Here is a 53470-nt window from a genome sequence, read left to right as displayed (position 1 = left end):
ATCCGCGACCAGAGCAGCATGCTGGCGATCCTGCGCACCAATCAGGCCTACAACGACATCCTTGCGCCGATGGTGCCAGCCGCCGACAACCGCGCCGGCTACGTGATCGAACGCGAGAGCCGGGCGTTCAACGAAGACGTCGCCTACGGCCTGGTGCTGCTGGTGGAAATGGCCAGGCGCTTCGACCTCAAGGTGCCTTACATCGAAGAGGTCTTGCAGTGGAGCGTTGGCTACATGCAGGGCCTGCGCGGCTCGGCACTCGACTACTTCCCCAGCCATTGGCCACGCCCGGCAACCGCCGCCGCCTGATCTATTCATTCAATTTTTTCGACGAGCAGACCGCTGATATGGATGACTTCAAGACACTGATCGCCTACTCCCGCAAAAACGCGATGCGACGCTTGATTCGCTGCCTTTTTGCCGAAAATATCCTCGACCGTTCGGCCCTGAGCTTTTCCGAAGAGGGCCACCAGGCCACTTACCCACTCAAGGGCGGCCGCGCTCACCTGGCCTTTTCCGACATTGCCCACGGTCCGGCCGACACCGTGGTCAACGACGGTGACGTGGTGCTGGTCACCGACGAAGGCGTTCGCCAGGTCATCACCAGCCATCAGGACATGCTCGATGTGCTGCGCGACAGTTTCGACTTCGAACCCACCGACGAGGGCGTGGCCGGACTGAAGGCCGACATGGAAAACAGCCTGACCAACGACGCGCACGCCCGTCAGCATCGCCAGCAATGGAACGCCCGGTTGCAACAGGCCACCAGGGATCAGGGCCTCGCGAGTTTCACCGACTACCTGCGCCAGCATGCCAACACCAAGGACGCTGCGATCCTGCTCGACCAGTGGGGTTCGCTGGAAGGTCATCCGTACTACCCGACCTGGAAATCGCGCCCGGGCCTGACCGATGCCGAAGTCGAGCAACTGTCCCCCGAGTTCAATGCCCAGGTGCCGTTGCGTATCGCCTCGTTGCGCGCCGACAACGCGAAAAGCGAGAGCATGCCGCACGTGACCAGTTATCACGACTGGTTCGCCAGTAATTTCCCGGCGCAATGGGAACAATGGAAAGCCTCGCTCAACCGCAAAGGGCTGGATGAACGCCAGTGGCTGCCGTTGCCGATACACGCCTGGCACTTGCAGGCCTACGTCCTGAAGACGTTCGCGGCGGAAATCGAAGCAGGGATTCTGATCACCGACGGGCCGGATATCGCCACCCTGCCGACCATGTCCTATCGCACGATGATGCCGGTGCTGGACGACTGCGCGCCGCTGATCAAGCTGCCGATCGCCGTGTGGATGACCAGTGAGCTGCGCAGCCTGCAAGCCAAGTCGATTCACATGGGGCCACGCATCAGCACGGTGATCACCAGGATTCTTGAAGCGGAAAACGGCTTCGATCAGCGTCTGGAAATCTTCCCGGAAGAAGTCGGCGTGCGTTACAGGAACGCGAAAACCCAGGACGATCATCCCGGCCGTCATCTGTCCGTGGTCTATCGCGCCAGCCGGCCAGCGTTCGAGCGCGTCGACGATTGCCTGCCGATTACCGTGGCGTCACTGTTTACCCGCTTGCCCGGCAGTGGTCGGCCGCTGTTCACCGATCTGATCGAACGCGACGGCGTGCGGGCGAATGCCACCCAGGTTGAACACTGGTTCCGTGAGTACGCCACCGTCGTGACCCGCCCGGTGGTGGCGATCTATCTGATGTATGGCATCGGCCTTGAAGCGCATCAGCAAAACACCATGGTGCTGTTCTCCCCCGACGGCAAAGCACGTAGTCTCCTGATCCGCGATTTCGGCGATGGCCGCACGTACGCTCCGTTACTGGAAGAGCGTGGCTACAACCTGCAGCCCCACGTACAGCCGGGTATTCTGCCGACGGTGTTCCGCGGCGATATCGAGCCGGTGCGCATGTTCGTGCTCGACGCGGCGTTCCTCACGCATCTGCACGAGATGGCGCTGTGGCTGACCAAGGAATACGGGTTGAACAACACACGGCAGTGGGAAGTGTTGCGCGAAGAAACCGATCTGGCCTTCGAAGCTGTGCGCCACCGTGTTTCGCCGGCATTGTGGGAGGTCGAGCACAAGGCGTTCGTCGAAGACCCATGGCCAACCCGGTCGTTGCTGCGCATGCACTTGATGCAATACAGCAACTATCGTTTGCAACACACCCTGACCAACCCGCTCGCTAGCGTTTAACCGAGGCTGACTCATGTCCCATGCAGGTGTCATCCAGGGTTCAAGAGTACGAATCCTGATTTATCTTCTATTTGCGATCCAATTGGTATCGATGGGTGCGATGGAAATGAGCGGGCCGTTCTGGCCTGTCCACCTGCGTGGGCTGACCACTTCGGAATCGGTTTTCAGCTTCGCCAGCATCGCCGTGTACGTCGGGCCGATGCTGGGCATTATTCTGACCAGCGCATTCTGGGGCCGCATCGGCGATCGCTACGGCCACAAGTTGATGATGATTCGCGCCCTCGCCGGTTTGTCGTTGACCCAACTTGGGCTGGCGATGTTCAGCGACATTTGGGTCATTCTGATCCTGCGTTTTTTGCAAGGCGCGTTCGCCGGCTACATCGCCCCGGCACAGGCTTATGGCGTCAGCATCGAGGCCCCTTCGCGGCGGGCGCGGTTGTTCGCCATCCTGCAGATTTCAACCAATGTCGGTTCGTTGCTCGGCGCCGTGGTCGGCGGATTGATCCTCGACTACGCGACGTTCTTCTGGATCAACATCATCGCCTCGGCACTGTGTGCGGTGTGCACCGTGATCGCCGCCGTGACCTTGCCGGACGTGCCGCCGGTGAAGAAAGCCCCGACCGCCGACAAGGCAACGCCCACCGGCCGTTCAGGCAGTGTGTGGCAAGGCTCGCCACTGCTGTCGTTACTCGGTGTGATGGGCATTCTGCTGCTGGCGCGGATGCTGCCGCAGACCGCCTTCTCGCTGTATGTCAGCTCGGTGTTCGAGGTCAGCAACTCGGTGGTCGGCCTGTGCTACGGCTTGCTGGCGCTGGGCTTCATTCTCTCGGCCACGGCCTGGTCGCGCTATTTCGAACACCGTGGCCAGCAGGAAACCCTGCAACGCATGACTTACGTTGTGCTTGGCTGCATCGCCCTGACCGCCGTGGCGGGCATCACGCGTAATCCGCTGGTGTTTGTTGTCGCCTACTTCATCTGGGGCGTGCTGCTCGGTGCGACCACGCCGGTGCTGATGGCGCTGATCTCAAAAACCGCCGACAGCTCGCAACAGGGTCACGTGCTGGGGATTGCCCAGGGCACGGCGCAATTTGCCTCCATCGCGGGGATTTCAGCCGGGGGCTTGCTCAGTCAGGTTTACGGTCTGCAATACACCTACCTGTTCGTGTGTCTGGCCTATGGGATGGCGCTGATTCCGATTGTCGCGCTGCGCTACCGGCCGACGGTCATGCAACCGAGCCATGCCCCGCCGGGGGATTGATCAAGGAGTTCGTGCTTTGAACATTGAACAACTGCGCGCCGATACGCCCGCTGTCGCGCAACTGATCCACTTTAACAATGCCGGCGCGGCGCTGATGCCGACGCCGGTGATCGACACCGTGACCCGCCACCTCCAGCTCGAGGCACGCCTTGGCGGGTATGAAGCGGCCGCGCAATGTTCGGCCGAACTGGAAAACGTGTATGGCGCCATCGCCCGGCTGATCAACGCTCAGCCGGACGAAATCGCCGTGATCGAGAATGCGACCCGCGCCTGGGACATGGCCTTTTATTCGTTGCCGCTGCAAGCGGGCGATGTGGTGCTGACCTCGACCACCGAATATGCCGGCAACTACATTCCTTACCTGCAACTGAAGCAGCAGCGCGGCATTGAAATCCGCGTCATTGCCAACGACGAGCACGGCCAGGTGTCATTGCCGGCACTGAAAAAAATGCTCGAGGACGAGCGCGTCGCGTTGATCTCCTTGCCGGTGATCGCCACCAACGGCGGTCCCGTACAACCGGTCGAACAGATTGGCGCCCTGGCCCGCGCTGCCGGCGTGCTGTTTCTGCTGGATGCCTGCCAGGGGGTCGGACAGATGCCGATCGATGTGCAGAAAATCGGTTGCCACATGCTCGCCGCCACCAGCCGCAAGTACCTGCGCGGACCGCGGGGCATGGGATTCCTGTACGTCGAAAGGTCCTTGTGCCAGAACCTCGAACCGGTCTTTCTCGACCTGCACGCCGCATCGCTGCTGACATCCGACACCTTCAAGATCCGCGCCGACGCCCGCCGGTTCGAGAACTGGGAGTGCAACGTCGCCGCCAAACTGGGCCTGGGTGCGGCGGTGCAATATGCACTGGCCCAGGGCGTGGACCCCATGTGGTTGCGAATTCAACAATTGGCCGGCTACCTGCGCCAGCGCCTGGCGGATATCCCGGGCGTCACTCCGCGCGACGTCGGCAGCCTCACATCAGGCATCGTGACATTCACTCATCAGGGCAGCAGTGCGGCGCAGGTTCAACAGTGGCTGGCAGCACAGGACAAGCGCATCAACGTGTCGACCTCGACCTTCCGTTCGACCTTGATCGATATGCAGCACAGGGACTTGCTGGAGGTCAGTCGCGCTTCGCTTCATGCCTACAGCACCGAAGCGGAAATCGACACGATGATCGCCGCACTGAGGTGTCTGCCGGGTGCCTGACGGGGATACCAATCGGCGCTTGCGTCGCGGCCGGGTTGCAAACTAGAATTGGGAATACTTCTCAATTGCATAAAAGCTGCAGCCATGAGCGAAACCCTTCCCGCGAATAACGACAATCACCTGCGCGCGATCGAAGCCCTGTACAGCGGCCATCACGGCTGGCTGTACGCGACGCTGAGAAAAAAACTGGGTAACGCCATGGATGCGGCGGATCTCGCGCAGGACACCTTCACCCGTATCCTCGCCTCCCGGGTCACCGTCATCGAACAGCCCCGCGCCTACCTGAGCTGCGTGGCCAAGGGCATTCTGGTCAACTGGTATCAACGCAAGGCCCTGGAACGCGCCTACCTGGATGCCCTCTCCCACTTGCCTGCGCCAGAAGTGCCTTCGCCGGAGTTGCGCTTCATGGTCCTGGAGACCCTGCACGAAATCGACGCGATGCTCGATGCGCTTCCACCACTGGTCAAACGTGCGTTCCTGCTCTCGCAGATCAGCTGCCTGAAATATGACGACATTGCCACGCAACTGGGCGTCTCGCTGATCACCGTCAAACGCTACATGAAGCAAGCCTTCGTGCAATGCCTGTTGCTGGTGGAATGAATGCTCACCCGCCGCAACGCGCCGCCCCCCGATCGACAGGCCCTTGAAGAAGCGGCCGACTGGCTGATCCGCTTGAGTGAAGGCGAACTGAGTGACCCTGAACGCGCCGAATGGGACTGCTGGAAAGCCAGCACCCCCGAGCGCGGCCGGGCCTGGGCGCGGGCGCAGTTGTTACAGGGCAAACTCGGTGGACTGCCACCGTCTCTGGCGATGTCCGCGCTTGATCGCCCAAGCAGCCCGGAACGCCGTGCAGCGTTGGGCAAACTGGCCATGATCCTGGCGATCCTGCCAGTCGGCTGGGGCAGCTGGAAGCTGGCAGAGTCCCGACAATGGTCGGCCGACTATCGCACCGCTGTCGGCCAGCGACGCGAACTGACCCTGGCCGACGGTTCGAAAATCACCCTTAACACCGACACCGCCATCGACGTGCTGTTCGACACCCACCAACGCCACCTGCATCTGCGCGAAGGCGAAATACTGGTGCAGACCGCGCCGGACAATTCGCCGTCGCCCCGGCCGTTTCTGGTCAGCACCCGCCAGGGCCGCCTGCAAGCGTTGGGCACGCGCTTCACCGTTCGTGAACTGCAATCACGCACTCGCCTTGCCGTACTGGAAGGCGCTGTGAAGGTGGAGCTGGCAGAAGATCGCAAGGGAACACCGCTGATCGTCGGTGCCGGGCAACGCACCGACTTTTCTTCCAGCACCTTTGGCCAGGTCAGCGTCGCCGATCGCTCCGCCGGCGACTGGACGCAAGGCATGTTGATGGCGGACAAGATGCGCCTGGCCGACTTCGTCGGCGAGTTGACGCGCTATCACCGTGGTGTTGTGCGCCTCGACCCGGCAATTGCCGATCTGCGCATTTCCGGTGCCTACCCCATCAGCGACACCCAGCGCACCTTGAACATGCTGGCGCAAACCTACCCGATCCATGTCAGCGGCCATTTGAATGGCTTCTGGGTCATGCTTTCCCCCACTTGAGTCGCCGAAAAATATTGCCGCGCCGGTGATACTTTTTTTGATCTCGACTGGCTATGGGGGAGAAGCACTTTACCGTCCTGTTTATAGGTCCATCCATTCATGCCTGCTGCACGCCTCCTGCGCCCGGATCGTCAGTTCAAACCAGTGATTTGCAGTGCGTTGCTCAGCCTTGTCCTGATCGGTGTCGTTTGCCCGTTTGCCTTGGCCGTCGTGCCTGTCCAACTGGACTCTGTCGCGGTCCGTGCCTACGACATTGCCTCCGGACCGCTGGGCGCCACCCTTTCCAGCGTTGCCGTCGAGGCCGGTATTGCGCTGTCGTTTCAGCCTTCCCTGACCGAAGGCCTGACCAGCCCTGCACTGATCGGCCATTTCACCGCGCAAGAAGCCATCACTCGCTTGCTGGACGGCAGTGGCCTGGACATGATCTTGCTCAGCGATGGCAGCTACACGCTGGTGCAGCGCCGGGTGACGCTGGATGAGACGGCAGTCATCGGTAGCGACCAACGCGCCGATGCCCTGCCGCAGGTGTATGTCGGTGGCCAGGTGGCCAGCGGCGCCCGTCTGGGCATTCTCGGCAATACCGACGTGATGGATGCTCCGTTCAGCGTCAGCACCTACACCTCGGCGCTGATCAAGGATCAACAGGCCGTCACTGTCGGCGATGTACTCGAGCGCGACTCCTCGGTGCGTTCCACGGGGCAGGCCGGGGGCATCGTCGACTCGTTTTTCATCCGTGGTTTTCCCGTCGGTGAAGGCAACCTCGGCGAATTGGCGTTCGACGGCGTCTACGGAGTCGCGCCCAACTACCGGGTATTCACCGAGTACGCCGAGCGTGTCGAACTGGTCAAGGGCCCCGGTGCCCTGCTCTATGGCATGTCGCCCAACAGCGCAGTCGGCGGTGTCATCAACGTGGTGCCCAAGCGCTCCCTCGATGAAGACCTGACCCGTTTCACCGCCAGCTACGCCATGGACTCGCAGCTAGGCGGGCACCTCGACGCGAGTCGACGCTTCGGTGAAGAACGCCGCTTCGGCCTGCGCTTCAATGGCAGCACCCAACTGGGCGACACCGCGATCGACGATCAATCGCGGCATGTCGATATCGGTGCCCTGTCCCTTGATTATCAAGGCGAACGCCTGCGTACCAGCTTCGACTGGCTCAATCAGGAAGAACGTTTCGACGCTGCTTCGCGCCCCTTCCTGATCGCTTCGGGCGTGGACATTCCCTCGGCGGCCAATGGCCGTACCAATGTGAGCCAGGCATGGGGCTGGTCGCGAACCCGTGACAAATCCGCCCTGCTCAGCGGCGAATACGACCTGAGCGACGCACTGACTGTTTTCGCCCATGCCGGCGGCGGCCAGTCGGATGTCGCGCGGATGTCCGACCAGACGCCGACCCTCATCAATGCCGCCGGCGATACGTCGTCGATTCCCGGCTATTACAAGTTCGAAGTCGAGCGATACACCCTCGACGCCGGTACACGCCTGCGTTTCGACACCGGGCCGGTCAGTCATCGCACCGCCCTGCAAGTCAGCCGTTATCGCGATGTGCTGTCGCGCGGGATCATTTCCGGCGCGCCGATCCTGTCGAATATCTATCACCCGGTGGATCGGCCGAAGCCGTACATCGCCAAGCCGGACACGCCGAAAGTATCCGAAAGCGAACTGACCGGCGTGGCGCTGGTGGACACACTGTCGGTGCTCGATGACCGGGTGCAGCTAACCGTCGGCATACGCCGGCAGAACATCAAATCCGACAACTACAACGCCACCGGGGTGGTCACTACGTCCTACGATGATGGCCGGACCACGCCGCTGTACGGCGCGGTCATCAAGCCCTGGGATCACGTTTCGTTCTACTACAACTACATCGAAGGCCTGAGCAAGGGCGACATTGCGCCGTCCACCGCCTCGAACGCCGGCGAGATCTTTGCCCCTTACGTGTCCCGTCAGCACGAACTCGGCGTCAAGGCCGACTACGGCACCTTCACCTCCACCCTTTCCCTGTTCCAGATCACCAAACCCAGCGGGGAACTGGCCTCCGGGGTGTTTGCGGTACAGGGCGAACAGCGCAATCGCGGCCTGGAGCTGAATGTGTTCGGCGAAGTCGCCCCAGGCACGCGACTGCTCGGTGGCGTGACCCTGCTCGATGCGCAACTGAGCAAAACCTCGGTGGCTGGCAACCGTGGCAATAAACCGGTTGGCGTACCCGAAGTGCAAGCCAACCTGTGGGCCGAACGGGATACCTCGTGGCTGGAGGGACTGACGCTGACCGCTGGCGCGATCCATACCGGTAGCCAGTACGTCAACCAGGCCAACACCCAGAAACTGGATGACTGGACCCGCTTCGACGTCGGCGCGCGCTACACCACGCTCATCGATGAGCGACCGACCACGTTTCGCGCCACCGTGCAGAACGTGTTCGACCAGGCGTACTGGTCGGGCGTGGCCTCCTACGGCGCGTTCTCCCAGGGTTCACCGCGCACTTTATTACTGTCGGCAACTGTCGATTTCTGAAACGTTCAGCCGGCTGACGGTGTGAACCGTTGACCGACCTGACTTTGCAAAGGCTTTGACCATGGTGATTTTCGATAGACGCAGCTATGCATGGGTTGCGCTGCTACTGGCAGGACTGTTGGGGCTGTTTTCCTGGGTACCGCGCCCTGCTCACGCCGCCGAGGCGGACACGGCGCGCACCGAGGTCACCGATCTGCTGGGGCGCAAGGTCAAGGTTCACCTGCCGGTCAGGCGCGTCATCCTTGGCGAAGGTCGACAGTTGTATCTGGTCGCCGCCCTTGACGTGCAAAACCCGATCGAGCGCATCGTCGGCTGGCGCAAGGACCTGATCCAGTCAGACCCGGACACCTACAACGCGTACCTGCGCAAATTTCCCGGCATCGCCAAAATCCCCACCTTCGGTGGTTTTGAAGACGGCACCTTCGACATCGAGCAGGCCATTTCTCAGCGCCCGGACGTGATCATCCTCAACATCGAGGCACAGCACGCCACTGAAGATGCACGCTACATCGAAAAGCTCGACGCGCTGGGTATTCCGGTGGTGTACGTCGACTTCCGTAACAACCCGATGCAGAACACCGAGCCGACCATGCGCCTGTTCGGTCAACTGTTCGGCAAGGAACAGCGCGCCGAAGCCTTCATCGATTTCCGCAACCGGCAGATTCACCGCGTCACCGACGTCATCGAGAAAAATCATCCGCCACGTCCCAGCGTGTTCATCGAGCGAATCGGCGGCTACACCGATGATTGCTGCCTGAGTTTCGGCAACGAGAACTTCGGTCTGTTCGTCGAGATGGCCGGTGGCAACAACATCGCCCGGCGCATCATTCCCACCACGTTCGGCCAGTTGAATCCCGAGCAAGTCATTGTCGCCAACCCGGCCCACGTGGTGATCACCACCGCCAACTGGGAAGCCTTTGCCCCCGGCGGCCATTGGGTCGGTGTCGGTCCTGGCGCAGACATGACCCTGGCGCGGAAAAAACTCGCCTGGTACACACAGCGTCCGGCCTACGCCGGCATCAAGGCTCAGGACAACCAGGCTTTTCACGCCATCTGGCATCAGTTCTACAACAGCCCCTATCAGTTCGTGGCCATCCAGCAATTGGCGAAATGGTTCCATCCCGAACTGTTTGCCGACCTCGATCCGGAGGCGTCATTTCGTGAACTGCACGAACGCTTCCTGCCCGTGCCCTATGAGCCCGGCTACTTTGTCAGCTTGCCGCAACCGGAGGTCAAACCATGAGTTCGTTGACTGACGCCGTGGTCGTACAGGGCGAGACCTATCGCCGCCTGGTGTTGCGCAAGCGCCTGATCCTGGCGGGGCTGGTGGCCCTGTTGTCATGCAGTGTGCTGCTCGACCTGGCTCTGGGGCCGGCGAGCTACAGCTTCAGCGAAGTCCTCGGCGCGTTGTTTTCGCCGGACAGCGCATCGCCGCAGGTTCGCGTGGTGATGTGGGACATTCGCCTACCGGTGGCGCTGATGGCCGTCGCCGTCGGGGCGGCGCTGTCACTGGCCGGCGCGCAGATGCAGACCATCCTCAACAACCCGCTGGCCAGCCCGTTCACCCTGGGCATTTCCGCCGCCGCCGGTTTCGGCGCCGCGTTGGGACTGGCGTTCGGTGTCGCGCTGTTCCCGCTGGCGGCGCAATTCATGGTGCCGCTCAATGCGTTCATCATGGCCATGCTCTCGGCGCTGTTGATCCATTTCCTGAGCATGCGTCGCGGCGTCACCGCCGAAACCATTGTGCTGCTCGGCATTGCACTGGTGTTCACCTTTAACGCGTTGTTGGCACTGGTGCAGTTCTTCGCCACCGAGCAAGCGGTCGCCGCCGTGGTGTTCTGGACCATGGGCAGCCTGACCAAAGCCACCTGGCCAAAACTCGGGGTTATCTGCCTGGTGATCCTCATCACCCTGCCGATCTTCGCCAAACGCGCCTGGGCTTTGACCGCCCTGCGCCTGGGCGACGACAAGGCCGCCAGTTTCGGCATCAACGTACGCAGCCTGCGTTTTCAGACACTGATCATGGTCAGCCTGCTGGCCTCGTTTCCCGTGGCGTTCGTCGGCACCATCGGTTTTATCGGACTGGTCGGCCCGCACATCGCCCGCATGCTGATCGGTGAAGACCAGCGTTTCTTCCTGCCCGCCTCGTTGCTGACCGGATCATTGATCCTCTCGGCCAGCTCGGTGGTCAGCAAAACCCTGATCCCCGGCGCGATATTCCCCATCGGCGTGGTCACGTCGCTGATCGGCGTACCGTTCTTCATATCTCTGATTCTCGGCGGGAAGAAAAACGCATGGTGAAGCTGCAGCTGGACAATCTCGGTGCCCGCTATGGGCAGCGCGAGATCATTAGCGGTGTGTCGTCAACCGTATTTTCCGGCGGTCAGGTGGTCGCCGTGGTCGGCCCCAACGCCGCAGGCAAATCGACGCTGTTCAAACGCATGGCCGGACTGATCGACGGCCCCGGACAGGTGATTTTGCAGGACTCGAAAAAAGGTCCGACAGGCATCAGCTACATGCCGCAGGGCCTGAACGCCAGTGCGCGGTTGACGGTGTATGAGTCGGTGCTGCTGGCGCGCAAGCAACTGACGCCGGGCTGGGTCGTACACGATGATGAATTGAAACGGGTCGATGAGATTCTTGCGGCGTTGGGCATCACCGGATTGTCCTTTCGCAACCTCGGTGAACTCAGTGGCGGGCAGCAGCAGTTGGTGTCCATCGCGCAAACCCTGGTGCGCGAGCCGGAAATCCTGCTGATGGACGAACCGACCAGCGCCCTGGACATGCATCGCCAGGTCCAGGTGCTGAACTTCATGCGCACACTGGCCCGCCAACGCGAGGTGATCGTGTTCATCGCCATCCATGACCTGAATCAGGCACTGCGGTTCGCTGATCAGGTGCTGGTCATCGCTGAGGGCACCGCGCAAGGCAGCGGCCCAAGCTTCGAGGTGATTACCGAGCAAATGTTGCGCAACGTTTATAAGGTCGAAGCGCGGATAGAACAGTGCAGTCGCGGGCTGCATCACATACTGATCGACGATATCGTTTAACGTCGGATGTGCGGCCCGTCATGACTTTACGTCAGGCAAAAAAACCGCACGCGTCGGGCTGGATAGATGAAATTTGTAGTCGTTAGTCGGAGTGATTCAATGCGGTGGCGTTGATACCATTGCGCCCACGTTCTCCATGCATTAAGGGATGTGGGGGAAAATAGAAGCCCCGGCGATTGCGAACCGCCGGGGCTTTGCTTTTTCATTCCCGCTGAGTGCCTGGCGCCGTCCATTCGGACGCCGCCCCAGGGCATGACGGAACGTGCATCCGCCATCGCGAACGCAAGAAGACATCACCAACGCAATAAATTGCGGGTCAACACCAAAATGGCAGCCCGGAAACAAACAAGGGTTTGCATCAGCTTTCGCCCGCAAACCCTTGATTTAAGATGGTGCCGAAGCCGGAATCGAACCGGCACGCCCTTACGAGCGGGGGATTTTAAGTCCCAAGGGAAAATCAATCAGGCCGCGCCCTCTGATAGTTTTTCCGGGCCGCAATCTTGACCGGAAGACTGCCATGCGAGCCAATGTTTCCGCATACCTGCAAATGATTGCGGCCCGGAAAAACCCTTCATCAATGCTGAAAAATGGAAGCTATCTAACGGTTTCTTATGATGGTGGTTATGCCGATTTTGCATACTCAACCGGATCCTATGCGCCCTCTCGGCCCCTAGCACCCCATGCTGGGGACTGTGCAGCGCTAACCTATTGAATTAAAAGAGATATAGCGCCTATTCACACCTGCAAAATATCCGTATTTTTGTGCTTATGCAAACGGAAAGCCGTGGCCTGTAGCGGAGGTTTTGCGCGCAAGCCGTAAATGTAAACAGAAAGACTCCTTCGCGTATCCATGACACCACCAGAAGCGATCGAGTTATGCAAAAATGCGCGCTTAATCAAACCCTGCTTAATGGTGAGAAGCCTCCAGGGCCCCTAGAAATAAGTACGGAGTCAACCCCAAATCGCATGAACAAAAAATATGAACGCTTTGGTTTGAGGCTTGAAATCACGGGCATGCTGCTACTGTTTTTTGCAACCTTTTGGGAGGCTCAATTTTCTGGCTGGTGGAGTACGCAGTCTGTTGAATTGCAATCCAGTATTCAGGAAGAAGTGAATCTTGCCGTGCTTGAGGCAATATCAGATATCGCGGCCATATCTGCTATTGATGACGATCCCGCCTTGGTGAAACGCATTGCCTCCCACGCTAGCAGGGCAACTAAAGAGACGGCGGTTAAAGCCATCGAAATGAGGGAGGATCGGCTACGAGCATCCAATAACCAAGGGGAGCATTACTCAAAAATCAAGCTTTGGCTATTCTGCCTGGGTGCTATCTTCATGATCCTCGGAAAAATACTATTTTTGCGCGCTTGCAACCCTGAAGGCACCACGCCTTGAGCTGATCAATTGGGGGGGCACCAAGCAATGGTCCCCACCATGTCAAGGTGACCCCGAAACCGACACAAGCATTTGATCTACAAGGAAAAATAGGTGTTTTTCAACAGATGAAAAACCGCTTCATCACCCTATAAGAATCAATAACTTAGCGTTGTATATTCCTACAGTAGCCACCCCCTCCCTGGCGTTCTGCCGACTGAATACCCCCCCATCCAAACCAGCTTACCGACTGCTACGCTTTCCTTGTCCACGGAGGAAAAGCACATGCCAAACTCAGACCTGCTCCCTTCCCTGCTATTCAAGATCAACGAAAACCAGCTCGCCCTGGAAGCCGCCATCATGGAGCTTACGCTTTGGGTTGAGCAGCGTGGCGCGGCCGATGTAGCCGACAACGTTCGCAGCGCCCTGGACGCAATCGACCGGAACGAGGAATTCATCAAGATGACGCTGGCAGTGATGATGACGCCGGAGTGAGGATAGATCGGCGAAATAGGCATCTGTCGCCTTCGGAACCGGACGCGACCAAAAAAAACCGACCAAAATTAAACCTTTCAACTAAAACGCTTGAATTTTGTTGAGGCACTGGATATTCTGAGGGCCAGATTCAATAAAACCCGAGGGTTTACCATGTCGCTTACAAAATTTGGTTCTGCGGTCAGGGAATATCGCCGCCAAAGAAATATTACTTTGACGACTATGGCTGCTGCGCTTGGCTCTTCTCCAGCGTTCTTGAGCGCAATGGAAACAGGCCGGAGCAAGGTACCTATGGAATGGGCCAGCAAAATCGCGAAGTACTTTTCTACAGCGGGAGCTCCCGTCCAGGAGAGTGAGCTGAAATCGTTGGCGTGCGAAGCTAACGATAGCGTCTCACTAGAAGGGCTACCACCGCATCACAAGATGCTAATAGCAGGTTTTGCAAATTCTCACTTAAACCAAGAACAGCTTGCCAAGCTCGGCAAATTGCTGACTGAAATATATGCCGAGGGCAGTAACGATGATTGAAGCAAGTGAGGCACCGTATCGCATGCGTGGACATCGCGTTCACCCATTTACTACCGACTTAATTGAGAATATTGCTCAGCGCGTTTGCCAGATTCTCAAGCTGGGGCGCCGATCATTCACACCCAAGCAAATCGGTACCACCATTCACACTCTTGAGCATCTTGGCGAAATTCATGTAGACGTGATTAGCAACGATGAATGGCTGGACTGTACAAAGGCAACGGTAGACCCGCAAGCAGGCATGATCTATATGCCAGACAAGTTGCATACCGAACTGATGAGGGGAAAATCAGAAGCAATACGAATTTTTTTGCACGAGCTAGGGCATGTGTTTCTCTGCCACAAACCTTTGCTTCACTTCAGCGAAAACCCTCCTCACGAAACAGAAGACTCTGAATGGCAAGCAGATTATTTTGCTGACGCAGTGATGCGATATTTGCACATTCCCCTGAAAGAGGAAAAGCAGCTAGAACTGAGACTTTTCTAATTACTCACACTCGCAATGTGAGAGCAAAACATGGAGCACTTGATCTGCCGATAAAGTAACCCGCTCACTTTACGCTGAGCTATATAGGAAATCAGATACTGCACCTCTTAGCGCGGCGCAGATCATACACCCCTGTGTTAGCTTTGTCCATACCAGCCGAGAGCGGCAACAATGAGACGAGGTCTGTATGAGTACTTATACCGACGAAAGGGGAACCTTTATTCTGCGCTGGACGCGCCATCTGAAGAATGGCGCGGTTATCAGAGCAAAAGGTAAACCTTTCAAAATCTACATCAGTAAAGCATAGGCAGATAGGGGTGCAACCCTTAAGCCACTGACTTTGCTGAAGTGAGCACGTGACGGTTAGCGACGTGCTTGCCTCGTCAATCCATGAATCTGACGTCAACGCTAGCGAAAAGACGATAGCAGAGGCTGGGATACGAGTCTATAACCGCTCGCCGACTTTATTGGAGTCGACGCCATGTCTTTTACATGTCCGATCGTTCGTCCTGTGCACGTCTGCGCCTACACCCGTATGCGCCGCGGCCAGCTTGAGTACGTGTGCAAACACTGCCGCAGTATGCCCAACCGCTAATTGCGGGCCGCCCTCCTCCAATGGGGGGGGCGGTTTTACCCTAAATAAAGAGACATCTTACGTATGCACATGACTTCACTTCAGGAATTGCATCGCAGCATGATTGCAATTCGTACCGATATGCAACAGTTTCAGATCACTATGGGGGTGGCGAGCTTTGATTGCCTTTTTTCCACCCGGGATGCTCCCTTCGTTCTTACGCTAACCTCAAGGGGCAACGCTCCAAAATTTTTCAGATTTGATGTCCTTCCTGGATATCGGATCAAGGACTATCTGGGAGAGATGTATGGCCCACTCCTCGAAGTATTGAGAGTAAACGGTGCGAGTGGGCAACCTTTGTCGCCGAAACCATTCTTGGACCAACTCAACAAAGCCATTCCGACAGACGCCCATCTGCGGAATCATCCAGTACCGTCAGAGATCATCAGGCTCAGACCCGACATCGTTGAAGATCGGGATCGCCCATTCTTCGATAGCTGGATTTATTGGGATCAAACCGTTTCCAGCCCCCGAGGACCTAGCGCTCAGAATCTCCAAAAGACTCGTTTGATGCTTGGTACCGATGCAGAGCGACATAGTATTGAAACAAGGGCCTCCACTAAGTGGAGCGCAGTCGACCTCGGGCGTGATTGGGTATCAACATCACGCAGAGCAGTTACTGGGTAATCGTCCGAACATATGCCTGACAGGCTGCCAGGGCGATCAATCCCTGGTCGCCGGCGTCGGTGATGCCGATAATTCGTTGAGCATGCGCTGGGTCAAGTCGGGCGCGCGCTCCTCCATGAACCACGCCGCCGGCGCCGGTACCGGCTGGCACTGAACAGCCACCGGCTGAATCCTCGGCAAGGAGGACTGACAGCCGCAAATCAGAAGTGGCAAGGCGATCGCGCAGACGAGCTTGGTCTTTTTGAGCATTGGTCAAAGCCTGATAGTGGGTGTGGTCATTGGTTGCGAGGCGCTGCTCGAGCGCCAGCCGCTTGTCCTGATCGGCGCGCACCTGGGCGGCGGCTGCGTTGCTTATGGAGGTCAGGTCATCCTTGTGCAGACCTGCCTGCTCGGCGAGCTTCTTGCCGTAGCGCCAGTCCTGCACCTTCCACACGCCGCCGGCGGTGAGCAGCAATGCCAGCACGCCGACCAGCGCCAGCTTTATCGACGTTGGTGTCATGGCTCGTCCTCCCAAGGTGGAAGGTCAACCGTCTGCCCAGCAAGGGCATGGGTGCAATCGCCCAGAAACTGAATACGCCCATCGGTGATGAACGAATGACAGGCCTTCTTCACGTCCTTGGAGGCATCGTCAAATTCGCCAGGGTTGTCGCTCGGCTCGCTCCACGTCACTAGGACCGAAGGGGTGAAGGTAGGCGTCTCGACATTTCCATTCCAACCCCAGCGAGGGCCTGGACCAGGTCCATGGGAAATCCCGTGGACCATCTGGCAGCCTGGGCATTCGAAGAAAAGCCGATCCTCTTCAGATTTGGCGAGAACTCGGGACACTCTACTGAAGGCGGTCATGGCACATCCTTGAAGAAAATGTGATGCCCAAGCGCCAGTGTCTGCTTAGCGCCCTTCACCCACACCGGTGGCTTCGGCATGGTGGTAGCGTAGTAATGCGTGGCGCCACCGGTGGGATCAGACACCTTGCCATCGATCACCTGGTCAGCAGCGATGCGTGCTTGGGCCAGTTCGCGGAATGGGATCTGTCGCGCTCCACTCAGAAAGGCAAAGTTCGGGTCGTTCTTGTTCCAACAGCTGAACTGATACGGCTTCTGGCACACACCGGCGTAGCCTTCGCCCCACCACGATTTGGCATTGCCGTCGTTCACTCGATTGCGAATGGTCCAGGCCACGGCGATCTGGCCAGCCAGGGATTCACCGCGCGCCTCCCCCCACAGCGTGCGCGCAAGGACATCACGGTCTTTTTCAGTTACAGGCATCACTTTTCTCCAGGCAAAAAAATACCCGCTCATGGCGGGCTGTTTGATCGGCGATTGCCTTAAGTCGGTCGCACCGGGCGAAGGGCTTGGTCGGGGAATCCGGTGGAGTTTTCTTTCCAGTTGCGCACTTTGGTCCGGTACTGCAGCCATTGAGTGCGCGTGCCGGGGAGCGGATCGGCGTCAGTGCTCCCACCTTCCAGCTCTTCGATGGCCATCAATTGATCTTCAATGACTGCAATTTCAGCTGCGCGCCATACCGCTTCCCTGATTTCTGGCAGTATTTCCGGTTCCTCATCAACAGGAGGAGCAGGCGAAGCAACCACCGCGAATCCATTCACAATCGTGACGTGCAGCCCCTCCTGCATGCCATTGAGGGCTTCAAGGTATTGCGCCTCGGTGATTTCTACAGCGCCTTCTGAATAGTCCTGGCTGATTTGTCCTTCGCTTGCGTAAGGCATTAGAGCACCCTCATGTAATAAGTGACGCCAATGTTCTTCACTCGCGTTTCGGTAGCAACGCGGGCGATAGCGCCGTTGACGCTCGGGGTATTCCCGTTTGCCTCGATATTCGCCACCATCTTGAATGCGTTATATCCGGCGGTGTTGTCGGTACCCGCCAGAGGCATAGTGTGGGTGTGGTCCTGAAGAGCATCCTGCTCGATGACCCCGGCGCTACCTGCCCGCAAGACTCGGCGCTCAGTGTTGATCAACCGCACAGTCAAGCCGTTGATCGGGCTTCCAGCTACGCTGATAACCCCTGTCGCACTGACAAGGGGGGCGGAGCCGGATACGCTTTCCGATACGACGGCCCCGGAGTTATAGGCATCCGCCGCCGTCAGCTTGATATAGCGGTAACCATTCCCGGTAGGCGGTGGGCTTGTGCCGGCCAGGTTGTCAAAAATCGGGATCGGCACCCCGATGGGCTGCGTGGCCCAACCGTCACTCAGTTGCAGGTCGCTACGGGCTGATGACCTTGAGTTGCGGGTGTAGCTCAGGCAAATCCAGTTGCCGCCCCCCAAACTCAAGAAATCAGCCGTGTCGTTCGCTGCCGTCGTGATGTTTGCATTGCCGGGCAGGATCAAAGACGTGACGTTGTAGGTGAGCAGCAAACTGCCCAGGAATCGCACGGAGCGCCGGGCACCCGCTGCAATCGACCCCAAGCCGGTAATAGCGGTCGTACCGCTGATCGCAACCACACCGGAAGTCGCCGCGCCGATATCGGTCAATGTGGCCGAAGCGATGGTTTGCGGCGTAGCGTCATTAATCGGTCCCGTCAGGGTTCCGCCGGAGATCAGGAGGAAGCTCTGAGTGTCGAGCGCCCCCATTTCCACCCAGCCGGTGTTGGCAATGTTGCGCCGTTTGAGCCGCCCCGCCGTCGTGTCCGCCCACCACTGACACGGAAATGTCGTGGCGGGTGCCAGCGGCCCGACACTGTTGGAGGCCAGCGCTTGCAGAGCGGCATTCATATCCGTCCGCACCGTCAGCCCCGGACCGTTTCCAACGTCCATATCGTGCTGCGACATAAATCAGTACCCCTTAGAGATGTAGTCAATCGAGCAGCCTGACTTGGCGACCCCACTGGAATTGCGAATGAAGACCGTGAAGCCCATTTCGGTCTTGGCTGAAACATCGAAGTAGTCGCCAGGCGACAACCCTTGCGCCGTCAAGCTGACCGCGGGAGAAGCGTTGAACGGTGGCGAATAGGTGATGGTCAGGCCGCCCACCGGAACCGGGATATCGTTCCCGCTCTCGATCCGATCCGGCATATCGATGACCACTTCGAGCTTGGTCACATCAATCCAGTTGGATGGCTGCAACACCGATCCACGAAGCTGGAAGTCAAACAATCGCGCGCGATAGTCACCGACAACGAAGGGCTTCCAGGCTGACCAGGCCGCCGGTGTCACGTCCGACGTGCGTACCCACAGCGACAGAGAGGCGCCATTGGGTGGATCGCCATCAATGCTGATCAGCGAATCAAAGTCAGCGATCGTGTCGACATAGGTGCCGTCGTCGTACAGCGCCGCGACGACATCCGCCGTCAGGCGGCAGTCATAGACGTGCCCCAAGTCAGCGAGCGCGGCGAAGCTGTAGGACATCGACAAGGCCGAACCACCGAACTTGTCGACCTCACCGAGCACGGCGTCAATGTCGGCCACGTCGTCAAACAGACCTGTGGCCGCCATTTTCAACACGCCACCACCGGCCGCTGCATTCACCACGGCGCCCGTGAAGGCGGGTGACTCGGTGATGGTCAGCACGACGTTGGCAGGCAGTGGCACTTGCGCGTCCGACCAGACCTCGATCACTGGCCCGCCCACGCCGGACGAATCGACCGCCCGGGCCAGGTATTTGCCCGGCAGTAGCGATACAACGGTGGACGTAGAGCGCCCCGCTACCTCGGTCAGCGGCAAGGCCGAATCCCATGTCGCCCCGACATTGCGCGAATGCCTGATGTTGATGCTGCCGCCCAGTTTCACGTCCAGCTCGGGAACGGGCTCCCATGCCAGGGTTGCCACGCTGTTGATGACATCGAGCCTCAGCCCAACCAGCGCCGACGGCGGCGCGAGCAGCGCCTGCGCGGTGTAGGTTTGAATGGAGGCAGGTCCGGCAAAGCCGAGAACAGATTTCGATGTCACCCGCAGCGACCACACGCCCGAGGAAGCCGAATCAAAATCGATGCTTGGCGTGGAAATCTCCGCGACATACTCCCAGTTGCCACCCGGTTTTTTAGCCTCGACCTGGTAGCGCATGGCGCGTGCCGGCGGTGTCCAGCTGACCGTCAATCTGGCAGCGGCCAGCCCGGTACCGGTGTCGTACAGCGACTCGGTAAACGTCAGTTGCCCTACTGCATCAGGCTTGCCGAAGTTGACGATGCTGGTCGGGTTATCGGTGTCCGGCGTGCCGTACTCGACCTCGTTGAACTTGTCGGGGTCGTAGGCCACAGCGCTGATCGCATAGGTGCCGTCATCGCCTTCGCTGATGCCGATAACACGGAATTTCTGCGTCTCTAGCGCAGCTGTCGAAAACGCCCAAGGCGCACTGGCCAGAGGTGCTGACGCCAAAGGCGGCGACACTGTGATGGAAGTTGCTCCAGCACCTACAGTCACGGCAGCGGTCGCGTACGATCCATCCGCCATCACTACGCCGACTATGCCAGTTCCGTCCGTACCGATTGGCGCATCCAGCAGCAGGTTTGATGCCGTGCTGCCAGATAAAAGCCGACCGCTATTGCGAGCACCTCCACGAAATGCATCTGCTACATCAATGATGTCGCCAGGCATTGGAATAGCCCCATCGGCGCCGGATGCAAAGGTGACCGCCTCGGTTTCGGCGTATAGCAACCAGCGGCCGAGACGGCGAGCCTGACCGCGCGACGTACAACCAACGGCCACAACGTCGCTTTGTTGAATGCGACCCCACTTGGCAATAAGCTCCGGCCGTTCAACTACCTCGACCGACTGCTTGTATTGCTGCAGTGGATCGTTCCAGGTAACGGCGGCGACGTTATAGCGCTGATCGGAGGCGACCGACTGATAATTGAAATCGCCACCGACCACATTAGAGTTGTTGAACGGATAGCGGCTCGAGCGCGGCGCATCCTGTATCGCCGTCAGCGATCCGCCAGCCCAGAAACAGATCGCGCGGAACACCGACACCATGTCGTTGACCAGTTTCCAGGCGTCTTGCTGGGTGGTCAGCGCCAGGTTGCAGGTAAACCGTGGCTCCATGCCGCCGTAGCCGTTCGGGACCATCTGGTCGCAGTACTGAGCGATGCTGTAGAGAGCGTATTTGTCGATCAGCGATGAGTCGAGCAGGCCGCCTAGCCCATAGCGGGTATTGGTCAGCATGTCGTACCAGACCCAGGCCGGGTTATCGGTCCAAACCCGCTTGAACGTACCATCCCAAGAGCCGCTGTAGGTGCGGGTGTCTCGGTCATAGTTGGTCGGAACCAGAACCTTGATCCCGTAAAGCAAAAAGGACATACGCGGGATGCTGGAAAACTGCTGCGCATCGATCGAAATGCCGACCATAGCGGTATTCGGGTAGCGCAGTTTTTCATCCCACAGCAGGGTCATGCTGTCGAAGTAGAGCCGGTTTTGAATGGCCGCACTGGTGGAGTCAGTCGACGTCCGGGTAACCCGAACGTAACGTGGCAGGCCACCGGACGCAGGCAGTCGCAGATAATAGGAAGACTGCGTGCGGCTCATGGTCTTGCCGGCGATGACGATGTCTTCGCACAGTTCATACCAGGCACCCGTGTCCAGCTTGCCCTCGATCTTGAAGGACACGGCCGAGCCGTTGGTGTCGCCGTTCTGCATGTTCTGTTCCGACAGTTGCGGAACACTGACTGTTATGCGCAAGGCATCGACATCGGTATCGGTGACAGCCCGCTCAACTGATTCAAACTGCTTGAGCTCTACACCGACTGATTGTTCGGCTTCGAGGCCGGTCAGGGGAATGTATGATTGCCACTGCGTGCCAGAGCGCGTATCAATCGATACGTCACTGAAGTTGAAACTCCCATCAGCGTTCTGCAGCGGAACATCATCGAAAAAAACTCCTTGCAGGCCGCCAGAAAATCCTTCTACTTCACCCTCACAAATCGCATTAAGCACCCGAACGTGCTGGCGAGACCTCAGGCTGTCAGGAGCCTCAACCGCCTGGCGCGCAGATCCACCACCATCACCACCCTTTCCACCACCCTTGCGACCAACAATGACTTCGCTCATGCGGGGATCGCCTCCGCCCAGGTGCCAATACCAACCACCATGGAACCAACCAACATCTTTCCGTAAACCACAGGCACAGGGAGGCCTTGCTGCGTCGAGTTGAATGCGCCGTTGAAGAGGTAGCTGGGTTTGTTTTCGGTGCTGGCTTGTTCTTGCTGGCTGGGTGACTTAGGAACTGGCGTGAGCATCTGCACGACACCGCCAATGGTCAGAGCGACACCCATCGACATTAACGCCGGGCCAGCCGGGCCAGCGAAAAACGAAGCTACAATCAGAACGACACCAACAACGGTCTGCAGTAGGCCTCCTCGCTTACTTCCGGAAATAACGGGAACAATCCGAATTTCTGTGGTGCCACTCAGTGTGAACTCAGACTCGCCGACGTTCTCGCGGTTACGGAAGATGGCAAATCGAAGACCCTGTCGAGCTGAATCACGGATGAAATCAGCGAATCCATCGACGGTGTGCTGCAGTGCGCTAAATGCTTCGCTGGTAGTTCCGGTTTCAAGCAAACGAAAATGCTCACGCCCGAAGGCTTTAGCAAGGCAGCCGGAGAGCAGAATGCGGGTCATGGCTTTGTCGTTGATGGCGTTCATGCTTTTTCTCCAGGCGTAAAAAAACCGCCCGAAGGCGGCTCATTGTCATATTCGATTACAGGCAACTGCGGACTGCATCCTCAAGTGCTCCGCGACCCAACATTTTTGACCAAGGCATGCGCTGATAAAGCGCAACCTTACTACCCTTCCCAGAATCGACCACCTCCAGCAGCTCGTCAGTCGTCATGTCGGTGGCGACAATAAGGCGATAACCGTCTTCGGTCTCCGACATAGTCGATGCTGATCGCTCCTCTTGCCATTTCGGGAAGACGCATAACGCATATTGTTTTGGCGATTTATTGCTCGCCGCGCTGATCGTTGGGTCATTTTTCTTCAGGTCACCAGGTGATGCACACCCAGCCAGCATCACTAGCACCAAAGCCCCTGCGAACAGTTTCATGTCGTTCCCTCATTGTGTTTTGGCGACTCTAGCAGGGAGTTTGCGCACAAATACAGGGCCTATCGCTTGTAGCGCATGATGTGGGTCGTGCACTCGCGGTAGGCGCGGCCATAGACTTCCTTGCAACTCAGGCGCCCATACAGGTGATGCAGCAGCACATCACCCTCAAGCCAAATCGCGCCGTGGCACGGAGTCGGGCTACCGATGGCCATGACTATCAAGTCGCCTGGCTCTGGTGTAGAAACAGGAACAAACCCAGCCCGCTCGAAGTTGTCGACGTACAGGTTTTCACCGTTGTGCCACCAGTCATCCTTGCGATGGTAGTCCGGAAGGAGGATGCCGAGCACCTGGCGGTAGTAATCGCGGACCAGGGTGTAACAGTCGATCACGCCATGGACAAAAAACCGGCCTTCGAGCGGCATTTCGCCGGCGGCCGGCATTTCGTGCCAGGTTGCAGCACCATCCTTCAGCCCGACAATCCACCAGGTCATGCGGCTGGCCGCGTGACTCGCGATATCGTGCAGGCTTGGCTCGGGGCCGGCATCAGGGTGCGAATGCACCACCGCGAAAATATCACCCAGATCTTCCGCAGCCGCGTAGTCCTCGGGGTGCAAGATGAAGTGATCCGGCTCTTCCGACTGATTGCGGCACGGCACATAGGACGGCTTTCCGCGCACGCTGACGACCAGACCGCATGACTCTCGCGGGTACTCAGCCAAGGCATGCGCCTCGGCGTCAGCCCGGCATTTCTCGAACAATTTGCTCATGGTCAAAGTCTCGGAACGCGGGCAATGCCCGGGAAGCCGCCGAAAGGCAACTCGCCATTCTCGCCAAAACGCTTCTTGCAGCCCCGCAAGGTACGGCTGCACTGATCCTTGGCAGGATCACTGGTTGGGTTGTCGGTATAGTCGGCCACCGGGCCGCCGCCATAACCACACTCACCAGAGCGATAGGCCCACAGGCAAGTGCCGGCCACCACTTGCCGGCGCGGCAGTTTCACGCCCTGCAGGTCGAGCGGTGAGCCAAGCTCGAACTCGATGGCGGTTGGTGTTTCGTTGACCTTGCGCGTAATGATCCAGGTTTCAACCGGGTACTCTTCGGCGGGGTTTGCAGTTGGGTTGCCATCAGCGAAGTTCACCGCATCCAGGTACTTGACCAGCGTTCGGCGGCGCTTGAGCTTTACCCCCAGCAAATCCTCGTATTGCCTGCACAGCGCCGACACCGTTCCGCCGAAGTTACCGACTTGAAGCTGTGGCCGGGCCGGCGATCCTTGACTGGGTGTAGCGAACTCCTGAGCCTTAATCGGCCAGGGTGTATAAACGTTTCCCTGCCACACAACTGACCCAAGCGTTTCGTTCACTCCAGCATGAAAGCGCAGCGTCTGGTCGGGCAACACCAACTCGAAACCCTCCCAAATCACCAGTCCGGTGGCCAGCGAGAGCTGTCCCTGTAACTCGCTCATTCGAACACCTCCTCAAAGGCAGCTGATAGGCTAGATGCGCCATAGGCGATATCGCCGCGCGTCCATTCCCGACAAACAAAAACCCCGGCAGATTGGCCGGGGTGGGTGTAATGGAAGGCTTCGACGGCGCCTCGTGCAGAAAGGAATTCGTCGATTTCCGCGATCACCTTCGTTCTGTTTTTGAAGGTCAAAGAAAACTTGCGCGGCAGACGGTTGATGCCGGACGCCTGCCGCTGCTCATAGCCGTCACCGAACTTGATGACCTTGACGGTCGGAGCAACGGCTTTCGAGGCGTCATAACCCGCTCTCCAGGTGAAAACCTGCATGATTTCTCCTTAGGCGAGTTGCCCGCCGTTACGGCGCTGTCGGGCTATTTCTTGCTGCGCGACAGCCTTCATGGCTTCCGCCAACTTCGCAGGATCGGGGATTGTGCTGGCCCCGTTGTCAGCCGCATCGATGTAGAAAGTCATGGTGATCGGTGTTGCGCAGCTTCCGCCGCGAATACCGAGTCGTCCCTGCGAGTCGCGGGCAAGTGGCACAATCGCCTCAGGCCCAGCCTCACCCATCACGCCAGTCTTGCCACCGGCCATCCCGAAGGCTGTCGGCTTGCTGACAATGCTGTCGGTGAAGGCCCCGCCGTTGGCGAACATTTGCACACCCGACGACCAAGCGCCACCGAGCGCCTGCGGGAAATAGCTGCTGGAGTACCCTGCCTGCGATGCCCCGAGATTCGACGAAACTGCACCAGCTGACCCCGCCGCCAGCCCGTTTCCGGTACCGCTACCAGTGAAATAGCTGGTTGCGGCACCTACCAAGCTGCCTAGCAATGACGAACTAGCCTGACGAGTCGCGATCCGCGCCATGTCCGCCAGAATCGACTTGGTGAAGTCTGCGAACGACGCTTTGCCTGTAATGGCGAAGTTGACCAGCGAATCCTCCATGGAGCTGAAGGCGTTGCCAAACAGGCTTTTAGTCTGGCCGGCAATGTTCCGCGCCGAATCCAAGTAGTTGTCCCAAGCCGCCGTCGCGCCCTTGGTCCAATCGCCCTGGGCGGCTTCCACATCTGCGTAGTTCTGGCGGATCTGGTCGGTAGCCGCCTTGTTCGCATCGGCGAGAGCCTGCGATTTTCGCGTGAACTCCTCCTCCGACATGTTCCGCGACGGATCAGACTTCTGATTTGCCAGTTCCAGCGACTGCCGAGCGAACCGATCCTGTTGGCTGTTCAGCTCACTGTTGAGCGCGTTCTGGCGGTCGCCCTGCCCAACGCCGAGAACGGCTCGCTGCCCTGCCAGTTCCAGCGCTCGCTGCTGCTGAGCCAGCGCCTGAACGTAGGTCGCGATCGCACGCTCTTGTTGGGCGAGACGGCCGGTCTCGTTCGTGGCCAGAACCTCGAGTTGGCTATCCGCGTCCTTCTGCGCCTTTACCATCCCCGCGCGTGCGTCAGCGATCTTCTGGTCCAGTTGGATGCTTTGCGCGGCAGAGGTGGCCTTCTTCGCCTTCGCGGCTTCCAGCGCGGCGATCTCCGCCTCGTAAGCCGCAGTCACCTCGTCGCGCTCGTTGCCGATCAGCGCTTCGCGTTTCAGGGCATAGTCGGCCTGCGAAATAAGCCCGGCCTTCTGCGCCGCATCCAGTTCCTTCTGGGCGTTTTTGTATTCCTCGCTGATGGCTGCGAGATTATTTTTGGCATTGTTGAACCCGGTCAGATCGACCTGCGTGCCACCGGCTTTCGGATCCTTGAACTGGTCGTTGATGTTCGCCAGGTTCTTGTCGATTGTCGCCTGATTCAGCCGCGGATCGTTTGGCGACACTTTGCGGATGTCTTCGAGCTGCCGCTTGTACTCCTTGATCGCCTCAGTGCGCTTCTGCTCATTCGTCCACGCCGACTTGGTCAGGGAGTCGACCTTTCCCATGGCGGTAACAGCATCTTGCTGGGCTTTCGCCTGCTCCCCTTCCCACTTGGCGATATCAGCTTCCGCCGCCTTCTGGTCCTCCAGCATGTTGAGACGATTCTGGTAGAGATCGATCATCTCCTGCTTGTTCTGGAACAGACCAACATTGCCCGACTGGGCCGATTCCAGGTTGCGCCGAGCCTGCTCGATATCGGCGTTGATATCCGGCCGGCCAATGTTCTTTAAGTTGTCCGCTGCACGCGCAACTGCGTTGTAGCCTTTCTCCCAGAAACTCAGGTTTTCCAGAATGTGCGGCGTACGCTCGTTGATCGCGTCGGCATACTGCTCGGTCGCCAGTTTCACGGCGCCGGCGTGGTCGCCCTGCTTCTCCAGTGCAGCAATCTGCGAGTAAACCGAGGCCGTGAGGTAGTGGTACTGCTCATTCAGCGCAGCGGACGCCTTAACCGGGTCGTCGGCCAGTTTAGAGAACTCGGCAACCGTCTCGCTTACGGCCTTGCCGGTCGCTTCCTGCATCGACACAGCGGCTTGGGTGATGCCGGTGAAACTTTCGCCGGCGATTTTGCCATTGCCCGCCAGCAGCGCCAGTACCTCAGCAGCCTGCCCAGTGGTGCCCACTGTTGCGCTGACCTGGCGCGCCATATCGCCAAGTTGCGCGGCACTCACGCCGGCGAAGTTGCCGGTCAGGATCAGAGACTTGTTGTAGCTGTCCTGCTCCTCGCTGCCTTTGTAAAAAGCGTATGCCAGCCCACCCACGGCTGCGGTAGCGAGCGCGAGTGGGCCGAGGATAGCGAGCAACCCAGCGGCGCCCTCACCCGCATCGGCGCCCAATTGAGCGACCGCACGAACACCGCTGCCCCAGTCTCCCGTGGACAACGCATTTCCCAACTGAACGACGTTTTCCTGTGCCTGACGGGTGCCGAGGCGCAGCTTGTCGAAGGCGGTGGTGGTTTTGTTGAGTTTGTCGTAGTCCTTGTCGATCTTGCTGAGGGCCGAGTTGTACTCGTCCTGGCTGATCCGACCGGCATCCATATGCTTGCCCAGCTGCTCGACTTGGGTGTCCAGTTTCGCCAGCGCGGCGCGGGCCGGGTCAATTGCCCCCAACAAGCTATTCAGCGCCTTCTGCTCGTCCATGGCCGACTTGGCCAGCGCCACCTGCTGCTTATCGAGCTGTGCTGAGATCTTCGCTGCCTCAGCCTCGCCATAGGCGCCGGTCTTGGTCAGCTTCGCCAACGCATCACGCTGTTTGGCGAGGTCCTGCGTGGTCTTGGCACTGGTAGAAAGAGACTTCTCCAGCGCCTGCATTTCGTTCATCAGCGAAACGGCGGACTGCTCGGCCCGGCCGCCGGCCTTCGCCATCTCATCCAGACTCGTTTTAGCCTGGATTGCATCGGCCGAGTCGATCTTGACGCCGAGTTCTGCAATGTTCATCGACTCACCTTGAATAAGTGCCCGTGGTTACGGGCTGTTTTCCCTTTCCTCCGCCATGACGCGCAGGGCTTCGCCTTCCAGCACCTGCAGGTCAGGAAAGATTTCAGCGAGTTTCTTTTTCTTGATGCCGAGGAAACCGGCTACGTCGCGAATGCAGTTGTAATCCAAGCCGACAGCGCCGCCGGGGCCGGCCCGCCACTGCGTGGACATTCGGTTGAACAACAGAAAGACCGGCCAATTGCATGGCCAGATCTCGACATCCTCATCCAACATATCGGCAGCCGTCAGCCCGAGAATTGCCAACTGCTCAGCAGATGGGCCGCTTTCGTACAACGCCTTGGCTGCCGCCCTCAGTTTCCCAGGCGAGCCTGGTTGAATGCACTCTGGTAGGCACTCACGACCGCCTCAGCGGTACCCTGACAGGACTTAACAAGGGCAAGGATGCTCTTGTCATCGAACTTGTCATCGAAGCCCCAACCAGCGACCAGATCCTTGACCTGCTGCACTTGATACTCGGTTTCGGCCGCAACGACATCCGATAGCGTGGCACCCTTACCGAATCCCTCGCGCATTTCCTTCGCCTTCAAATTCCACTCGTCGAACAGAGCGGCGAGCCCCGGGCGATCGCGATACTTGAAGGTGAACTCGATTGCCTCGGGCTCACACCCAACAATTGGTATGTGCACGAATGCCTTGAACGTAGGGTTCTGGGCGATCCTGATCTTTGCCATGGGAAATCCTTATGCGCCGGCCAAATAGCGGAGCGAACGAGCCGAAAGCCCGATGCTGATGGTTCGGGTCATTACGTTGTTGCGCTCCATGGTCGGATCAGGAGTGATGCTCACATAACCCGGGTACAGGATCTGATCGCCGTTCCGCAACTTCATGCGCACCACGGCAAGCTCTTTGGTGTCGTCGAACCCTTCGACAGTCTCGACGTATTGAGCGGTTGGCTGATCCTCTACCACGATGGTGATCGTGGTTGGGTTGCGGTTGGTTGGAAACTGCTTGTCATCGTCATCTTCCAGGTACCCGACAGTTTGATACTGCTGCTCGCCGCCGGAGGAGGTGAAAGAAGTGACTTTCGAGATTTGCGTCCATCCGGACACAGGAATCACAGAGCCAGCGCCTGCGCCGACGGTGTATTTGTCAGTGTTGGTCGTGTTGAGACCAGTCAAAGCAAAAGCATCGGCGGCGATGCCAGATGCCTTCACTGCGCGATCATTGATCAGCGCCCAACCAGAATTGATCAGCAGGACATCGCCGTTTTCAATGCTGTGCCCTACAGAGGCAGCGACTGGTGGCTTCGCATTGGTCAGAGCCGTGAAAGCAACGGCGGGCCCCATAACGCTGGCGATCTCCAGCACAGCGCCATTCGGCAGCGGGAAGCGTGCGGACATGGTGTATTTCCTCTTTGATGCCCGCCTGGCGGCGGTAGGTTATGCCCCAGCGGGCGGTTGGTCTGCGACACCCACATAGGTGAAGCTGGCCGGGACCGTGTAGGTCGCCGACTCTGTGATAGTTGGGCCCTGATCTACTGGTTCAGTGATGAGGCCATCGAACCCGTCGCGGGAAAGTGGCGTGTCTACGCGGAAAAGGCGTGTCAGCTCTTCAACAAGAGTCTCTGCGGTGGCCATGGCCTGAGCAGACGGACAAACGATGCTGATCTGATAGACGCCGGTGTACTCGTAGGCGTCCCCACCGAGATAGCGGCAGGTAGTGCTGGCTGGAAGCTGGAAAGCCCTGAGATAGGTTTCAGATGGATTCGGTGTGAATGGCTGATTCGAGTAGGCCACTCGTATCGGGCGCGCGGCTGACCATGCAGCCAGCTTCGTTTCGATGGCCTGACGGGCACGTGCGTGACTCATACCTGATTGTTCCTGATGGCCTCCTGCACGATCTGCTGGAAGCGAGCCACGGTTACCCGGACCATGCCGCCAGGGGCCTGCGTGGAATGACCGAACTCAAGCGGGATCGCATAGGGCAAGTTGTTGATGATGTAGGCGATCTGGCCGGCGGTGAAGTCGCTCATCGCGGCGACCAAAGCGGCGACAGTCTCGGCGCCGCTCGGGTCAACCTCGTCGAAGGTGACGCTCTCGACTACGCCCAGCGAAATGTGCCAGTTCGCGCGGAACCGGCCGCCGACGTAATCCTTTCCTGCCACAAGACCGTTCACGTTGAAGTTCTGGTCGCGCTCGGTCTTTGTCAGGGTTTTGGCGTACTTCACACCCTTTCGCAGCTTGCCAGCTTTGGTGAAGTTCGATTCATTAAGATTGATGATTGTGTTGCGGACCGCGACTTTGAAGTCATAGTCGTCGGCCGCCCGGGTGTTCGCCTCACGGTGAGCGACGTTTGCGGCCCAGATCTCCGGGTTACCCACGGGAGACATGCGGATCAGGCTGCTGCCGACCTCGATGATGATCTCGCGCACACTGGCGTCGATGGCTTCGCTGGTCTGAGCGGCGAACTCAGCCAGGCTAAGGGCGAAGCTGCCGGACTGGCCGGCGCCTGCCCGGCTCATGACCGCACCTGCAGCTCATAGAGGATCGGCGTCCCGGCGGGATTCACCTCTTTCAACGGCGGCACAATTGACCAGGTGCGCCCCTGAATGATCACCTTGTTCAGCAGACCCGGAACCCACCCCAACCCCTGCGCGGCGATCTTCAGTTTCTTGTCGCCCTGCTTGATGAGGCTGTTGTTCTGGAATTCCTGACCGGTGAAGTCGAGCAGAATACCCTGGGCAATTTGCTCAACGGTTGCGCCTGGCGCTTCGCCGCCCGTCTCAGGATCGTACTCGCCCGGCTCCGTCTTTCTGATGGTTACGGGCTGGCCGAACTCTGTGATCATCTCCAGAGCCATCACGGCCATTTCGTCGTAGAAGGCCATGAGCACCTCATAAAAAAAGCCCGCGCAAGGCGGGCTTGAATGACTGGGAACGTTATTCGCTTGCGAGCGTGACCTTGGCGAAACCGCGCTTTTTCAGCTCTTCAATAATCTCCTCTACAGACGCCTCACCCAAAGCAATCTCGGTGAAATCATCTTGGATGATTGCCTCCAGTTCGCTTTCGTTTACCTCAGCGAACAGCGCTTTGTTCAGCTTTGCCCATGTGCTCATTTCTGGACTGTGCATGCCACGCTCATAGCGGCCCGCCATCACATTCGAAATATCAGCAGCGATAGAAAGCTCCGCCTGAGTCATTCCAGCCGCCTTGCGAGCGTTACGTAGAGCCTCTGGGAAACTTTTGTGCTTAGGATTAGGTAGCATGTGGACGCCTCTCGTTGGTTTATGCATACACAATACATCACCAATGAGTAGCGAGAAAGTATCATTTAGAGCACAGCATGATCTTTTTAGGTCATGACCGAACAGCAAACAATCCCCGACGATGTAGATAATCCGCAAACTGCGTCGCGCTCGGCCGGTCCGGCGCCGCTGGCAACAAGCGATTGCTGGTGCTCGGGATCGCTGCATACTGCCGCGTCACCGCCCCCTCAACACGATCAAGCAGCACTGCCCCTTTGCGCTTCTCCACCGGGTCGATGTCGTCCTGATGAATCTCCGCGGCCAGGGCCATCTGGCCGTACTGGATGCGCGCCGGCAGGTAATTGTCGGGCTTGATCTCGTGATCCAGCAGTACTTCCCGGCGCGGCCAGGACAGGGCCTGCTCGCTATTGGTCTTGCGCCCTTTCCACGTCATGCCATCCATTGCCAGCGCAGCCCGGCGCAGCAGCGCTTCCTGTGCTGGCACATCTGGCGGGATGGTCACGCCGAACTTCACGGCGTACATAGCCAGATCCTCGGCGGATGCGTAGCTTTCGGCGTCAGGCTTGCCGGTACCGTCCTCGATGATGAGAGTCATGATCAGCTCGCTGTGGTGTTCTTGATCGGATGCCGCGTTGCCGGGCACCCGGATTATTACGCCTGCTGCAGGTCAGCAACTGACTTTTCCAGCGATTCTACCGAAGCGTTCGCCCGATACGTCACGTTGGCGGCGTCCAGTTTCGCTTTGAGACCAGCGATCTTTTCGGCATTGTCGACCGGCTCTGCCGCAGCCTGCAGGCGCGAGACTTCGGCGCGAAGCAATTCGGCCTCGCTCGCCAGGTTGTCGCGCTCGCTCGTGAGGGTTTCGAAACCCTCGTGAATCGCTTTCAGCGCACCGAACAAGCGGATTGGCAGTTCGCCGGCGCCCGGATGCTCCAGCTCCGACAGACCCTCGGCGGCGTCGATCAGCAGCACGATGCCGTCACGCTCTGCGTTCAAATTGCCGATCAGCTCCTGCAATGCAGCGCCGTCAACAGCCGCGCTGTCGGCGATCAGCAGCGCCGGCGCTGAATCAACCTGTCGCACCGTCACCTCCGGCACATCATCGGCCTCACCCTCGCGGCTTTCGGTGACATTCGCGTCGATGATTCGGAGGCCGCGCTCCTTCGCCAGGCCTTTCACGTCCTCCAGATACTGATGGAACGGACCAGGCAGGTACCAGATTTTATTGCTCATGATTGCATCTCCGCCAAGCCGGGCAAACGTCCCGGTTCGGACATCATGGGGTTACTTGGAAGCGTCACCGATCAGAGCAACACCGGCGGTGTGCTTGATACTGGTGGCGGTCTTGTCCCAGTTGGTGCCGGTGGCAATCTCGGCATCGGTCGGCGACTTGCCGCCGTTGGTTTGATCCCAGGTGTAACCCTTCAGGCCCAGACCGAAGGAGTAGTCGACCTGAATAGTGGTCTCGATGCGCTCTTTGCCGTTGGAGGTATCAACGTTCGATACCTGATCGCGGTTGTCGTGCACCAACGCAGCGCCGGACACCAGAGACAGGATGATTTCCTTGTTTGGAGTGCCAGCCTGCATCAGCGCCGGCGCGTCGGTGACTACGGTCACCTTGCCCAGGATATCGACGACGCGGACGTTGCCGGCGACGAACAGGTTGGTCGAGTTGGCAATGGCCTGGCCGACCAGCTTGTGCCATGTGGTGCCCTGCATGACTTGAGCAACCAGCGATTGGCTCGCATCACCGAACTTCGCGTGCGCATTGTTCAGACCGGACTGGGTGATACCCGCCGTGGCCGAAACATCGTTCACAGCTGCCGATTGAGCGGTAATCGCTGCCACCAGCGCCGCGATCGCAGTATTCAGTTCATCCTTGAGCAGGATTTCGGCGAAGGCGCGCGAGGCGACCTCAATGCCCTGCACTGTAGGACGCTGCAGCCAGCTCATCTGAGCAGGTTCGTAGCGGATCGGGCCGAAGCCGCCAGCGATTTTGACCGACGAGTTCTTCAGTTCGGTCAGGTCGGTGATTGGTGCCGCGCCGTTGGCGGCGTAGCGATCAACGCGGCGCTGAGCAGCGGCCAAGGTCTGGAAAAACGACTCTTGGAGGAAATCGCCGGTGAAGCCTTCCGCCGAGATGATGATCGCGCCATTGCTGGCAGCGTTGAACGCAGCAGTCATCTGATCCAGCGTTTCGAGTGTCGCCGGCATGATGTACTGGTTGAAGACCTGCATTTGAGACAGGGACATGAGCTATTCCTTACGATTGAGGGAGATCTGGAAACTTGTCGGCAATTGCCGCAGTGCGTTCCGTTTTAGTGCCGCCGATATTTCCTTTCGGGGCCCCGCCCCCACCACCTGCACCGTTGGCCCCGCCACCCGATGCCTTGCTACCCGCGATCAATGGCGCGAACGCCACGTCGTTTGCGAATTCTGCTTTCAGCTCATCCAGCGTTGCAGCCGAGAGCTTGCCCTGTGCGTCAAGAACGACCACAACAGGCTTCCCGTCGCGCTGCTCGACGCTCAGGCGGCGCTCGATGTGCGGCAACAGGGCTTTTGCGCTGCCTGGAATCGCCAAGGCGGACGCGATATCGGTAGCAGTACGGCCTACAGTCAGATCCCGGATCTGAGTGCTCAGCGTTCCACGCTCCTGCTCCAACATGCCGTTCAGCTCAGCTTCGCGGCGGTTGTATTTTTCAGACCAGGACTTTTCGAGCTCTTCGACGTTGCCGGACTTGCGGGCGAGTTCTTCACGCTCAAGTCGCGCCGCTTCTTCCGCTTCCCGCGCCTTCTTCTCGGCGGCTTTCTTCTCACCGAGCAGTTCATCGACCTTTGCCTTCAGGCCCGAAACATCCTCAGGTTGTGGCAAACCTTCAATGCCGAGTACGAACTTGCCGTCTTTCTCGGTGTAAAGAGCGCGCACGGATTCATCGACACCGTCCAGGCTGTCCAGTTGGAATTTCAGCATTTGTTGTCTCCCAGAGACGTTGGTGCAGGCCCTGCCTGCGGGCATAAAAAAACCCGCCGAGGCGGGTTCAAATAACTCTGATTTTTAGAAAGTCACTGCGTGACCTTTACAGCCTCACATGGACTGTCTCGCCAAATTTTTTTAGCGCAGAATTAAGATCCATGACGTTTCGCGCTACAAAGTAAATTTCAATGCCTGGTCGCCACGCCCCTGCTATTAGAAGCGCATATCCGTATTTGGCGCAGAGTTCCTTCACAATTTCCGGGCTGTCTTCAAGCCCTGCTGCGTATGGCAGAGAGACAATTTCCACCAATTGACCGTATTTAGCTGATTTGACTTGCGTGCGGCTGAACACGAGTCGAAAAGTGTCCAGAAAGAAACCGCTCCAAGCTTTAGCCATTTCTTCAACAAGTGGATAGATCTCGCCATCCCCCAGCCACTGCTGATCAATGCAGCAATATGCTTGAACAACCTTCGCCAACTTCTCCGGTGATGCCTTTGGCTTCTCTGCTTCCATGTGACTCTCCTGCCTGTCTGAAGTGCAGATTGAATCTAATGCCCCTCAACAATTAAGGGAACACTTTAGTTTCAAAGTAGCCCGGCCTGCTCAAACGCTAGAGGCTCAAGAGCCTTCATCTGGACGAGAGTCAGAGGTGAAAAGTTGCGATCAAGCTGCAGCTCGGCAAATCGCTCAATGCTCAGTCCGCCTTCACGGAACAGCTTCGCCCGGACCGGGCCGATAGCCCTATCCTGAAACGCCGCCGGCTGTTGCTTGAGCCAGTCGTAGTAGCTGAGGTCTGCCCTCACCTGCTGAGCGCCGCTGTCACCGATGGAAGCCCGCGTAGCGTCCTTGGCGAACAAGGCGTTGAAGCGCGTCACCGCCACCACCGTCGAGCGACAGTTGATGTGGATCGGCGGCCTCGGCCCCTCGGTCAGCTTGAACCGGCGCTTATCGAGCGTGCGGCACTGGCTGGTTGTCTTCGAATCCAAGGTGCTGACCCACTCCACCGACGGCACGACATCGGAGTTCGCTTTCAGCGTCTCCATGCGTGCCTGGGTGGCGACGTGCTGCACCGCCGTCCGCACGATCGCGCCAGCGTTGCGGTTGGTCGTAGCCAGGATTCCGTCGTTGTACTGGAGCGCCTTAGTGCCGCGAATGTTCTTGATGATCTGGAAGTTGGTCTGGCCTTCGAAGAAGCCCTGTCTGATCGCGCCTGTGAGGCGTTGCCGCTCGGCGCTAGTAAAGCCATCAATGAACGACTTGAGCAGCTTCCCGCCGTCGGCGCCGCGCACGCTGAGCGGATTGGTGAGGATCGCCGCCCTGATTGCAGCAGCGCCTGGCACCGCCGCGTCGAAGGTGACGCCCACCGGTGCCGCCCGGGTCAGGCTGGTCGCTTCAAACTCGGCCTCGTAGTTGGCGATATCCACCAAGTCGAGGTTCAGCTTCTCGCTGTACCGGTCAAAGATGCCTAGCAGCAGGCTATCGACTTCGCTTAGCAGCCGCTCCAACCGAGCGACGGTGTAATCCGTCAGATCTGCCCGGGTCAGCCGCTCACGAATCGAGCGGTCGATCTCCTTGAGGAAAGGCCCGAACTTCGCGACCTCTCCCGACTTCAGTTGCTCGAGGAACACGGCATGCCGAATCGTGGCATCAAGGATCGCTTGGTTTGCCGCCATTCGGGATTACCTCGTCGTCATCCAGGTCGGGACCGGGATTCTCGGTTTCCAGTTCATCGCGGATCTGGTCGTCGGTCTTTTCTGGATCGATAACCCCGCGATCGCGCAGGTACTGCCAGAAGTCGCCCGCCGGCAGCTTGCCGCCCTGCACTGCATTGAACAGTGCGGAAAGGATCGTCGCGTCCAGGGTGATCTGACTGAAGTCCTGATTGAGTTTGTAGAGGGTTTCGCCCGGAGCATTCACAAACTCGGCCATCCAGATCAGGCACTGGCTGTAGGCCTCGCTGACGTTGCTCACCACCAACGACAAGACGCTGTGTTCGGCGGCGCTGTCGTTGTCAGCCTGGGTCGCGGTCTTCACCGCGCTACCCCGTTCGATCAGCCGGGCGCCGAGCGACACCATGTCCTCTTTCTTGGCGTCCATGGCCTCCTTGACGAGAGTGTTCGGTTCAGGCTGAGCAAAGCCGCACGAACCGTTGGCCGGGAGCGTCAGGGGCGCCCGAGAGCCAACATAGATACCGTTCGCTTCCAAGTGATCGCGCCAGGCTTCATCAAGCCCGGATATCCAGAATTGTGGCTGTCCGGAGAACCACACCGAGTCCTCGTAGTCCGCACTGTTGCAATAGTGGCCGATGTTGAGTACGGCCATGTCGTACAGCGGCGAATCGTCGATGCTGGTGTCGTTGTTCTCGCTGCCCAGGAACTGGAAAGGGATCAACTTCCAAGGCTGCCCAAGGCCATTCAATGGCGTGAAAGGCGGAATGATCATTGCCGTCTCACTGCTGCCCTCTTGCCAGACCTCCTGCGTGTAAAGACCGGCGTCGTCCAGGCGCAGCACTCGATATTGCACAACCCGCTCACTGCCGAAGCCGTCATCGGTGTCGATGTCCACCTCTTCGCGCAAGACAACCAGGCTCAGCAGGTGCTGCCCCCCAACCTTGCGAGTCTTCCAGTTCCTGATGGACTCGGCCGGGTAGCTGGCAACACTCGCCCGAGCACGGCCTGCTTGCTCGTCGGCCTTACTCACGGTGCCGGCCTTGACGGCGGCGTAGTCCACCAGGAGCCCGTGACGCCCGACTTCGAGCAAATGCCCGATAACCGATTGGGACTGCTGGTAAATACTGACGCCCTGCCCGTCGATGTCCTTCGATACGTAGTCGAGAGCGCGGGGGACGGTCAGCGTTGGCCAGGTGCGGAACACCGCGCCCACTAGGCTGTGCTTCGTCCGGCCGGTGGCGTTGTAGAACACGGCACGCTGCTTGTAACCCTTGTACCGCTCGACGTTCTCTTGGCTGATATCGTGCGGATTAGGCTTTGGCAAATAAACGTCGCCGCGAGCTTTGACCGTTTCGGATCCCTTGCACACGTCGCGCACCAGCCGCCAACGGGACTGTGCCGCGTCGTATTCCGGGCGGGTGTAGGTGACGTCTGCCATTAGCGTGCGAATCCCATTTTGATTGATTTGACCGGCTTCCTTGCGCTCTGGGCGACAGCGAAGTACCGGAATGCATCGGCCGGGTGAGACGACCAATCGTGAAGGGGTTTGTCCTTCCAGCACCCACGCTTGTCGTCCCACTCCTTGCGGTAACTCTCCAAGGCGGTGATGCCTTCCTCGCACTTGGCTTCGTCGAAAGCGCATTTAGGAAGTATCTCGCGGGCCTGCTCGATGCCTTCGTCGATACCGAGCTTCGGCACCACCTGGAACGTCATCGAGTAGCGCTGACCGTCGATCTCGTAGCCCTCTCGGGCGAGCTCTCGGCGGGTCTTGCCATCGCTGCCGAATTCGCGGTTATCGATGTCGTGGGGGCCCCAGTGCTCGGCGTAGGTGTAACCTCGATCCTTAAGCACCTTCATGTAGTGCCGCAGGCCTTCCCCGCTGTTCTGGTAGAAGTCGATGACGTGGTATTCGTCGCCAACGATCCGGACGAACCAGATTGCCGTGGAGTCGCCGACACCGATGTCCCAGAACGTGTGAACCGGCAAGTGACTGTTGTCTGGCAGCTTGCCGATACGCTGGGCCGCATACAGCTTGGTGAACTGCTTGGCGTAGTAGGCACCCTCGATCGTCTGTTGGAATGCTTCGGCAGGTATCGATGGGTATTCGCGTTTCATGTCTTCGCCGAGGGTTTTTTCCTTGGCGCTATACCAGGCGCGCTGGCCTGGGTTTGTGACGATGCGGTGCTTGGCGGCCAGGTCATCGAAGTACTTGGTCAGCCGGTCCGGGATGACGACGTCGGTCGAATCCAGCCAGTACAGCGGGTTGCGCCACCAGCTGAAGAAAAAGAACTTCCAGTCCAGCAGGCCCAGGGGCACGCCGGCCATTTGCTGCTTCTCTGCAGACTGGCTGTAGTCGAAGAAATATCCGGCCCGACCTTCTGCTGTCGACTCGATGGTGACGAAGCATTCAGCGGCCACTGCTTCAAAGGCGCCGGTGACGATCTCCCGCGCCTTGTGCGGGAATTTAGCGCAGATCTTCCCGAACTCGGAAACGTGCAGGTAACGCAGCGTGCCGCCGCGGAATGAGGTCGAGACATAGAGCGAGCCGCCCTTACTGAACACCAACTCTCCGGCAGCGTCATTGCGTGCCGGGTTAACTGCCCTGATCTCCTTGGGCAAATTGTCGTAGGCGTACTTGACCTTCTCCCGGAACAGGCGCTTGGCGTCCGTCAGGGTGTGAGCGATCAGCGCGCACTTAGCAGCCTCGAACAGCGCAGCATCCAGCTGGACGATACAGACCAGCGTAGTGAAGCCCAGCTGCCTCGCCTTGAGGATGATGTTTCTGGTGTGCATGCCCTGGAAGTAGTCGATCTGCTCCTGCGTCATGCGGAAGCGGACTTTCTTGCCGTTCTTGTCGGTGATCCAGTAGAGATTGTTCAGGCGCCAGAACCGATCCCTGAGCAGCTTCAAGTGCTCGGGCTTCATGTCAGGCTTCCTTCGATAGTTCGTCCATCAGTGCAGCTAGGTCGCTGACTGTCTTGTCACCGGTCTCAGTGTCGAGGTTGTAGGCCTGGCGCTCACCCTTGATGACCTTGAGCTGAGCATCAACACCAGCGTTCAAGGAGCGGGCGAAGTCGCCGGCGTTGTCCGGGTTCACTTCCATGCCCGCGAGTACAGTGCTGAGCTTATCGGCAATGCCGCGCCACTGAGCCAGTCCCGAACGATGAGCCAGAATAACGGCCGCAGCCTGGTCGGACGCCTCTTCGATAATCTCGGCATCGGTAACCACTTTCGACTGGTTACTTTTGGTGGTTACCGCCGTGGTTACTTTCTGCTTGGTTGCCGCACGAACCTGATCAGTCAGGTCCCGCTTCCAATCTTCTTTCTTTGCTCGCTTCAGGATGGTGGCGTGGTTTACACCATGCGACTCACCTATCGCGCGAACTGAAAGCAACCCGGCCCGGTAGGCACGTTCGATTGCCTCCCAGTCGGGTTGCTTCAGAGTCATATCCATACATCCATCAAATCGAGAAAAAACCCTCTACAGAACCGTCGTCCAACTCAAGCTGCTCTAGTCGGTAGATTACTGATTGGGGTTTGTCGGTTTTATCCGTCCAATCGCACTTAACCATGACGCCATCCTCATCCCCGACGGTGCCAGAAATGGCACCAATACTCATGAGTGGCCCGCCGCATTTAAGCCGCGCTGTCTTACCTACTGCAAAATCGCTCATTGTGTTACTCCTTGATTAGAGAGCTAATCATGGGGGCAAACCGAGCAAATACAATGATCAATCGTCTTGACCAAGCAGCACATCAATTAGCTTCTGCTCACCCAGGCGCATTGCACCCAGGCACTGCAGGTCGTCGCACTTAGGACCCAGACCGAACACCGTCACTTCGCCTTTCGGCCCCATGAGGGTCAGCGCGCCTACAGTGCATTCCGGATGCACACCGGCATCGAGGTCATCTGCGATCTTGCGCAGGGTCTTGGCGGCGTCGCGCCAATCCTCCCGCTTGAACTCAACGAGCTTTGCAGTCATGCCTTCACCATGCTGTGGGTCTGTGCGTGGGCGTGCCCGTGCAGCTCGGCGACGATCAGGCCCTGTGGAAGTCCGGCAGCCTTGGCGGCGGCGATGGCCTTTGCGATCGCGCTATCCAGTTCCGTCAGGGTCTTGTTGATGTCCTGGCTCATCGGGAGAGCGTGGCGAAGGCGGGTTACGTTACCCATGCATCACCTCAGAGAGCGATACGCTCAGCCAGAATCTCGGACAGCTCGGTCATTGCTCCGGCCTGAGTCGTCAGCAACTCTTGCGACTTGGCGCTCAACTCACGGAAGCCTGGGGCTTTGATGAAGGCGTTCAGCTTGGCAAGACGGTCATCGTTCTGCGCCTTCTCACCAATCATCCGTTGCACATGCGGAGGAAGCTCCTTTACCTGGCCGATCCCGATGTACGCCTTTTCGAAAACGTCCTTCGGGCTCCAACTGGTGTAGCCGTCCTCGTACTTCACGCCATAGCCTTCAACGCCATCTTTAATGGCAGGCCAGCCGGTGATCTGTTTGGTACCGATGTACTCTTGGGTCATTTCTCTCTCCAGTGTCGCGACACAATTTGCTGATTCGCGAAACGTGTCGCGACTTACTCTGTCTTCCGGCTCGGCAACTTGAAGTCAGTCACCCGGTCAGCGATGTTGCGGATCTTCTCCACGCCCAGGAAACCAACCCAGCCGCCGGCGAAGGTAGCCATGCTCTGGGGCAGGCCGAAGAAGTCCAGTCCGCTGATGATGGTCAGTGTGAGGCCGCCGCAGATGGCGCCCTCCACCAGCATCTGGCGACGAGTACCGCCACCGTAAGTAATCCGCAACACGGCCATGGCGCAGGACAGCGCAGCCGCATAGAGGATCGGCGAATGCTGGCTCAACCACGCAAGCGCTATCGCCCATGTGTCTGGTTTGTCTGGCATGTTTGGCATCTCGGTTCCTCCCCGTAAGGGAGTCAGGAATAAAAAAGCCCGCTCGGTGGCGGGCGTATGGCTCCGTGCTATCGTCGAAATTCCTACAATCGCAACAAAAGGGATGGAACCATGGGGCACTTCATTATCACTTTCCGCATAAAGGACACGGGTAGCTATCAAAAGCGCTACGACTCATTTGTAGAGAAAGTCAAAGAGATTTCTACGGATAGATGGGAGGAGACGTCGTCTTTTTATGCCATTACCGCAACTGGAACAGCCCAGGAAATCTGCGACACGCTTTATCTCCGCACTGACTTTGTCGAGGCTTGGGATCAAATGGTTGTGATTGACCTTGATAAGAAAGAGAAGGCCTTTCGTGGCCCTGACATGTATGAGCACACCCTAGGGAAGTGCTTAGGGTTTTAACCAAAAATCAGGGTTTCAAGTTCAGCCAGCCTGGCTTCCGATTCATTCAGGCTGGCTTCATTAAATGACACATATCCATCCACTTTCATCAACTGAGCCTTTGCATCGGACTGCATGCGTTTCGCCTCTGCAAGCTTCTGCTTTTTACCGACTATCGACTCAATCAGTTCGCGGTATTCACTTTTCATCTTGATCTCCGGAAACGAAAAAGCCCCAGCGAATGCAGAGGCCCTGAATAGGTGCGCTCGTCTTTCCGAGCTGTCTGCCAAAGACCTTCTCAACGTCGACGCCCCATTGCATCGATCTCGCTGATCCAGTCTCGCGCCACCCCGAAAGCAAGTTTGAGGTCAGGGTGCGCGGGCTGCCGGTGTTGATTCCGTACGTCGCACTATCCGGCTATCGACGTCCAGGCCTTCCCGAAGGCTGTCCTGGCTACAGGTAAATTCGAGGCATAAAAAAACCCGGCGCGGTGGCCGGGTTTCGAAGTTGTCGTGCGCTGGAGGTAAGTTGCGCAGTGTGGGAAAAGTACATCAAATTCCCCACCATAGCAATACCTTTATGCCGCATCCTCTGAATTTTCTGCGTGAATAACCTGCCACACCGGTTGTTGTGCCTGAATATCCACTTCCTCGATAGCTTTTCGCAGGAAATTCCAGATGTCGAGCCAGTCGCGATCCCAATGCTTGGGCTGGATAGCGATCCCATACAACTTCATCATGGCGTCGGACACTCGCGCTGGGCCCCACGCATCACCCCCGCTCGCCTCGGCCTTGTAGGACTGAAGCGCGCAGGTGATCAGGCAATGCACCTTCGCCGCCTTCGCGTCGGTGAGCGAGCTAAAGTCCGTATCCGACCAAATCAGCTTTTCGGCGTTGAGCATGTGCACGACGGTCATGCACGGGTGGTAGAGGTAGTGCCCCAGCTGCTGCACCTGAAATGGCAGCGACTCGATTGCCTTCTGCACCTTCCCCATGGTCACCAGATGAGCGGCTCGATGTGTCGAACGTCCAATAGGCGTGCGGCGCGTCTCGGCAATGTGGATCTTCTGGCGCACAGCCATGATGCGTTCTTCCTTGTCCTCGCCCTGGGCGGCAAAGATGATTTCTCGAAGCGCGGCCTTCTCCTTCCGGACGACAGTCGCGGATTTTGCCCGGTCAGCCGCTGCCGCACTGATTGAGGCGTTCGACTCATGCTGTGCGTCTGTCCATGCTTGACGTGCGTTGATCAATTTCATGCTGCCTGCCCCTTTTTCAGTTCTCGGGTCTTGGCCCGGTATTCGGCGGTCATCGCCTTCAAATCTTCGATGGTGTAGCGCTTCGCCTCGTGTGGCCCTTCCAGCCACTCGACCGCCTCAGCGCCGATTCGCTTCACCAACTCGATGCGGTAGTTCACGATGTTTCCGGATAGCTGGGTATTGCAGGGCGAGCATTGGCGATGGCAGTTGAGCGGCTCAAAGCGCAAGGCCGGGTTACTCCCCACCGTCCTGTAGTGTCCTGCGTCGTACTTGCCCTGGTGATGCCGGCCGCAGCTGATGCACGGCAACTCGGCGTCCCGGTCGCGAACCCAAGCGTTAAAGGCGATCTGCGTGTCCTTTAGGTGATCCGCCCTACTCTTCAGCTTCTCCTTGCGGACCTTGATCTCGCGGCGTTCGATCTGGGCCAGCGACTTGCGCGCCTTCTCCTGATTCACGTCCTTGATGGCCAAGCCACATGCCCAGCTGCACACCTTTTGCGCGGTGGAGAATGACGGCTTGAAGCTTGCCCCGCAGGCCGGATTCCGGCACTTCTTTGCCTTGGCTTCCTTGAGGGCGAGTCTCATGCATAGCTCCCCATCTGATCAGCAGCAGACAACGCCTCTGCCTCACGATCAAAATGCGCAGACAGCACCAACCGCCAGCAGGCGTTAAACACGTCGCGGTAAAGTGGCTCGAAGGCCGTATCGTCCATATTTGCCCAACTGATCGACTTGGCCTCTTTGCGGATACCTTCCGGCGTGTGCACCAGGTGGAAGTGGCCGGCCTCGATCGTCACCCATTCGCGGAAGGCTTCACGGCTCTTGTCTACCGCTGGGAAGCGTTCGGCGCGGGCAGTCTCCAGACCGGCGACGTAAGCCGCGACGGCATGAGACAGCTGCCCCGGCTTGCCGCTCTGCGCCTCGAAGAACTTGGCCAGCCCCTGAATGCCGCGCATCTCCTGGCGCGGGATGAGGCCGCCAACCGGCTCCCAGTACTCCCATGCCAGATCAAGCATCGAAAAGAACTTGCCGTGAAACTTGCCGTTGCGCATGCGAGTGAACTTGCCGTGAATGACCTGGCCAGCCTTCCACTTCTGGACCAGTTCGCGGTCAGCTTCGGTGGCTGGCACCAAGCCTTGGGCGGTGCGGATCAATGCGAGTTCAGCCATGGTTCACCGCCACTGTGATCAGGACGCAGAACACGCCGATGCCAAAACCAGCCAGAGTGCAGACCAGTGTCATTGCTGATTTAGGAATCATTGCGAGATCCCCTTCAGCAACTCTTGCAACTGCTTCAGCTTGCCCACGGCGACTGCATTGGTCTCGCGCTCAGCCTCGACCGACAGCGCCACTTCCTCAATGCGACCTGCGAGCGCCTTCATTCGCTTGCTGAACTCATCGGAGAGGCTGACCACCTCACCCGAGAGCGCGGCCAAAACATCCAGGGCACCTTCGGACTTCTTCATCGAAACAACGGTCGGCTTGGCTGCCTGGGTCATGACTGGCTCCTTCTTTGGTTTTGGGGTTGCTGCGTCACGCTGAAACTTTCCGCCGACCGGCTCGCGGATTAGGCCGGCCTCCTTGAGTTCACCCAGGGCGCGACGAATTGCGTAGGGCGATGCGCCGGTGGCCTTGGCCGTCGATACGGCGCCGTGGATCTCGTGGTTGCTCCAGCTCGTTTGGATCGGGACGTAGGCGAAGATCTTCTGTGCGATTGAGGACTGACCGGCGAGGATTTGTTGCTGGCGGGACTCGTTCATCACAGGCTCTCCTTGCGGGCCAGTTGTTCTGCCGCTTTCAGCTGTTCAGCCTTGCGCGAGGCGAAACGCCGGCGCTCTGAACGTGCATCCCAGCGGTTTTGAATGTCTTTGCGTCGGCGGTGCGCCTGCAGGTCATCCCTGATTTGCTGCCAGCGGGAGCGCAGGCTTGCGGATGGTTGAGCGGATGAGCCAGTGAGCAGTCCGGCAATGGCCTGGCCGTCGACGGTGATCGGTACGATGCGCAAGTCAGCCAGGTACTGGGTGCCGGCCTGCTGACTGATCAGCTGCATGCGAACGGCCGACTCGATGGCCGTAACGCGACGGACCGGGTCGAATCCAAGGGAAACACTCCAGGTTGTCGGAGCTGCTTCGGCGCGAGCCCTGGTCACCAGTCGCTCGTAAGCGCTCATGAACGCCATCCGCGCACCGACCTTGTCACCCAGCGCCAAGACTGGTTGTGCGGCGGTCATGGCTTGCTGGATCTCGGCGGTCATAATCACGGTTTCAGATTCGTCGCTGGCAGTCAGGGCGATGGACCATGCCTCGTCCTTGCCCGGGCGACCGTCGGCTGCCTGAACACGCTGCAGGATGTCAGCCATCGCCAGCTTGCCCTTCACCTCGAAGCGGCAGGCCTTCAGCGCGGATTTGACGACAGACACCGAGTAAGCGCACAAGTCCTCGGCCATCATTGCCGCAGTGCCTGGGCTCATCTCCTGGCCCATGGCCTCGGCCGTGGCACAGATCGCCGCAGCCAACCCAGCAACCTGCTGGTCGTTCATTTCAGAGGTATTCATTGCGCTCTCCTGCCTGGCGCTTGGCCAAGACCATTTGGGCGGCCTGCTCCGCTGCGGACAGATTCGCTTCGGTGCGCTCCATCTGGCGGGCGGTGGTTCCGTTGACGCGCTGACCGGTTACCCATTGGGTGTGGTAGCTCTCAGCGTTCGCCAGCAGCTCGTTGAGGCTGTGGCACTTGCGTATGACGGCGGCATCACTGGTTTTCAGGAAGTGGGCTGCAACGTGGTGGGCGACGTCAGCGCCGAGACGGTCGACCAACTGGCCGAGTTGGCCGCCGACCTTGGCATTCCACACTGGCCATGTGCTGTAGCGCTTGCGGTAGGCCATGGCGTAGTTCGCCCAGACCTTGAAGGTTTTGCAGGTCTGGTCCTTGGGGCCCGGCATGTCGGCGGGGATCTCAACCCGTGGAGCGTCTGAGCGATCAACCACCAGCACCAAGCTGCGACCCTGAGCCGGCACGACCTCGGCGGGAGCCGGGGGCGCAGTTGGTTCAATGACCGGTTCCATGACTGGTTCAAGAGAATGACTGGTTCTGGGTGCAACTGCTGCACTACCCCCTGGTGCAGGAGATTCACTAGGGGGTGAACCTGCTGCACTACCCGGGTGAATCTGTTGCACTACCCCTGGTGCAGGAGGTGCACCACCATCGAGGGTCAGGAAGTACACATTCGACGAGTTACCCTTCGGGCCACCCTTCCGAATTTCCTTACGCAACAGTCCAGCCTCACACAAGGCGGCGATGTGGTTCATGACGGAGCGCTTGCTGATCTCACACTGGTCGGCGATGTGCTGGTAGGACGGCCAGCACTCGCCTACGTCGCTCGCGTTGTCTGCGAGCTTGATCAGCACCAGCTTGCGCAATGGATTTCCGACGCGCAGCTTCATCGCGGCGACCATAAGGCCCATGCTCATATCAGGCCTTCCCGACCAGTGCGGCCAGTTCGAGGAAACGATCGACGTACCAGTGAGGCTGCGTCTCGCGAGGGGATTGAGGGTTGGTGAGGTTCTTGCCGTAGGTCATGCCCTTGTCGGTCACACACCAGAAGTCGACCATCACCTGCTTGGAGTTCTTGCGCTGGAGCTGCTTGAGGAAGCCCTTGGCGGCCAGTGCGCGATTGAAGGCGGCCGCCGTGCTGGCGATGCCGTGGTCTTTGATCAGGGCAGTGATGGCCTTGGTCGGCATGGAGCTGCCACCGGTGGCATCGGGTGCGGCATCGACGGCGTAGCCAGGAAGGAATTTGGCATCGAGGCCGTTGTTCGCGGCGATCTTGGCCAGCATCAGCATCTTGCTCGACGGCGCCGGCTTCAGCAGGCGGTCGAAGCATTCGAGGATGGCCAGCTCGCCGACGATCTTGGAGTTGTTGGTTGGCTGGGCCGTGTAGGCACCGGTCTTGCGGATGGTCGGCAGGACCTGCCCCACTACCCACTCTTCGAACTGCTCAGCAGCCGGAAGCTTCGACTTCATCACCAACCGGTACATGTCACGCTCCGGGATGATCTGCACCGCGCGGACCTGACCTCCCATTTCGGTATGGCAGGTGTTGATGGCCTTGCAGTGAGCGTTGATCTCCTTCGAGGTGTTCGCGTAGCCCAAGGCCTCGGCGATGTCCTTTGCAATAAACCAAGGCTCGCCGTGGCCGTCATCGATGACGCGCACAGGGAAGCCGTGGAAGTCGAAAGGCGTCACCGGTTTAATCCGCGACACGTTTTCAGAATTAGCAAAACGTGTCGCGACATTGGTCGGGGTATTGCTTGAATTGGGTTGGCTCTGCATAATCGGCCTCATCAAGTGGTAATGAATTAGCCGGGGCGCAATCCCGGCTTTTTTGTGCCTTGGATTCAGGCGATGGATTTCAAAGCTGGGCGATGCTTCACGAGCAAGGCTTCCGCCTTACGACCCAACTCCCCTGCCCGCGCTTCAACCTGACGGCATTGCTCAGCGAACGCCGGCAGGTGCGGAAGGTCCTCTTCGCACATCACCTGGTCGTCGAACACTTCGCTACCGGTGTCGATCACATCGCCAAGGGCGCGGATCAGCGCGCCGAAGCTTTTGTTCGCGCATTGCTCACTCTGCATCTGGCGAGCACCGATCAGGCCGTGACGGCTGGCGAGCTCGTTAATGCAGTGGTCGCGGAACTCAGGCTCCAGGGCGCCAACCCACGACTCCTCCAGCCAGGACGGCATGTCCTGATCTCCTGAAAGCCAACGCTGCACACGCTTCAGCCAGCGGCCGGTAGCCTTCACGAATTCGCCAACATCGTTCTGCTCGGTGAGAGCGGAGAAGTTAGGCACCTCTTTGGCGATCGCCTTCTCTGGGCAAGACAGATGCAGTTCGCGGCTCAGCGCCTGAGCAAAATCGTCCTGACTCAGGTTGGTGCGAGCGATCTGGTTTGCCGCGTGCGCGACCAGCACCTGGTCGCGGGTTTGTGCGCTGTGTCTTGGACTGGACGTTTGCATAGGGTTCTCTCACTCGTATTCTGGGTTCATGCCAAATCGCCACTAACGATCAAGGACGCATCCATGACCGACTCTTCCGAATTACAAGGCGAAGTAGCCGCCCTTTGCTGCTTGGTGGTCGCCTTGGCTTCCACCTTGCCCTTGTCGTCTCAACTCAGGCTTTGGCCTGCGTTTGAAAGGGTTGCCGGTCCGTTACGGGGTCGGCTTGGTTGTGAAGAGCTGCGAGGGTTTGAGCGGGCAACAGCGTCGCTAAGCGCTAAGCCGCCATCTCCGCCCAGGGAAACGACGGGCAAAGGGTTTCTTTCTTGAATTCGCCATGCGTCAGGCCTTCCGCCCGCTTTGCCACAACCGGGGACATTCCGTGCTTTCCGCGAACCCACCCAGAGACGGTGCTTTGATCAACCTTGAGCTTCTCGGCGGTGGCTTCCTGCGTCCCGAAGAAGGTGACGAGGTCCTGGAAAATAGTGTTCATATCGCCCCTCCATACGGGAATACCCATATATTAGGTTATGGGAATACCGATTTGCAAGGATATGGGAGCACCCGTAATACTTGGTCGATGGAATTTAAAGACCGACTAAAAACCGCAAGGCGGCACGCTAAGCTCAATCAGATAGAACTGGCCGCGCGCGCGGGCATAACCCAGACGTCTATTTCTGATCTTGAGCGTGGAAAATCGAAGGCCACTGCACATGTGGTAAAGATTGCTGACGCCTGCGGAGTCAGTGCAATTTGGCTGTCCGATAACATCGGCCAAATGACTGACGGGATTTCGGATTCGTCCGAATCAAACGTCAGCGAAACCCACCAGCAAACTGAGTCCTACCGCTACCCGGTAATCAGTTGGGTCGCCGCCGGCGCCTGGGCGGAGGCAGTAGAGCCTTATCCTGCCGGCTTCTCGGATCGCTACGAATTTTCTGAATACGACTCAAAAGGCCCGGCCTTCTGGCTTGAGGTCAAAGGCGATTCGATGACTTCACCTGTCGGGCAGAGCATTACTGAAGGAACGCTGATTCTGGTCGATACAGAAGCAGAAGCAGCCCCCGGCAAGCTGGTGATCGCCAAACTGCCTGACAGCAATGAGGCCACGTTCAAGAAGCTGGTCAACGATGGTGGGAAGCTCTTCCTGAAGCCGTTGAACCCGGCTTGGCGAATCGAACCTTTTACCGAAGATTGCCGAATCGTAGGCGTCGTCGTGCGAGCCCTTCAAAAGTTTTAAGCGCGAGCCAACTGATTTTCTGCTTCAGGGATGACCTATGATCTCTCGCTATTTTTCGGCTGCGTGTGCGCTGGTCTTTGCTCTCAATGCGCAGGCAGGTGCACTACTGGACAAAACTGATCGGTTCACCGGTAACCGGAGTGTTAGATGGAATTCGCTACCAGCTCAGTCTGAAGGCTGGGGATTCTCTTCGTATGCCTTCTATCCTAAGGGTTACGAAAAGCCATACGCGTACGGTTTGAGCCTCCTAACCTGGGCAGAGAGATGGCAATTTCTTGATTGCCACCATATCAATTGGCTGATCGACGGCGAGCCAGCCTCCGATCTCAAGTTCGAGTACTCCCACGAAATGGCAGGATCTGCCACGACCGAGCGATTTGATATGAGGGCAGATCGCCCCACGCTTGAAAGATTGGCTAGTGCAAAGCTCGTTGAGTTCAGCGTGTGCGGAAAAGAGGATAAGATCAGCGATATCGATCTTGCCGGAATTCGGCAGGTGCTGAAGGTAACCGAGTAGTCGCATCATCTAGTCCAGAGAGAACCTGTAACCGGTCTGGCTTAAGGATTGACCAGGATGGCGCATTCACTCCGTTACCGCATAGGCGAATCCATTCGCGTCATCGAGGCCGAGATAGAGAGGCTGCTCGACATAGTCGACACTCTTAAAGCAGCCGGAAATGATGATCTGGCCTCTGTCATCTTGGCTCAGGTACACAGGCTTATTGGGGCTGCTGTAGCGCTGAAAATCGCTGCGGCAGGATGACGCCTGATTGTGTGACGTGAATTTGTATGGGGCGATGATGGGGCTCAACAAACCAGAGCAAGACCTAAAGCGCGATCTCCAGGGTATCGCCTCCGATCTGAAGTGGTCGGCGGTGGAGCTAAAGCGTATTGCTGAGCGGCTGAGCCTTGCCGGTAATGAGATCGATGCCCAGGCCATCCATCACCTGATCACCATTTTCAAAGCTGGCGAAGAAAGACTTAACGCCCGATCAGTGGAAATCTCCGCCAAAAATCCTGAGTCGATAGCCTGAGGTCAGCATGGCCCTCACCAAACCGAACCAACAGCTGCGCCACGACCTGAAAGAGGTCGCCGCCCTGCTCAGGTGGTCCGGTGTCGATCTGATGAAGATGGCTGTATGGCTGTCCGAGGCAGGGCTTGAGAGTGACGCGCGGGAAATACTGACGATCACCTCGGGGTTTCCTGACGCAGAGGATAAGCTGGCCAGTTATGCGGAAGAGGTGAAGGCGGGAAGGATCGCCAGAACGAAGGGAGGGGATTGCAATTGATTTCAACAATCCTGCCGATCAGCCGATAGCATGGTTGAACCAGTGCAAACCCCTGACGTCTGACCTATAGTCGTTTCGTTGGGCTTGACATAGTAATAGCTGCGACCATAATCGCTGCCCAGCCCTACTCTTGGGGCTTGAATGATGGATGACGGAGGCAAAAATGCACGGCATCACTCAAAATGATCGCATGGAGCGCATGAGTGACTACCTGAGAAGCGAGGCAGTAAGATCGCTAGATCTTCTGCGCTTGATCGATGGCACTATTGAAGCATTAGTGCTTATGCGCCGCCAAATGGACGCGTTCAATGAAGCTATTCATAGTCTAATCGCTCAAGTCCTCGTTGCAAAAAATTGCGTTTTCACAGAAGACGAGATAATTCCATCTCTTGAGCAGTCCCAAGATATCCTGGCAAAAATCCATGCCGATCTTGAGAAGCGCCTTGCGTACGCAAAAGCCGCTCCTGAATTGCGCTCTGACGATGGGGTCGATGACGCCTATGCGCAAGCTATTGATTCTGTTTTGAACTACAACGCTGCCATAGAAAAGCTCCGCTGGGGCATTCTTGAGCACAACGCTGACATGGACGGTCATCATGAAGCAACTTTGCTGACCACTGACAAAGACATTGATGACCTTTTCGATAATCTGTGAATCTAATAATTCGCTCTCTTGAAGTGCCTGAACGATTCAAAAAAGCACTCGCTAAGCTGCCCGACGATATCAAGGCATTGGCTAAGCAGGCATTGAAGGATCTGAAACGGAACCCTCAGCCAGGATACCTAAAGCTAGAAAAGCTAAAAGGTTATCGAAGGCCTGACATCTATACCATCCACTTCACGGGCAACAACTCTCACAAAATTAGTTTTGAGTTGGTGTCCGACAAAGCAGTCATGCGAAATATCGGAACGCACAAGCTTATCGATAGAAACCCATAGCCCGGCCCAGCGCCGGGCTTTTCGCATCTGCCCTGTAACGCCTTCGTCACGCCTACCCCGCACAATACAGGCAGCCAAAGGGATTTGGCCCATTCACAAATAGCCCGACCAAATGTCGGGCTTTTCCATTTCAGCGACATGCTTTTCACGCGGGCCTCACAGAATGGAGCGCAAATTACCTCTGCTCCCCTCAAGACTTTAAGCCCGCCCGCATGCGGGCTTTTCTTTGCCTACGATCCACTCGCACACCAGTCATACTCCTGGACTATGCTTTCACTCTCTATGGAGGAAAACCATGTCTCTGCCTGACGATCCAACCCCTGCCCTGCTCTACCGCATGAACCAGAACGTCATGGCCCTTGGGTCTGCTATCGAAGAGATCGGTATCTGGATCAATCAACGCGGATCCTCGGAAGCGTCCGACCGAATCAACGCGCATTTACAGGTACTGGAAGGCAACACTGACGCCATTGCTGAGCTGATGGCTGATCTGATAGCCAGGCGAAAGCCGGAGGAAGAGATTGATCCGGAAGACTGAATCAACCCGAACAGATGAGCCCGCCGCTGAGCGGGCTTTTTTACGCCCATAAAAAATACGTGCGCGATTTGTTTACACATCACCTGGGGCTGCACCGCCTCCCTCTTGTCAAAATATTTCAGAATTAATACTGTATATATAACCAGTTAAAGCAAGGAGCTTTCCATGCAAGAAGTCGTCTCACCCCTATCACTTGCCCGAGACTCGTATGAGTCGGTGGGCCGACGCATCCAGCGCCTTATAACCTCGCCGGGCGTTCAAAAGGTCCAGGTCATCACCGTCGCACGCAACGATGATGAAAGCCCCGAGGCTTGGCGCCAGGTAATTCAAGAGATCGAGGAAACGAATGGCGTACGTATTGAGCGCCTGGACGGTGACGCCGTCCGGATCGGGTGGCGAGAATATTGCGAAGCCTGAAGTGAGCCCGCCAATGAGCGGGCTTTTTATCGACTTTACAAAAAATATGGGAATACCCATTGACGATTAATATGGGAATACCTATATTTGCCTCAAGCCAACGCAACACCGGCCCAGCAGCGAAAGCCGCGCCGCTCTTTAACAATCCAAACCTTCGCGGATCGATCCCCGGAAACGGGCACAGCGCGAACCATAAATTTCGATCCCCATGTCAGCTCTGGAACTGAACCACGCCCGGGTCTGGTTACCGGGCCAGATCGACCTGCTGATGCATCTGGATTCAGCAGCCACCGATCTGCGCTGTTAGGACTCCCTGCCGAAGCCAAGATGAGGCGCTTCACCGGCACAGTGCGAACCAGTGAAACGAATGCCTTCCAGGGTGGCGAGTAACCCTGTACCGAAAAGCCAGAAGAGATACCGCGCAAGAGGCCAGTAGCTGAGCGCGAGCAACACCCACAGATTTACTGATGCCGCTTCGATGAGGCGGCATTGTTGAATTCAGTGGAGACAGCACATGTCGCACAGAGGATTGATTAAGGGCTTCGGGATCAACGACGAACCGGAGGGTGGTGCTTCAGCAAGCAAGCCAATGAGCCCTTACTACAGCAGGTGGAAAGGAATTATTGGCCGATGCTACGGCAAGGAAGCTGCGCGCCGCCCTGGCTATATCGGGTGCCGGATATCTGATGACTGGCGTTCGTTCATGAGCTTCAAGGCCTGGATGCAGCAACAGCCATGGCAGGGGAACCACTTGGACAAAGACATTCTTCGTCCCTGGGAGAAATTGTACTGCCCGGAAACATCCGTTTTTGTCCCCGTCTACATCAACACGCTGATGAACGATTGCGCTGCTGTACGTGGCGACCTGCCAATTGGAGTGACGCGCAACGCTCGCGGACTGCCCTTCGCTGCTCGGATTCGACTTTCCGACAGCAAGCGGGTCGGGCTTGGTGTTTACGAAACCGCCGATGAGGCCCATCAGTCCTGGGCTCACGCAAAGGCTGGCGTGATCCGTCAAGCGGTCGACCAATACCGCACGACTGACCGATTCGACGAGCGTGTTTGCATTGCCCTGCTGGATCGGGCTGACAGGCTCGCCGCTACCTGAAATCAACCGACTCGGAGGGCACGCAATGCCAGATCCAAACAGCCCAAACGGCTGCTTTTCAAGGCATGGCTACACCGTTGAGCGCCAGCCTCGCCGGAGCGGACAGGGGTACCACAGAACAGTGATTGATCCGCACGGGAACCAAGTTCTACAACGCGCCGGATATGAGGCAGAAATTCAGTTCTGCCGCGACAACAACATGATGACCTGATTTCACTGGCTGGCCTTGGCGACAGGGCCAGACGGGAAATCAACTGACAAGGAACGCTTGACGGTTCGAGGGCAAAGAAATGGCTACAGCAGCAGATTTCATGACGGGCTTCAAAAAGCGTCATGCCACACCGAAGAAGGCGCCGATCAACTGGAAAAAGAAGTACCAGGCTGAAAGAAATCTGGTTATCGATGAGGAGATCATCAAGTTGAAAGACGAGATGCGCGACAAGCCGGCGGAATGGGCTCGCGGTTACAACTCAGCCATCACCACCCTGGAGCTGATGAAGTCAGGGAAGTGAGTAGTCAACTTTCAGATGACAACTGAACCATCCTCCTGCGCATTCGCCGAGTGCGCAGCGGGATGCGGACGAAACTGCGGCCTATAACCGCCCACCTGCGTCATCCCAGAATCGGTTGTTATCGAGCGCTGGCGAACTGAATACGGCCGTGGAACTCGGCGCCGGAGACGTGACCGGCAAACAGATGCGGCGTTGAAAGCTGGGTTGAACGCTTCGGCGGCCCTGGAGAAACGC

Annotated in this window: 68 protein-coding genes and 1 tRNA gene (1 of these 69 only partly in view); 25 read left to right on the top strand and 44 right to left on the bottom strand. The window is 58.2% G+C overall.

What is annotated here, in order from left to right; all coding sequences use genetic code 11:
* From ACX3YF_RS23325 to ACX3YF_RS23280, 10 genes are all read left to right on the top strand, one after another.
* Positions 1-309 carry the 3' portion of an NAD/NADP octopine/nopaline dehydrogenase family protein gene (locus ACX3YF_RS23325; RefSeq protein ID WP_458974382.1) on the top strand. Its footprint begins 852 nt before the window's first position, so 309 of the gene's 1161 nt are visible here — the last part of the coding sequence; the start codon falls outside the window, past its left edge; its stop codon occupies positions 307-309.
* Positions 219-2198 (top strand): IucA/IucC family protein, encoded by a 1980-nt coding sequence (locus tag ACX3YF_RS23320; RefSeq protein ID WP_458974381.1) that lies wholly within the window; start codon positions 219-221, stop codon positions 2196-2198. Before ACX3YF_RS23325 ends, ACX3YF_RS23320 begins: the two co-directional genes overlap by 91 nt.
* A 13-nt stretch (positions 2199-2211) precedes the next feature.
* A complete protein-coding gene (locus ACX3YF_RS23315) occupies positions 2212-3456 on the top strand; it encodes an MFS transporter (protein ID WP_458974380.1) in 1245 nt (414 codons plus the stop codon).
* 16 nt (positions 3457-3472) lie between these two features.
* Entirely contained in the window at positions 3473-4657 is a 1185-nt protein-coding gene (locus ACX3YF_RS23310) for an aminotransferase class V-fold PLP-dependent enzyme (protein ID WP_458974379.1), read from the top strand.
* Between the two features lie 84 nt (positions 4658-4741).
* Entirely contained in the window at positions 4742-5257 is a 516-nt protein-coding gene (locus tag ACX3YF_RS23305) for a sigma-70 family RNA polymerase sigma factor (protein ID WP_458974378.1), read from the top strand.
* The gene (locus ACX3YF_RS23300; protein ID WP_458974377.1) at positions 5258-6235 is read left to right on the top strand and encodes a FecR domain-containing protein; all 978 of its coding nucleotides are present in this window, start codon (positions 5258-5260) and stop codon (positions 6233-6235) included.
* Positions 6236-6334: 99 nt separating this feature from the next.
* Positions 6335-8749: a TonB-dependent siderophore receptor gene (locus ACX3YF_RS23295; protein WP_458974376.1), complete on the top strand. Its 2415-nt coding sequence runs from the start codon at positions 6335-6337 to the stop codon at positions 8747-8749.
* Between the two features lie 61 nt (positions 8750-8810).
* Positions 8811-9992, top strand: coding sequence for an ABC transporter substrate-binding protein (locus ACX3YF_RS23290; RefSeq protein WP_458974375.1), 1182 nt, complete (start codon positions 8811-8813; stop codon positions 9990-9992).
* On the top strand, positions 9989-11050 hold the full coding sequence (locus ACX3YF_RS23285; RefSeq protein ID WP_130208118.1) for a FecCD family ABC transporter permease: 1062 nt from the start codon (positions 9989-9991) through the stop codon (positions 11048-11050). Before ACX3YF_RS23290 ends, ACX3YF_RS23285 begins: the two co-directional genes overlap by 4 nt.
* Complete coding sequence (locus tag ACX3YF_RS23280) at positions 11044-11799, top strand: ABC transporter ATP-binding protein (RefSeq protein WP_196584729.1); 756 nt, start codon at positions 11044-11046, stop codon at positions 11797-11799. The genes ACX3YF_RS23285 and ACX3YF_RS23280 overlap by 7 nt, the downstream gene beginning before the upstream one ends.
* A 390-nt stretch (positions 11800-12189) precedes the next feature.
* Here the strand turns inward: ACX3YF_RS23280 and ACX3YF_RS23275 are convergent.
* Positions 12190-12292, bottom strand: a tRNA-Leu gene (locus tag ACX3YF_RS23275).
* Positions 12293-12765: 473 nt separating this feature from the next.
* On the opposite strand from ACX3YF_RS23275, the gene ACX3YF_RS23270 reads away from it, so the two are divergent.
* The 4 genes from ACX3YF_RS23270 to ACX3YF_RS23255 all read left to right on the top strand — a co-directional run bounded on the left by ACX3YF_RS23270 (position 12766) and on the right by ACX3YF_RS23255 (position 14683).
* Positions 12766-13194, top strand: a complete 429-nt coding sequence (locus ACX3YF_RS23270) for a hypothetical protein (protein WP_458974374.1) — start codon at positions 12766-12768, stop codon at positions 13192-13194.
* Between the two features lie 264 nt (positions 13195-13458).
* Positions 13459-13668, top strand: a complete 210-nt coding sequence (locus ACX3YF_RS23265) for a hypothetical protein (protein WP_090463389.1) — start codon at positions 13459-13461, stop codon at positions 13666-13668.
* 153 nt (positions 13669-13821) lie between these two features.
* Complete coding sequence (locus ACX3YF_RS23260) at positions 13822-14196, top strand: helix-turn-helix domain-containing protein (protein WP_458974373.1); 375 nt, start codon at positions 13822-13824, stop codon at positions 14194-14196.
* Complete coding sequence (locus tag ACX3YF_RS23255; RefSeq protein ID WP_458974372.1) at positions 14189-14683, top strand: ImmA/IrrE family metallo-endopeptidase; 495 nt, start codon at positions 14189-14191, stop codon at positions 14681-14683. Before ACX3YF_RS23260 ends, ACX3YF_RS23255 begins: the two co-directional genes overlap by 8 nt.
* Positions 14684-15933: 1250 nt before the next feature.
* Here ACX3YF_RS23255 and ACX3YF_RS23250 read toward each other — a convergent pair.
* The 33 genes from ACX3YF_RS23250 to ACX3YF_RS23090 form a co-directional block, all read right to left on the bottom strand.
* On the bottom strand, positions 15934-16443 hold the full coding sequence (locus tag ACX3YF_RS23250) for a lysis protein (RefSeq protein ID WP_458974371.1): 510 nt from the start codon (positions 16441-16443) through the stop codon (positions 15934-15936).
* Entirely contained in the window at positions 16440-16787 is a 348-nt protein-coding gene (locus tag ACX3YF_RS23245; protein ID WP_458974071.1) for a DUF6527 family protein, read from the bottom strand. The genes ACX3YF_RS23250 and ACX3YF_RS23245 overlap by 4 nt, the downstream gene beginning before the upstream one ends.
* Complete coding sequence (locus tag ACX3YF_RS23240; protein ID WP_458974370.1) at positions 16784-17209, bottom strand: cell wall hydrolase; 426 nt, start codon at positions 17207-17209, stop codon at positions 16784-16786. Before ACX3YF_RS23240 ends, ACX3YF_RS23245 begins: the two co-directional genes overlap by 4 nt.
* A gap of 59 nt (positions 17210-17268) precedes the next feature.
* Positions 17269-17667 carry a hypothetical protein gene (locus ACX3YF_RS23235; RefSeq protein ID WP_454838189.1) on the bottom strand — a complete coding sequence of 133 codons (399 nt, stop codon included), beginning with the start codon at positions 17665-17667 and terminating at the stop codon, positions 17269-17271.
* Positions 17667-18731: a hypothetical protein gene (locus ACX3YF_RS23230; protein ID WP_458974369.1), complete on the bottom strand. Its 1065-nt coding sequence runs from the start codon at positions 18729-18731 to the stop codon at positions 17667-17669. Before ACX3YF_RS23230 ends, ACX3YF_RS23235 begins: the two co-directional genes overlap by 1 nt.
* A gap of 3 nt (positions 18732-18734) precedes the next feature.
* Positions 18735-21941 (bottom strand): TipJ family phage tail tip protein, encoded by a 3207-nt coding sequence (locus ACX3YF_RS23225; RefSeq protein WP_458974368.1) that lies wholly within the window; start codon positions 21939-21941, stop codon positions 18735-18737.
* Positions 21938-22537 (bottom strand): tail assembly protein, encoded by a 600-nt coding sequence (locus ACX3YF_RS23220; RefSeq protein WP_458974367.1) that lies wholly within the window; start codon positions 22535-22537, stop codon positions 21938-21940. Before ACX3YF_RS23220 ends, ACX3YF_RS23225 begins: the two co-directional genes overlap by 4 nt.
* 55 nt (positions 22538-22592) lie before the next feature.
* Positions 22593-22937 carry a hypothetical protein gene (locus ACX3YF_RS23215; protein ID WP_458974366.1) on the bottom strand — a complete coding sequence of 115 codons (345 nt, stop codon included), beginning with the start codon at positions 22935-22937 and terminating at the stop codon, positions 22593-22595.
* Between the two features lie 59 nt (positions 22938-22996).
* A complete protein-coding gene (locus tag ACX3YF_RS23210) occupies positions 22997-23704 on the bottom strand; it encodes a C40 family peptidase (protein ID WP_458974365.1) in 708 nt (235 codons plus the stop codon).
* A gap of 2 nt (positions 23705-23706) precedes the next feature.
* Positions 23707-24399, bottom strand: coding sequence for a phage minor tail protein L (locus tag ACX3YF_RS23205; RefSeq protein ID WP_458974364.1), 693 nt, complete (start codon positions 24397-24399; stop codon positions 23707-23709).
* Complete coding sequence (locus tag ACX3YF_RS23200) at positions 24396-24725, bottom strand: phage tail protein (protein ID WP_454838200.1); 330 nt, start codon at positions 24723-24725, stop codon at positions 24396-24398. The genes ACX3YF_RS23205 and ACX3YF_RS23200 overlap by 4 nt, the downstream gene beginning before the upstream one ends.
* 9 nt (positions 24726-24734) lie before the next feature.
* Positions 24735-27737, bottom strand: a complete 3003-nt coding sequence (locus tag ACX3YF_RS23195) for a phage tail tape measure protein (protein WP_458974363.1) — start codon at positions 27735-27737, stop codon at positions 24735-24737.
* A gap of 27 nt (positions 27738-27764) precedes the next feature.
* Positions 27765-28034: a DUF1799 domain-containing protein gene (locus ACX3YF_RS23190; RefSeq protein ID WP_458974861.1), complete on the bottom strand. Its 270-nt coding sequence runs from the start codon at positions 28032-28034 to the stop codon at positions 27765-27767.
* Between the two features lie 53 nt (positions 28035-28087).
* Positions 28088-28468, bottom strand: coding sequence for a phage tail assembly chaperone (locus tag ACX3YF_RS23185; RefSeq protein ID WP_458974362.1), 381 nt, complete (start codon positions 28466-28468; stop codon positions 28088-28090).
* Positions 28469-28477: 9 nt separating this feature from the next.
* The gene (locus tag ACX3YF_RS23180; protein WP_458974361.1) at positions 28478-29137 is read right to left on the bottom strand and encodes a phage tail protein; all 660 of its coding nucleotides are present in this window, start codon (positions 29135-29137) and stop codon (positions 28478-28480) included.
* A gap of 39 nt (positions 29138-29176) precedes the next feature.
* Positions 29177-29605: a phage tail terminator-like protein gene (locus ACX3YF_RS23175; protein ID WP_458974360.1), complete on the bottom strand. Its 429-nt coding sequence runs from the start codon at positions 29603-29605 to the stop codon at positions 29177-29179.
* Positions 29602-30258, bottom strand: a complete 657-nt coding sequence (locus ACX3YF_RS23170) for a hypothetical protein (RefSeq protein ID WP_458974359.1) — start codon at positions 30256-30258, stop codon at positions 29602-29604. The genes ACX3YF_RS23175 and ACX3YF_RS23170 overlap by 4 nt, the downstream gene beginning before the upstream one ends.
* Positions 30255-30623 (bottom strand): hypothetical protein, encoded by a 369-nt coding sequence (locus ACX3YF_RS23165; protein ID WP_458974358.1) that lies wholly within the window; start codon positions 30621-30623, stop codon positions 30255-30257. Before ACX3YF_RS23165 ends, ACX3YF_RS23170 begins: the two co-directional genes overlap by 4 nt.
* Positions 30624-30675: 52 nt before the next feature.
* Positions 30676-31002 carry a helix-turn-helix domain-containing protein gene (locus ACX3YF_RS23160; protein WP_266020347.1) on the bottom strand — a complete coding sequence of 109 codons (327 nt, stop codon included), beginning with the start codon at positions 31000-31002 and terminating at the stop codon, positions 30676-30678.
* A 91-nt stretch (positions 31003-31093) separates the two neighbouring features.
* The gene (locus tag ACX3YF_RS23155) at positions 31094-31597 is read right to left on the bottom strand and encodes a DnaT-like ssDNA-binding protein (protein WP_458974357.1); all 504 of its coding nucleotides are present in this window, start codon (positions 31595-31597) and stop codon (positions 31094-31096) included.
* 56 nt (positions 31598-31653) lie between these two features.
* Positions 31654-32235 carry a hypothetical protein gene (locus tag ACX3YF_RS23150; RefSeq protein WP_458974356.1) on the bottom strand — a complete coding sequence of 194 codons (582 nt, stop codon included), beginning with the start codon at positions 32233-32235 and terminating at the stop codon, positions 31654-31656.
* 51 nt (positions 32236-32286) lie between these two features.
* A complete protein-coding gene (locus ACX3YF_RS23145; protein WP_458974355.1) occupies positions 32287-33255 on the bottom strand; it encodes a major capsid protein in 969 nt (322 codons plus the stop codon).
* 10 nt (positions 33256-33265) lie between these two features.
* On the bottom strand, positions 33266-33973 hold the full coding sequence (locus ACX3YF_RS23140; protein WP_458974354.1) for a hypothetical protein: 708 nt from the start codon (positions 33971-33973) through the stop codon (positions 33266-33268).
* 106 nt (positions 33974-34079) lie between these two features.
* Positions 34080-34490, bottom strand: coding sequence for a hypothetical protein (locus ACX3YF_RS23135; protein ID WP_458974353.1), 411 nt, complete (start codon positions 34488-34490; stop codon positions 34080-34082).
* 71 nt (positions 34491-34561) lie between these two features.
* Positions 34562-35650, bottom strand: coding sequence for a minor capsid protein (locus ACX3YF_RS23130; RefSeq protein ID WP_458974352.1), 1089 nt, complete (start codon positions 35648-35650; stop codon positions 34562-34564).
* A complete protein-coding gene (locus ACX3YF_RS23125) occupies positions 35625-37085 on the bottom strand; it encodes a DUF4055 domain-containing protein (protein ID WP_458974351.1) in 1461 nt (486 codons plus the stop codon). Before ACX3YF_RS23125 ends, ACX3YF_RS23130 begins: the two co-directional genes overlap by 26 nt.
* Positions 37085-38572 carry a terminase gene (locus ACX3YF_RS23120; RefSeq protein WP_458974350.1) on the bottom strand — a complete coding sequence of 496 codons (1488 nt, stop codon included), beginning with the start codon at positions 38570-38572 and terminating at the stop codon, positions 37085-37087. The genes ACX3YF_RS23125 and ACX3YF_RS23120 overlap by 1 nt, the downstream gene beginning before the upstream one ends.
* A gap of 1 nt (position 38573) precedes the next feature.
* Complete coding sequence (locus tag ACX3YF_RS23115) at positions 38574-39095, bottom strand: hypothetical protein (RefSeq protein WP_458974349.1); 522 nt, start codon at positions 39093-39095, stop codon at positions 38574-38576.
* 13 nt (positions 39096-39108) lie between these two features.
* Positions 39109-39321 (bottom strand): hypothetical protein, encoded by a 213-nt coding sequence (locus ACX3YF_RS23110; protein WP_458974348.1) that lies wholly within the window; start codon positions 39319-39321, stop codon positions 39109-39111.
* A gap of 57 nt (positions 39322-39378) precedes the next feature.
* Complete coding sequence (locus tag ACX3YF_RS23105) at positions 39379-39630, bottom strand: hypothetical protein (protein ID WP_458974347.1); 252 nt, start codon at positions 39628-39630, stop codon at positions 39379-39381.
* On the bottom strand, positions 39627-39818 hold the full coding sequence (locus tag ACX3YF_RS23100) for a hypothetical protein (protein WP_458974346.1): 192 nt from the start codon (positions 39816-39818) through the stop codon (positions 39627-39629). Before ACX3YF_RS23100 ends, ACX3YF_RS23105 begins: the two co-directional genes overlap by 4 nt.
* 8 nt (positions 39819-39826) lie before the next feature.
* Complete coding sequence (locus ACX3YF_RS23095) at positions 39827-40174, bottom strand: crAss001_48 related protein (RefSeq protein ID WP_458974345.1); 348 nt, start codon at positions 40172-40174, stop codon at positions 39827-39829.
* Between the two features lie 53 nt (positions 40175-40227).
* Positions 40228-40560 carry a phage holin, lambda family gene (locus ACX3YF_RS23090; RefSeq protein ID WP_458974344.1) on the bottom strand — a complete coding sequence of 111 codons (333 nt, stop codon included), beginning with the start codon at positions 40558-40560 and terminating at the stop codon, positions 40228-40230.
* Positions 40561-40671: 111 nt separating this feature from the next.
* Here ACX3YF_RS23090 and ACX3YF_RS23085 point away from each other — a divergent pair, with 111 nt between their 5' ends.
* On the top strand, positions 40672-40968 hold the full coding sequence (locus ACX3YF_RS23085; protein ID WP_367601093.1) for a hypothetical protein: 297 nt from the start codon (positions 40672-40674) through the stop codon (positions 40966-40968).
* Here the strand turns inward: ACX3YF_RS23085 and ACX3YF_RS23080 are convergent.
* The 10 genes from ACX3YF_RS23080 to ACX3YF_RS23035 all read right to left on the bottom strand — a co-directional run bounded on the left by ACX3YF_RS23080 (position 40965) and on the right by ACX3YF_RS23035 (position 47685).
* Complete coding sequence (locus ACX3YF_RS23080) at positions 40965-41156, bottom strand: hypothetical protein (protein WP_367601092.1); 192 nt, start codon at positions 41154-41156, stop codon at positions 40965-40967. The genes ACX3YF_RS23085 and ACX3YF_RS23080 overlap by 4 nt on opposite strands.
* A gap of 368 nt (positions 41157-41524) precedes the next feature.
* Positions 41525-42202 carry a hypothetical protein gene (locus ACX3YF_RS23075; protein WP_454838225.1) on the bottom strand — a complete coding sequence of 226 codons (678 nt, stop codon included), beginning with the start codon at positions 42200-42202 and terminating at the stop codon, positions 41525-41527.
* Positions 42199-42786: a recombination protein NinG gene (locus ACX3YF_RS23070; RefSeq protein ID WP_458974343.1), complete on the bottom strand. Its 588-nt coding sequence runs from the start codon at positions 42784-42786 to the stop codon at positions 42199-42201. Before ACX3YF_RS23070 ends, ACX3YF_RS23075 begins: the two co-directional genes overlap by 4 nt.
* Entirely contained in the window at positions 42783-43370 is a 588-nt protein-coding gene (locus ACX3YF_RS23065; protein WP_458974342.1) for a DUF1367 family protein, read from the bottom strand. Before ACX3YF_RS23065 ends, ACX3YF_RS23070 begins: the two co-directional genes overlap by 4 nt.
* An 87-nt stretch (positions 43371-43457) precedes the next feature.
* Entirely contained in the window at positions 43458-43961 is a 504-nt protein-coding gene (locus tag ACX3YF_RS23060; protein WP_458960184.1) for a hypothetical protein, read from the bottom strand.
* The gene (locus tag ACX3YF_RS23055; RefSeq protein ID WP_458974341.1) at positions 43961-44755 is read right to left on the bottom strand and encodes a hypothetical protein; all 795 of its coding nucleotides are present in this window, start codon (positions 44753-44755) and stop codon (positions 43961-43963) included. Before ACX3YF_RS23055 ends, ACX3YF_RS23060 begins: the two co-directional genes overlap by 1 nt.
* Complete coding sequence (locus ACX3YF_RS23050) at positions 44742-45668, bottom strand: helix-turn-helix domain-containing protein (RefSeq protein WP_198132195.1); 927 nt, start codon at positions 45666-45668, stop codon at positions 44742-44744. Before ACX3YF_RS23050 ends, ACX3YF_RS23055 begins: the two co-directional genes overlap by 14 nt.
* A 1-nt stretch (position 45669) precedes the next feature.
* On the bottom strand, positions 45670-46530 hold the full coding sequence (locus ACX3YF_RS23045; protein ID WP_458974340.1) for a BRO-N domain-containing protein: 861 nt from the start codon (positions 46528-46530) through the stop codon (positions 45670-45672).
* Positions 46531-46595: 65 nt separating this feature from the next.
* Positions 46596-47213 carry a hypothetical protein gene (locus ACX3YF_RS23040; RefSeq protein WP_458974339.1) on the bottom strand — a complete coding sequence of 206 codons (618 nt, stop codon included), beginning with the start codon at positions 47211-47213 and terminating at the stop codon, positions 46596-46598.
* 256 nt (positions 47214-47469) lie between these two features.
* On the bottom strand, positions 47470-47685 hold the full coding sequence (locus tag ACX3YF_RS23035; RefSeq protein WP_458974338.1) for a YdaS family helix-turn-helix protein: 216 nt from the start codon (positions 47683-47685) through the stop codon (positions 47470-47472).
* Positions 47686-47772: 87 nt separating this feature from the next.
* Here ACX3YF_RS23035 and ACX3YF_RS23030 point away from each other — a divergent pair, with 87 nt between their 5' ends.
* The 10 genes from ACX3YF_RS23030 to ACX3YF_RS22985 all read left to right on the top strand — a co-directional run bounded on the left by ACX3YF_RS23030 (position 47773) and on the right by ACX3YF_RS22985 (position 53236).
* Positions 47773-48432: a LexA family protein gene (locus ACX3YF_RS23030; RefSeq protein WP_454838233.1), complete on the top strand. Its 660-nt coding sequence runs from the start codon at positions 47773-47775 to the stop codon at positions 48430-48432.
* Positions 48433-48469: 37 nt separating this feature from the next.
* On the top strand, positions 48470-48949 hold the full coding sequence (locus ACX3YF_RS23025; RefSeq protein ID WP_458974337.1) for a hypothetical protein: 480 nt from the start codon (positions 48470-48472) through the stop codon (positions 48947-48949).
* A 57-nt stretch (positions 48950-49006) separates the two neighbouring features.
* Complete coding sequence (locus ACX3YF_RS23020; protein ID WP_458974336.1) at positions 49007-49195, top strand: hypothetical protein; 189 nt, start codon at positions 49007-49009, stop codon at positions 49193-49195.
* Between the two features lie 37 nt (positions 49196-49232).
* The gene (locus tag ACX3YF_RS23015; RefSeq protein ID WP_458974860.1) at positions 49233-49466 is read left to right on the top strand and encodes a hypothetical protein; all 234 of its coding nucleotides are present in this window, start codon (positions 49233-49235) and stop codon (positions 49464-49466) included.
* 7 nt (positions 49467-49473) lie between these two features.
* Complete coding sequence (locus tag ACX3YF_RS23010) at positions 49474-49722, top strand: hypothetical protein (protein WP_458974335.1); 249 nt, start codon at positions 49474-49476, stop codon at positions 49720-49722.
* A gap of 163 nt (positions 49723-49885) precedes the next feature.
* Positions 49886-50377, top strand: a complete 492-nt coding sequence (locus ACX3YF_RS23005) for a hypothetical protein (RefSeq protein ID WP_458974334.1) — start codon at positions 49886-49888, stop codon at positions 50375-50377.
* A gap of 579 nt (positions 50378-50956) precedes the next feature.
* Complete coding sequence (locus ACX3YF_RS23000) at positions 50957-51199, top strand: hypothetical protein (RefSeq protein WP_458974333.1); 243 nt, start codon at positions 50957-50959, stop codon at positions 51197-51199.
* 165 nt (positions 51200-51364) lie between these two features.
* Positions 51365-51616: a DUF1654 domain-containing protein gene (locus ACX3YF_RS22995; protein WP_454838239.1), complete on the top strand. Its 252-nt coding sequence runs from the start codon at positions 51365-51367 to the stop codon at positions 51614-51616.
* Between the two features lie 514 nt (positions 51617-52130).
* Positions 52131-52724: a hypothetical protein gene (locus ACX3YF_RS22990; RefSeq protein ID WP_458974332.1), complete on the top strand. Its 594-nt coding sequence runs from the start codon at positions 52131-52133 to the stop codon at positions 52722-52724.
* Positions 52725-53014: 290 nt separating this feature from the next.
* A complete protein-coding gene (locus ACX3YF_RS22985; RefSeq protein ID WP_458974331.1) occupies positions 53015-53236 on the top strand; it encodes a hypothetical protein in 222 nt (73 codons plus the stop codon).
* Positions 53237-53470 lie beyond the last annotated feature (234 nt).

Source organism: Pseudomonas fluorescens group sp. PF-69 (assembly GCF_054481235.1).
This window is presented reverse-complemented; position numbering and strand designations above follow the sequence as displayed.

Excerpts from the sequence above, each read along its gene's own strand:
- ACX3YF_RS23315 (WP_458974380.1), top strand. The coding sequence starts at position 2,212 with ATGTCCCATGCAGGTGTCATCCAGGGTTCAAGAGTACGAATCCTGATT.
- ACX3YF_RS23305 (WP_458974378.1), top strand. The coding sequence starts at position 4,742 with ATGAGCGAAACCCTTCCCGCGAATAACGACAATCACCTGCGCGCGATC.
- ACX3YF_RS23300 (WP_458974377.1), top strand. The coding sequence starts at position 5,258 with ATGCTCACCCGCCGCAACGCGCCGCCCCCCGATCGACAGGCCCTTGAA.
- ACX3YF_RS23295 (WP_458974376.1), top strand. The coding sequence starts at position 6,335 with ATGCCTGCTGCACGCCTCCTGCGCCCGGATCGTCAGTTCAAACCAGTG.
- ACX3YF_RS23290 (WP_458974375.1), top strand. The coding sequence starts at position 8,811 with ATGGTGATTTTCGATAGACGCAGCTATGCATGGGTTGCGCTGCTACTG.
- ACX3YF_RS23285 (WP_130208118.1), top strand. The coding sequence starts at position 9,989 with ATGAGTTCGTTGACTGACGCCGTGGTCGTACAGGGCGAGACCTATCGC.
- ACX3YF_RS23280 (WP_196584729.1), top strand. The coding sequence starts at position 11,044 with ATGGTGAAGCTGCAGCTGGACAATCTCGGTGCCCGCTATGGGCAGCGC.
- ACX3YF_RS23270 (WP_458974374.1), top strand. The coding sequence starts at position 12,766 with ATGAACAAAAAATATGAACGCTTTGGTTTGAGGCTTGAAATCACGGGC.
- ACX3YF_RS23265 (WP_090463389.1), top strand. The coding sequence starts at position 13,459 with ATGCCAAACTCAGACCTGCTCCCTTCCCTGCTATTCAAGATCAACGAA.
- ACX3YF_RS23260 (WP_458974373.1), top strand. The coding sequence starts at position 13,822 with ATGTCGCTTACAAAATTTGGTTCTGCGGTCAGGGAATATCGCCGCCAA.
- ACX3YF_RS23255 (WP_458974372.1), top strand. The coding sequence starts at position 14,189 with ATGATTGAAGCAAGTGAGGCACCGTATCGCATGCGTGGACATCGCGTT.
- ACX3YF_RS23250 (WP_458974371.1), bottom strand. The coding sequence starts at position 16,443 with ATGACACCAACGTCGATAAAGCTGGCGCTGGTCGGCGTGCTGGCATTG.
- ACX3YF_RS23245 (WP_458974071.1), bottom strand. The coding sequence starts at position 16,787 with ATGACCGCCTTCAGTAGAGTGTCCCGAGTTCTCGCCAAATCTGAAGAG.
- ACX3YF_RS23240 (WP_458974370.1), bottom strand. The coding sequence starts at position 17,209 with ATGCCTGTAACTGAAAAAGACCGTGATGTCCTTGCGCGCACGCTGTGG.
- ACX3YF_RS23235 (WP_454838189.1), bottom strand. The coding sequence starts at position 17,667 with ATGCCTTACGCAAGCGAAGGACAAATCAGCCAGGACTATTCAGAAGGC.
- ACX3YF_RS23230 (WP_458974369.1), bottom strand. The coding sequence starts at position 18,731 with ATGTCGCAGCACGATATGGACGTTGGAAACGGTCCGGGGCTGACGGTG.
- ACX3YF_RS23225 (WP_458974368.1), bottom strand. The coding sequence starts at position 21,941 with ATGAGCGAAGTCATTGTTGGTCGCAAGGGTGGTGGAAAGGGTGGTGAT.
- ACX3YF_RS23220 (WP_458974367.1), bottom strand. The coding sequence starts at position 22,537 with ATGAACGCCATCAACGACAAAGCCATGACCCGCATTCTGCTCTCCGGC.
- ACX3YF_RS23215 (WP_458974366.1), bottom strand. The coding sequence starts at position 22,937 with ATGAAACTGTTCGCAGGGGCTTTGGTGCTAGTGATGCTGGCTGGGTGT.
- ACX3YF_RS23210 (WP_458974365.1), bottom strand. The coding sequence starts at position 23,704 with ATGAGCAAATTGTTCGAGAAATGCCGGGCTGACGCCGAGGCGCATGCC.
- ACX3YF_RS23205 (WP_458974364.1), bottom strand. The coding sequence starts at position 24,399 with ATGAGCGAGTTACAGGGACAGCTCTCGCTGGCCACCGGACTGGTGATT.
- ACX3YF_RS23200 (WP_454838200.1), bottom strand. The coding sequence starts at position 24,725 with ATGCAGGTTTTCACCTGGAGAGCGGGTTATGACGCCTCGAAAGCCGTT.
- ACX3YF_RS23195 (WP_458974363.1), bottom strand. The coding sequence starts at position 27,737 with ATGAACATTGCAGAACTCGGCGTCAAGATCGACTCGGCCGATGCAATC.
- ACX3YF_RS23185 (WP_458974362.1), bottom strand. The coding sequence starts at position 28,468 with ATGGCAAAGATCAGGATCGCCCAGAACCCTACGTTCAAGGCATTCGTG.
- ACX3YF_RS23180 (WP_458974361.1), bottom strand. The coding sequence starts at position 29,137 with ATGTCCGCACGCTTCCCGCTGCCGAATGGCGCTGTGCTGGAGATCGCC.
- ACX3YF_RS23175 (WP_458974360.1), bottom strand. The coding sequence starts at position 29,605 with ATGAGTCACGCACGTGCCCGTCAGGCCATCGAAACGAAGCTGGCTGCA.
- ACX3YF_RS23170 (WP_458974359.1), bottom strand. The coding sequence starts at position 30,258 with ATGAGCCGGGCAGGCGCCGGCCAGTCCGGCAGCTTCGCCCTTAGCCTG.
- ACX3YF_RS23165 (WP_458974358.1), bottom strand. The coding sequence starts at position 30,623 with ATGGCCTTCTACGACGAAATGGCCGTGATGGCTCTGGAGATGATCACA.
- ACX3YF_RS23160 (WP_266020347.1), bottom strand. The coding sequence starts at position 31,002 with ATGCTACCTAATCCTAAGCACAAAAGTTTCCCAGAGGCTCTACGTAAC.
- ACX3YF_RS23155 (WP_458974357.1), bottom strand. The coding sequence starts at position 31,597 with ATGACTCTCATCATCGAGGACGGTACCGGCAAGCCTGACGCCGAAAGC.
- ACX3YF_RS23150 (WP_458974356.1), bottom strand. The coding sequence starts at position 32,235 with ATGAGCAATAAAATCTGGTACCTGCCTGGTCCGTTCCATCAGTATCTG.
- ACX3YF_RS23145 (WP_458974355.1), bottom strand. The coding sequence starts at position 33,255 with ATGTCCCTGTCTCAAATGCAGGTCTTCAACCAGTACATCATGCCGGCG.
- ACX3YF_RS23140 (WP_458974354.1), bottom strand. The coding sequence starts at position 33,973 with ATGCTGAAATTCCAACTGGACAGCCTGGACGGTGTCGATGAATCCGTG.
- ACX3YF_RS23135 (WP_458974353.1), bottom strand. The coding sequence starts at position 34,490 with ATGGAAGCAGAGAAGCCAAAGGCATCACCGGAGAAGTTGGCGAAGGTT.
- ACX3YF_RS23130 (WP_458974352.1), bottom strand. The coding sequence starts at position 35,650 with ATGGCGGCAAACCAAGCGATCCTTGATGCCACGATTCGGCATGCCGTG.
- ACX3YF_RS23125 (WP_458974351.1), bottom strand. The coding sequence starts at position 37,085 with ATGGCAGACGTCACCTACACCCGCCCGGAATACGACGCGGCACAGTCC.
- ACX3YF_RS23120 (WP_458974350.1), bottom strand. The coding sequence starts at position 38,572 with ATGAAGCCCGAGCACTTGAAGCTGCTCAGGGATCGGTTCTGGCGCCTG.
- ACX3YF_RS23115 (WP_458974349.1), bottom strand. The coding sequence starts at position 39,095 with ATGACTCTGAAGCAACCCGACTGGGAGGCAATCGAACGTGCCTACCGG.
- ACX3YF_RS23110 (WP_458974348.1), bottom strand. The coding sequence starts at position 39,321 with ATGAGCGATTTTGCAGTAGGTAAGACAGCGCGGCTTAAATGCGGCGGG.
- ACX3YF_RS23105 (WP_458974347.1), bottom strand. The coding sequence starts at position 39,630 with ATGACTGCAAAGCTCGTTGAGTTCAAGCGGGAGGATTGGCGCGACGCC.
- ACX3YF_RS23100 (WP_458974346.1), bottom strand. The coding sequence starts at position 39,818 with ATGGGTAACGTAACCCGCCTTCGCCACGCTCTCCCGATGAGCCAGGAC.
- ACX3YF_RS23095 (WP_458974345.1), bottom strand. The coding sequence starts at position 40,174 with ATGACCCAAGAGTACATCGGTACCAAACAGATCACCGGCTGGCCTGCC.
- ACX3YF_RS23090 (WP_458974344.1), bottom strand. The coding sequence starts at position 40,560 with ATGCCAAACATGCCAGACAAACCAGACACATGGGCGATAGCGCTTGCG.
- ACX3YF_RS23085 (WP_367601093.1), top strand. The coding sequence starts at position 40,672 with ATGGGGCACTTCATTATCACTTTCCGCATAAAGGACACGGGTAGCTAT.
- ACX3YF_RS23080 (WP_367601092.1), bottom strand. The coding sequence starts at position 41,156 with ATGAAAAGTGAATACCGCGAACTGATTGAGTCGATAGTCGGTAAAAAG.
- ACX3YF_RS23075 (WP_454838225.1), bottom strand. The coding sequence starts at position 42,202 with ATGAAATTGATCAACGCACGTCAAGCATGGACAGACGCACAGCATGAG.
- ACX3YF_RS23070 (WP_458974343.1), bottom strand. The coding sequence starts at position 42,786 with ATGAGACTCGCCCTCAAGGAAGCCAAGGCAAAGAAGTGCCGGAATCCG.
- ACX3YF_RS23065 (WP_458974342.1), bottom strand. The coding sequence starts at position 43,370 with ATGGCTGAACTCGCATTGATCCGCACCGCCCAAGGCTTGGTGCCAGCC.
- ACX3YF_RS23060 (WP_458960184.1), bottom strand. The coding sequence starts at position 43,961 with ATGAACGAGTCCCGCCAGCAACAAATCCTCGCCGGTCAGTCCTCAATC.
- ACX3YF_RS23055 (WP_458974341.1), bottom strand. The coding sequence starts at position 44,755 with ATGAATACCTCTGAAATGAACGACCAGCAGGTTGCTGGGTTGGCTGCG.
- ACX3YF_RS23050 (WP_198132195.1), bottom strand. The coding sequence starts at position 45,668 with ATGAGCATGGGCCTTATGGTCGCCGCGATGAAGCTGCGCGTCGGAAAT.
- ACX3YF_RS23045 (WP_458974340.1), bottom strand. The coding sequence starts at position 46,530 with ATGCAGAGCCAACCCAATTCAAGCAATACCCCGACCAATGTCGCGACA.
- ACX3YF_RS23040 (WP_458974339.1), bottom strand. The coding sequence starts at position 47,213 with ATGCAAACGTCCAGTCCAAGACACAGCGCACAAACCCGCGACCAGGTG.
- ACX3YF_RS23035 (WP_458974338.1), bottom strand. The coding sequence starts at position 47,685 with ATGAACACTATTTTCCAGGACCTCGTCACCTTCTTCGGGACGCAGGAA.
- ACX3YF_RS23030 (WP_454838233.1), top strand. The coding sequence starts at position 47,773 with ATGGAATTTAAAGACCGACTAAAAACCGCAAGGCGGCACGCTAAGCTC.
- ACX3YF_RS23025 (WP_458974337.1), top strand. The coding sequence starts at position 48,470 with ATGATCTCTCGCTATTTTTCGGCTGCGTGTGCGCTGGTCTTTGCTCTC.
- ACX3YF_RS23020 (WP_458974336.1), top strand. The coding sequence starts at position 49,007 with ATGGCGCATTCACTCCGTTACCGCATAGGCGAATCCATTCGCGTCATC.
- ACX3YF_RS23015 (WP_458974860.1), top strand. The coding sequence starts at position 49,233 with ATGGGGCTCAACAAACCAGAGCAAGACCTAAAGCGCGATCTCCAGGGT.
- ACX3YF_RS23010 (WP_458974335.1), top strand. The coding sequence starts at position 49,474 with ATGGCCCTCACCAAACCGAACCAACAGCTGCGCCACGACCTGAAAGAG.
- ACX3YF_RS23005 (WP_458974334.1), top strand. The coding sequence starts at position 49,886 with ATGCACGGCATCACTCAAAATGATCGCATGGAGCGCATGAGTGACTAC.
- ACX3YF_RS23000 (WP_458974333.1), top strand. The coding sequence starts at position 50,957 with ATGTCTCTGCCTGACGATCCAACCCCTGCCCTGCTCTACCGCATGAAC.
- ACX3YF_RS22995 (WP_454838239.1), top strand. The coding sequence starts at position 51,365 with ATGCAAGAAGTCGTCTCACCCCTATCACTTGCCCGAGACTCGTATGAG.
- ACX3YF_RS22990 (WP_458974332.1), top strand. The coding sequence starts at position 52,131 with ATGTCGCACAGAGGATTGATTAAGGGCTTCGGGATCAACGACGAACCG.
- ACX3YF_RS22985 (WP_458974331.1), top strand. The coding sequence starts at position 53,015 with ATGGCTACAGCAGCAGATTTCATGACGGGCTTCAAAAAGCGTCATGCC.